This window comes from Streptomyces sp. NPDC031132 (genome assembly GCF_055570595.1).
Genome location: NZ_JBVIGX010000036.1, coordinates 1 through 56,763 on the forward strand (window position 1 = coordinate 1; position 56,763 = coordinate 56,763).

49 protein-coding genes, 1 tRNA gene and 4 pseudogenes (1 of these 54 only partly in view) are annotated in these 56,763 nt (G+C 71.0%); 26 read left to right on the forward strand and 28 right to left on the reverse strand.

The window, feature by feature from the left end:
* Positions 1–244: 244 nt before the first annotated feature.
* Positions 245–1,687, forward strand: coding sequence for an MFS transporter (locus tag ACZ49B_RS32860; RefSeq protein WP_468313126.1), 1,443 nt, complete (start codon positions 245–247; stop codon positions 1,685–1,687).
* Between the two features lie 431 nt (positions 1,688–2,118).
* Positions 2,119–2,601: a lamin tail domain-containing protein gene (locus ACZ49B_RS32865; RefSeq protein WP_468313129.1), complete on the forward strand. Its 483-nt coding sequence runs from the start codon at positions 2,119–2,121 to the stop codon at positions 2,599–2,601.
* A gap of 211 nt (positions 2,602–2,812) precedes the next feature.
* On the opposite strand, the gene ACZ49B_RS32870 is transcribed toward ACZ49B_RS32865, so the two are convergent.
* The 3 genes from ACZ49B_RS32870 to ACZ49B_RS32880 form a co-directional block, all read right to left on the reverse strand.
* A complete protein-coding gene (locus tag ACZ49B_RS32870) occupies positions 2,813–3,133 on the reverse strand; it encodes a DUF6191 domain-containing protein (protein WP_468313132.1) in 321 nt (106 codons plus the stop codon).
* Between the two features lie 407 nt (positions 3,134–3,540).
* Complete coding sequence (locus tag ACZ49B_RS32875; protein WP_468313135.1) at positions 3,541–5,358, reverse strand: DUF6777 domain-containing protein; 1,818 nt, start codon at positions 5,356–5,358, stop codon at positions 3,541–3,543.
* A 629-nt stretch (positions 5,359–5,987) separates the two neighbouring features.
* Positions 5,988–6,413, reverse strand: coding sequence for a hypothetical protein (locus ACZ49B_RS32880; protein ID WP_468313138.1), 426 nt, complete (start codon positions 6,411–6,413; stop codon positions 5,988–5,990).
* Positions 6,414–6,849: 436 nt separating this feature from the next.
* Here ACZ49B_RS32880 and ACZ49B_RS32885 point away from each other — a divergent pair, with 436 nt between their 5' ends.
* Positions 6,850–7,143: a hypothetical protein gene (locus ACZ49B_RS32885; protein WP_468313141.1), complete on the forward strand. Its 294-nt coding sequence runs from the start codon at positions 6,850–6,852 to the stop codon at positions 7,141–7,143.
* 51 nt (positions 7,144–7,194) lie between these two features.
* Here the strand turns inward: ACZ49B_RS32885 and ACZ49B_RS32890 are convergent, their stop codons facing one another.
* On the reverse strand, positions 7,195–8,304 hold the full coding sequence (locus tag ACZ49B_RS32890; RefSeq protein WP_468313144.1) for a sugar ABC transporter substrate-binding protein: 1,110 nt from the start codon (positions 8,302–8,304) through the stop codon (positions 7,195–7,197).
* 407 nt (positions 8,305–8,711) lie between these two features.
* Between ACZ49B_RS32890 and ACZ49B_RS32895 the strand changes: the two genes are divergently transcribed.
* Both ACZ49B_RS32895 and ACZ49B_RS32900 read left to right on the forward strand, forming a co-directional pair.
* Positions 8,712–9,074, forward strand: coding sequence for a hypothetical protein (locus ACZ49B_RS32895; protein ID WP_468313147.1), 363 nt, complete (start codon positions 8,712–8,714; stop codon positions 9,072–9,074).
* Between the two features lie 148 nt (positions 9,075–9,222).
* A pseudogene (locus ACZ49B_RS32900) lies at positions 9,223–9,777 on the forward strand (GNAT family N-acetyltransferase); the annotation flags it as partial.
* A gap of 77 nt (positions 9,778–9,854) precedes the next feature.
* Here the strand turns inward: ACZ49B_RS32900 and ACZ49B_RS32905 are convergent.
* The 4 genes from ACZ49B_RS32905 to cseB form a co-directional block, all read right to left on the reverse strand.
* Positions 9,855–12,419: an ABC transporter permease gene (locus ACZ49B_RS32905; RefSeq protein WP_468313150.1), complete on the reverse strand. Its 2,565-nt coding sequence runs from the start codon at positions 12,417–12,419 to the stop codon at positions 9,855–9,857.
* 63 nt (positions 12,420–12,482) lie between these two features.
* The gene (locus tag ACZ49B_RS32910) at positions 12,483–13,217 is read right to left on the reverse strand and encodes an ABC transporter ATP-binding protein (protein ID WP_468313261.1); all 735 of its coding nucleotides are present in this window, start codon (positions 13,215–13,217) and stop codon (positions 12,483–12,485) included.
* A gap of 203 nt (positions 13,218–13,420) precedes the next feature.
* Positions 13,421–14,713, reverse strand: a complete 1,293-nt coding sequence (locus tag ACZ49B_RS32915; RefSeq protein ID WP_468313153.1) for a sensor histidine kinase — start codon at positions 14,711–14,713, stop codon at positions 13,421–13,423.
* Positions 14,714–14,718: 5 nt separating this feature from the next.
* Positions 14,719–15,414, reverse strand: coding sequence for a two-component system response regulator CseB (cseB, locus tag ACZ49B_RS32920; RefSeq protein WP_468313264.1), 696 nt, complete (start codon positions 15,412–15,414; stop codon positions 14,719–14,721).
* Between the two features lie 451 nt (positions 15,415–15,865).
* On the opposite strand from cseB, the gene ACZ49B_RS32925 reads away from it, so the two are divergent.
* Positions 15,866–16,852: an aldo/keto reductase gene (locus ACZ49B_RS32925; RefSeq protein ID WP_468313156.1), complete on the forward strand. Its 987-nt coding sequence runs from the start codon at positions 15,866–15,868 to the stop codon at positions 16,850–16,852.
* Positions 16,853–16,962: 110 nt separating this feature from the next.
* Here the strand turns inward: ACZ49B_RS32925 and ACZ49B_RS32930 are convergent, their stop codons facing one another.
* Both ACZ49B_RS32930 and ACZ49B_RS32935 read right to left on the reverse strand, forming a co-directional pair.
* The gene (locus ACZ49B_RS32930) at positions 16,963–18,630 is read right to left on the reverse strand and encodes a serine/threonine-protein kinase (protein ID WP_468313159.1); all 1,668 of its coding nucleotides are present in this window, start codon (positions 18,628–18,630) and stop codon (positions 16,963–16,965) included.
* A gap of 64 nt (positions 18,631–18,694) precedes the next feature.
* Positions 18,695–21,253, reverse strand: coding sequence for a discoidin domain-containing protein (locus ACZ49B_RS32935; RefSeq protein WP_468313162.1), 2,559 nt, complete (start codon positions 21,251–21,253; stop codon positions 18,695–18,697).
* Positions 21,254–22,564: 1,311 nt separating this feature from the next.
* Here ACZ49B_RS32935 and ACZ49B_RS32940 point away from each other — a divergent pair.
* The 4 genes from ACZ49B_RS32940 (at position 22,565) to ACZ49B_RS32955 (ending at position 25,688) form a co-directional block, all read left to right on the forward strand.
* On the forward strand, positions 22,565–23,401 hold the full coding sequence (locus ACZ49B_RS32940; protein ID WP_468313165.1) for a hypothetical protein: 837 nt from the start codon (positions 22,565–22,567) through the stop codon (positions 23,399–23,401).
* Between the two features lie 26 nt (positions 23,402–23,427).
* Entirely contained in the window at positions 23,428–24,168 is a 741-nt protein-coding gene (locus ACZ49B_RS32945) for a class F sortase (RefSeq protein WP_468313168.1), read from the forward strand.
* 93 nt (positions 24,169–24,261) lie between these two features.
* The gene (gene thpR / locus ACZ49B_RS32950; protein ID WP_468313171.1) at positions 24,262–24,846 is read left to right on the forward strand and encodes an RNA 2',3'-cyclic phosphodiesterase; all 585 of its coding nucleotides are present in this window, start codon (positions 24,262–24,264) and stop codon (positions 24,844–24,846) included.
* 59 nt (positions 24,847–24,905) lie between these two features.
* Positions 24,906–25,688 (forward strand): crotonase/enoyl-CoA hydratase family protein, encoded by a 783-nt coding sequence (locus tag ACZ49B_RS32955; protein ID WP_468313173.1) that lies wholly within the window; start codon positions 24,906–24,908, stop codon positions 25,686–25,688.
* Between the two features lie 66 nt (positions 25,689–25,754).
* Here ACZ49B_RS32955 and ACZ49B_RS32960 read toward each other — a convergent pair whose 3' ends face one another.
* Positions 25,755–26,180: a VOC family protein gene (locus ACZ49B_RS32960; protein WP_468313176.1), complete on the reverse strand. Its 426-nt coding sequence runs from the start codon at positions 26,178–26,180 to the stop codon at positions 25,755–25,757.
* A 51-nt stretch (positions 26,181–26,231) separates the two neighbouring features.
* Complete coding sequence (locus ACZ49B_RS32965; protein WP_468313179.1) at positions 26,232–27,245, reverse strand: RNA ligase family protein; 1,014 nt, start codon at positions 27,243–27,245, stop codon at positions 26,232–26,234.
* 438 nt (positions 27,246–27,683) lie between these two features.
* On the opposite strand from ACZ49B_RS32965, the gene ACZ49B_RS32970 reads away from it, so the two are divergent.
* A complete protein-coding gene (locus tag ACZ49B_RS32970) occupies positions 27,684–28,601 on the forward strand; it encodes an aminoglycoside phosphotransferase family protein (RefSeq protein WP_468313182.1) in 918 nt (305 codons plus the stop codon).
* Positions 28,602–28,762: 161 nt separating this feature from the next.
* Here ACZ49B_RS32970 and ACZ49B_RS32975 read toward each other — a convergent pair whose 3' ends face one another.
* Positions 28,763–29,389 carry a TetR/AcrR family transcriptional regulator gene (locus ACZ49B_RS32975; protein WP_468313185.1) on the reverse strand — a complete coding sequence of 209 codons (627 nt, stop codon included), beginning with the start codon at positions 29,387–29,389 and terminating at the stop codon, positions 28,763–28,765.
* Positions 29,390–29,519: 130 nt separating this feature from the next.
* Here ACZ49B_RS32975 and ACZ49B_RS32980 point away from each other — a divergent pair, with 130 nt between their 5' ends.
* The gene (locus tag ACZ49B_RS32980; protein WP_468313188.1) at positions 29,520–30,365 is read left to right on the forward strand and encodes a class I SAM-dependent methyltransferase; all 846 of its coding nucleotides are present in this window, start codon (positions 29,520–29,522) and stop codon (positions 30,363–30,365) included.
* A gap of 133 nt (positions 30,366–30,498) precedes the next feature.
* Here ACZ49B_RS32980 and ACZ49B_RS32985 read toward each other — a convergent pair whose 3' ends face one another.
* Positions 30,499–31,056 carry a GNAT family N-acetyltransferase gene (locus ACZ49B_RS32985; RefSeq protein WP_468313191.1) on the reverse strand — a complete coding sequence of 186 codons (558 nt, stop codon included), beginning with the start codon at positions 31,054–31,056 and terminating at the stop codon, positions 30,499–30,501.
* Between the two features lie 322 nt (positions 31,057–31,378).
* Here ACZ49B_RS32985 and ACZ49B_RS32990 point away from each other — a divergent pair, with 322 nt between their 5' ends.
* The 7 genes from ACZ49B_RS32990 to ACZ49B_RS33020 all read left to right on the forward strand — a co-directional run bounded on the left by ACZ49B_RS32990 (position 31,379) and on the right by ACZ49B_RS33020 (position 39,511).
* Positions 31,379–32,263 (forward strand): fumarylacetoacetate hydrolase family protein, encoded by an 885-nt coding sequence (locus ACZ49B_RS32990; protein ID WP_468313195.1) that lies wholly within the window; start codon positions 31,379–31,381, stop codon positions 32,261–32,263.
* 120 nt (positions 32,264–32,383) lie between these two features.
* Complete coding sequence (locus ACZ49B_RS32995) at positions 32,384–33,304, forward strand: VOC family protein (RefSeq protein ID WP_468313197.1); 921 nt, start codon at positions 32,384–32,386, stop codon at positions 33,302–33,304.
* Between the two features lie 18 nt (positions 33,305–33,322).
* Positions 33,323–34,954, forward strand: a complete 1,632-nt coding sequence (gene mhpA / locus ACZ49B_RS33000; RefSeq protein WP_468313199.1) for a bifunctional 3-(3-hydroxy-phenyl)propionate/3-hydroxycinnamic acid hydroxylase MhpA — start codon at positions 33,323–33,325, stop codon at positions 34,952–34,954.
* A 215-nt stretch (positions 34,955–35,169) separates the two neighbouring features.
* Entirely contained in the window at positions 35,170–36,462 is a 1,293-nt protein-coding gene (locus ACZ49B_RS33005) for a PucR family transcriptional regulator (protein WP_468313201.1), read from the forward strand.
* A gap of 279 nt (positions 36,463–36,741) precedes the next feature.
* Positions 36,742–37,467: a dienelactone hydrolase family protein gene (locus ACZ49B_RS33010; protein ID WP_468313204.1), complete on the forward strand. Its 726-nt coding sequence runs from the start codon at positions 36,742–36,744 to the stop codon at positions 37,465–37,467.
* 493 nt (positions 37,468–37,960) lie between these two features.
* Positions 37,961–39,334: a hypothetical protein gene (locus ACZ49B_RS33015; protein WP_468313207.1), complete on the forward strand. Its 1,374-nt coding sequence runs from the start codon at positions 37,961–37,963 to the stop codon at positions 39,332–39,334.
* 104 nt (positions 39,335–39,438) lie between these two features.
* Positions 39,439–39,511 (forward strand) — tRNA-Gln (locus ACZ49B_RS33020).
* 110 nt (positions 39,512–39,621) lie between these two features.
* On the opposite strand, the gene ACZ49B_RS33025 is transcribed toward ACZ49B_RS33020, so the two are convergent.
* The 6 genes and pseudogenes from ACZ49B_RS33025 to ACZ49B_RS33050 all read right to left on the reverse strand — a co-directional run.
* Positions 39,622–40,821 carry a DUF4241 domain-containing protein gene (locus ACZ49B_RS33025; RefSeq protein WP_468313210.1) on the reverse strand — a complete coding sequence of 400 codons (1,200 nt, stop codon included), beginning with the start codon at positions 40,819–40,821 and terminating at the stop codon, positions 39,622–39,624.
* The gene (locus ACZ49B_RS33030; RefSeq protein WP_468313213.1) at positions 40,814–42,139 is read right to left on the reverse strand and encodes a DUF4241 domain-containing protein; all 1,326 of its coding nucleotides are present in this window, start codon (positions 42,137–42,139) and stop codon (positions 40,814–40,816) included. Before ACZ49B_RS33030 ends, ACZ49B_RS33025 begins: the two co-directional genes overlap by 8 nt.
* Before the next feature lie 302 nt (positions 42,140–42,441).
* Entirely contained in the window at positions 42,442–42,771 is a 330-nt protein-coding gene (locus ACZ49B_RS33035) for a hypothetical protein (protein WP_468313216.1), read from the reverse strand.
* Positions 42,772–43,262: 491 nt separating this feature from the next.
* The gene (locus ACZ49B_RS33040; RefSeq protein ID WP_468313218.1) at positions 43,263–43,589 is read right to left on the reverse strand and encodes a GYD domain-containing protein; all 327 of its coding nucleotides are present in this window, start codon (positions 43,587–43,589) and stop codon (positions 43,263–43,265) included.
* Positions 43,590–43,933: 344 nt separating this feature from the next.
* Positions 43,934–44,188: a 3-deoxy-7-phosphoheptulonate synthase gene (locus ACZ49B_RS33045; protein ID WP_468313221.1), complete on the reverse strand. Its 255-nt coding sequence runs from the start codon at positions 44,186–44,188 to the stop codon at positions 43,934–43,936.
* Between the two features lie 28 nt (positions 44,189–44,216).
* Positions 44,217–44,324 (reverse strand): annotated as a pseudogene (locus ACZ49B_RS33050) (3-deoxy-7-phosphoheptulonate synthase); the annotation flags it as partial.
* Positions 44,325–44,424: 100 nt separating this feature from the next.
* Here ACZ49B_RS33050 and ACZ49B_RS33055 point away from each other — a divergent pair.
* Positions 44,425–44,625, forward strand: a complete 201-nt coding sequence (locus ACZ49B_RS33055) for a DUF6545 domain-containing protein (RefSeq protein WP_468313267.1) — start codon at positions 44,425–44,427, stop codon at positions 44,623–44,625.
* 110 nt (positions 44,626–44,735) lie between these two features.
* On the opposite strand, the gene ACZ49B_RS33060 is transcribed toward ACZ49B_RS33055, so the two are convergent.
* Entirely contained in the window at positions 44,736–45,518 is a 783-nt protein-coding gene (locus ACZ49B_RS33060) for a hypothetical protein (protein WP_468313225.1), read from the reverse strand.
* Between the two features lie 261 nt (positions 45,519–45,779).
* Here ACZ49B_RS33060 and ACZ49B_RS33065 point away from each other — a divergent pair, with 261 nt between their 5' ends.
* Positions 45,780–46,115, forward strand: a complete 336-nt coding sequence (locus ACZ49B_RS33065) for a MazG-like family protein (RefSeq protein ID WP_468313227.1) — start codon at positions 45,780–45,782, stop codon at positions 46,113–46,115.
* Between the two features lie 2 nt (positions 46,116–46,117).
* Positions 46,118–46,603: an NUDIX hydrolase gene (locus tag ACZ49B_RS33070; protein WP_468313230.1), complete on the forward strand. Its 486-nt coding sequence runs from the start codon at positions 46,118–46,120 to the stop codon at positions 46,601–46,603.
* 399 nt (positions 46,604–47,002) lie between these two features.
* Here the strand turns inward: ACZ49B_RS33070 and ACZ49B_RS33075 are convergent, their stop codons facing one another.
* Positions 47,003–47,824 (reverse strand): lipase family protein, encoded by an 822-nt coding sequence (locus tag ACZ49B_RS33075; protein WP_468313232.1) that lies wholly within the window; start codon positions 47,822–47,824, stop codon positions 47,003–47,005.
* 835 nt (positions 47,825–48,659) lie between these two features.
* Between ACZ49B_RS33075 and ACZ49B_RS33080 the strand changes: the two genes are divergently transcribed.
* A complete protein-coding gene (locus tag ACZ49B_RS33080) occupies positions 48,660–49,487 on the forward strand; it encodes a DUF6551 family protein (protein WP_468313235.1) in 828 nt (275 codons plus the stop codon).
* Positions 49,488–49,639: 152 nt separating this feature from the next.
* Positions 49,640–49,822: pseudogene (locus tag ACZ49B_RS33085) on the forward strand (transposase); the annotation flags it as partial.
* 235 nt (positions 49,823–50,057) lie between these two features.
* Here the strand turns inward: ACZ49B_RS33085 and ACZ49B_RS33090 are convergent.
* Positions 50,058–50,456, reverse strand: a complete 399-nt coding sequence (locus tag ACZ49B_RS33090; RefSeq protein ID WP_468313238.1) for a hypothetical protein — start codon at positions 50,454–50,456, stop codon at positions 50,058–50,060.
* 170 nt (positions 50,457–50,626) lie between these two features.
* Positions 50,627–51,232: a hypothetical protein gene (locus tag ACZ49B_RS33095; RefSeq protein WP_468313241.1), complete on the reverse strand. Its 606-nt coding sequence runs from the start codon at positions 51,230–51,232 to the stop codon at positions 50,627–50,629.
* Between the two features lie 245 nt (positions 51,233–51,477).
* Between ACZ49B_RS33095 and ACZ49B_RS33100 the strand changes: the two genes are divergently transcribed.
* Positions 51,478–52,308, forward strand: coding sequence for a hypothetical protein (locus ACZ49B_RS33100; protein WP_468313269.1), 831 nt, complete (start codon positions 51,478–51,480; stop codon positions 52,306–52,308).
* A gap of 64 nt (positions 52,309–52,372) precedes the next feature.
* Here the strand turns inward: ACZ49B_RS33100 and ACZ49B_RS33105 are convergent.
* A pseudogene (locus tag ACZ49B_RS33105) lies at positions 52,373–52,616 on the reverse strand (TipAS antibiotic-recognition domain-containing protein); the annotation flags it as partial.
* 71 nt (positions 52,617–52,687) lie between these two features.
* The gene (locus tag ACZ49B_RS33110; RefSeq protein WP_468313244.1) at positions 52,688–55,159 is read right to left on the reverse strand and encodes an NACHT domain-containing protein; all 2,472 of its coding nucleotides are present in this window, start codon (positions 55,157–55,159) and stop codon (positions 52,688–52,690) included.
* Between the two features lie 183 nt (positions 55,160–55,342).
* Between ACZ49B_RS33110 and ACZ49B_RS33115 the strand changes: the two genes are divergently transcribed.
* Positions 55,343–55,513 carry a hypothetical protein gene (locus ACZ49B_RS33115; RefSeq protein ID WP_468313246.1) on the forward strand — a complete coding sequence of 57 codons (171 nt, stop codon included), beginning with the start codon at positions 55,343–55,345 and terminating at the stop codon, positions 55,511–55,513.
* 107 nt (positions 55,514–55,620) lie between these two features.
* Here the strand turns inward: ACZ49B_RS33115 and ACZ49B_RS33120 are convergent, their stop codons facing one another.
* A complete protein-coding gene (locus ACZ49B_RS33120; protein WP_468313248.1) occupies positions 55,621–56,049 on the reverse strand; it encodes a hypothetical protein in 429 nt (142 codons plus the stop codon).
* Between the two features lie 175 nt (positions 56,050–56,224).
* On the reverse strand, positions 56,225–56,763 hold the 3' portion of the coding sequence (locus tag ACZ49B_RS33125; RefSeq protein WP_468313251.1) for a hypothetical protein. The gene runs 1 nt beyond the window's last position; the window shows 539 of its 540 coding nt (coding positions 2–540); only part of the start codon is in view: it crosses the right edge, with 2 bases visible at positions 56,762–56,763; its stop codon occupies positions 56,225–56,227.

Below are 56,763 nucleotides of genomic sequence, written 5' to 3' on the forward strand. Positions count from 1 at the left end.
GGCCAAGCTCGGCAAGTGACAACCAACAACCCCACACCCCACCCCCACACCGCAGACGCCGGAGAGGCCCACAGCCCCTCCGGCATCCGCATGCCCTACGACAACTCTCACGCCGACGCCGACGAGGATCCTGGTCAGGCGGAACAAGGCCGTCGGACCGCACGCCGCCGCAGGGTGCCCGGCGCCACGGGCGGGCGCATGCTGGTGGGGGTGGGGTGGTGGGGGCTCTGGACGGGACGTGTCGATGAGCGTGGGCAAGGCGGACACCAGATCGTCCGGCCACCGCCTGTTCTCCGGCCGCGATCGCGCGGTCATCGCGGCCGCCTCGCTGTCCATGCTCCTGGTCCAGATGGACTGGTTCGCCCTCAACCTGATGCTGCCGGTGATCGCCCGGGACTTCTCCACACCGACCACGAATCTGCAGTGGCTGGTCAGCGGTTACATGCTGACTCTGGGCGCACTGATGATCACGGGCGGAAGGGCCGCCGACGTCCACGGGCGGCGCACCGTCCTCGTGTGGGGGCTGGTCGGCTTCGCCGTGATGTCCGTCGTGTGCAGCGCCGCGCAGAACGAGGTCTGGCTGGTCGTGGCGCGCGTGGTGCAGGGTGCCACGGCCGCGTTGATCTTCCCCGTGGCCGTGGCGGTCGTCAGCGCCTACTTCCGCGACGACCGGCAGGGCCGCGCGGTGGGCACCGTGCTGGCCTTCAGTGCGATCGGCGTGGCTCTCGGTCCGTTCGTGGGCGGCGTGTTCGCCGAGCACGTCAGCTGGCGGGCGGTGTTCCTGCTGAACGTGCCGGTCTGCGCCGTCGCGGCCTTCCTGATGCTGCGGTTCGTCACCGACACCCGCGACGAAGAGGCCGGCAACGGCCTGGATCTGCCCGGAGCCGTCACCGTGGCGGGCGGTCTCACCGCGGTCATGATCGCGGTCGACCAGGGTGGCCACTGGGGCTGGGCCTCCGCCGCGACGCTGGCCTGCCTCGCCGCCGGAGCGCTGCTGCTGATCCTGTTCGTCGTGATCGAACGCCGGACCGCCGAACCACTGCTGGACCTGACCCTGCTGCACAACGTCCCGTTCGTGACCGTCACCCTGGCCGGTTGCGTGTCCAACATCGGGTACTGCCTCGTGGCGGTCCTCTCCGCGCTCTACCTCCAGCAGGCCCGCGGCCTCTCCCCGCTGGACGCGGGGCTGGTGTTCCTCGCGCTGTCCGTCGGCGCCGGGGCCGCCAGTTACTGGTCCGGCCACCTCGCCCAGCGCCGGCGCCCGGAAGCGCTGATGGCCGCCGGGCTCCTGCTGAGCGGGGCCAGCATCCTGGCACTGACCTGGGTGAGCCAGCTCGCCCTCTACACGGCCGTGTTCGCGGTCGTGGGCGTCGGGCTCGGACTCGGCTGGGCGCTGACGAGCGTGGCCACCCAGTCGTACGTTCCCTCGAGCCGCCTCGCCGCCGCCTCCGGGCTCGTGCTGACCTCGCTCGTCCTGCTGGGCGCGGTGGCCGTGGCGGTGGCGGCGAGCGTCCTGGAGGTCCTGAGCGGATCGGAGCAGCAGGCCGCCTCCGACGGATCGGCCATCGAAAGCGTGCTGCGGGTCGCGGCGCTGCTGTCGCTCGTGGGCGCGGCTTCCCTGCTCCCGCTGATCCGCACGCCGCGGCAACCCGGCCCGGCGCCGACGGGCCACCCGCCCTCGCTCTGACCCGCCGCCACGGAGTGGTACCGCGAGGTGTCGCCACGGAACAGAGCCCGCCCTAGAACACCAGAACCGTTCACGTGAGCAGGTACGAAGAAACGGTGGAAGCGGCTGTTACAGGGCCCTGAACCCATTCGGCCCAGGAACGAAGGGCGCCCCGAGGAAGGGGCGTTGACCAGGGAGAGCCTCCGTCCCCAAGCCTCCCACGGCCCCCTGCGCATGCTCGCGCCGTCCGCGTCAGCACAGCCTTGACGCATGTCCGCTACAACCAAGAGTCACTGGTATATCCGCATTGGGCAACACGCCCCGAGTTAGTGGCTTTTGATGGTGGTTCCGGGCCAAAGTGTGGCTCCTCGGCAGGACGCCGGGAACTGTTCGGAGCCCACCCGCCTCGTACGAGGCGGAACGGGCCGCTGTCTGTTGAAGGGGTCATCCTCATGTCTGCTTCTCTCGCCACCCGCCGCGTCGTCGCCACGTTCCTGGCCGCAGGCGCCCTGGTCGCCGCCGCCGCCCTCCCGGCTGCCGCCGACGACCACAGGCGTGACCACCGGGCCCCGCACTCCTCGCTCGCCATCGGCGACGTCCAGTACGACAGCCCCGGCCGCAACGACCGCTCCGCCCGTGCCCTGAACGGGGAATGGGTCGAGGTGAAGAACACCGGCCGCCACAGCGTCAACCTCCGCGGCTACACCCTGACCGACCGGCAGGGCAACCGCTACCGCTTCAACGACTTCCGTCTGGACGGCCGTTCCAGCGTCAAGGTCCACACGGGCAAGGGTCGCGACACCCGCCACGACGTCTACCAGGACCGCCACAACCAGGTGTGGGACGAGCGCGACAGCGCCACGCTCCGCGACAACCGCGGCAACGTCGTCGACAGCGACTCGTGGGACGGCCGCCGGCACCACCGCAACGGCTGACGCGGACCTGCTGCCCCTGACGGGCTGAGCCGGCCGGCAGCCACGCCGAGGGGACAGTGAGCTGCCGGCCTACCGCGAACGGCGTGTCACGGCGATCCAGCCGTGGCACGCCGTCTGCGCGTGTGCACGTGTCCGGGGGCGGCCTCACTCCGTCCGGCATCGGGCGCGGGCCGCCCGTACCGTCAGCCGTCGCCCGCCGTCGCCGACACCACTACCGGTCGGCCTGCGGCATCCGCACGACGGCAATCCCCGTATCCAGATCAACCGTTGTCCGGTGCGGCGGTGCTCCGTCTTCCTCGTCGTCCCGCAGTACCAGTGCCGACTGGCGCTCCTTGAGCTCGTTCTGCTTCCCGGGCGAGAAGCTCGCATGGAGCTGCTCGAACCCGGTCGCTGATATCTGGCCCTGCCGGACGCTGTTCCGCCAGGGCAGCACTCCGGCCCGCCCGGCGCGGAGCAGCACCTGGTCCGCGAAGGCCAGGGCGGTCAGCAGGACGACCAGGCCGGGCAAGGTCACGAAGACGGCGAATTCCATGCCCCCAGTATCCGGACCGGGAGGCAGCGCCGACAGACCGGAGTGCGGGACCCCGCTCGGCGGTGGAACAGTTCCCGGACCGTCCATGCGTGCGGGCCGACGTTCTCGTCGACCACGAGCCGGCATCGTCCCCGGTCGCCATGTCCGGACTCCTTCCAGGGCCGATTTTTATGTCCGTGACCGGCGGTCGCACGGAGAGAGTTGCAGACGAGTGGAGCCGATCTCAGCTGAGGCGGCTTGAACGGTTGAGGGCCTTTGCGGGTTCGGTGTGGTGTGGATGACGACATCCCCGTCACCGAACCTGCAAAGGCCCTCACGCACGCCGCTAGGCACTTCCGACCCCCGAGAGTCGCCGTCCCGAGTTGGCGGTGGCGGCCGATGCATCCCCGGGCGCCTGGACCGCCGGGTCATCCGGACTGCTCCCCGTTGCCCTGCTCGCTGTTGCCCTGCTGGTTTCCCTGCTCGTTGTTGCCTTGCTCGTTGTTGCCCTGCTCATTGCCGGGGTTCTGACCCGACTCCTTCTCGGAGTTCTGGCCTGTCCCCTTCTCGGAGTTCTGGCCTGTCCCGTTCTCAGTGTTCTGGTTCGTGTCCTTCTCGGGGACCTTGTCCGTCCCCTTCTCAGGAACCTCGTTCGTCCCCTTCTCGGGAACCTTGTCCGTGCCCTTCTCCGGGACCTCGTTCGTGCCCTTCTCGGGAACCTTGTCCGTCCCCTTCTCCGGGACCTTGTCCGTTCCCTTCTCAGGAACCTTGTCCGTCCCCTTCTCAGGCACCTCGTTCGTGCCCTTCTCGGGGACCTTGTCCGTCCCCTTCTCGGGGACCTTGTCCGTGCCCTTCTCGGGGACCTTGTCCGTGCCCTTCTCCGGGACCTTGTCCGTCCCCTTCTCGGGAACCTTGTCCGTCCCCTTCTCGGGAACCTTGTCCGTCCCCTTCTCAGGAACCTTGTCCGTCCCCTTCTCAGGAACCTTGTCCGTCCCCTTCTCCGGAACCTTGTCCGTCCCCTTCTCAGGAACCTTGTCCGTGCCCTTCTCAGGGACCTTGTCCGTGCCCTTCTCAGGAACCTTGTCCGTCCCCTTCTCCGGCACCTCGTTCGTGCCCTTCTCCGGAACCTTGTCCGTGCCCTTCTCAGGAACCTTGTCCGTCCCCTTCTCCGGCACCTCGTTCGTGCCCTTCTCCGGAACCTTGTCCCTCCCCTTCTCGGGAACCTTGTCCGTCCCCTTCTCCGGCACCTCGTTCGTGCCCTTCTCCGGAACCTTGTCCCTCCCCTTCTCGGGAACCTTGTCCGTCCCCTTCTCCGGCACCTCGTTCGTGCCCTTCTCCGGAACCTTGTCCCTCCCCTTCTCGGGAACCTTGTCCGTCCCCTTCTCAGGGTGCTGACCTGTCCGGGGCCCCTTGTCCGTTTCCCTTTCTTGCTCCCTGCCCTTGTCCTTCTCGGGGAGCTTCTCCACTGGTCCCGTATTCGGCGGGGGCAGGACGGGGTACGCCGCGTCGGGGGTTTGGCCCTTCGGGGCCGCGACGTCGTGGTCGTGCTTGCCCTGCACATCGCCGCTCGACCGCTCGTACCAGCCCTTGCGGGCGTGATCGAACATCATGACCGTCTTCACCGGCTTCTCGGCGGGCTTGACCGCAACGAGGTCGGAGGCCTGGAACGACGACCACTCCTTGCCGCTGTACGTCTGCTTGCCCTTGACCGCGACAGGCGGGGCCAGGGGGTTACCGCAGGCACAGCGGACGCGCGGTACGCCGCGGTCGTCGACCAGGACCGGCGTGCCGGCCTGCAGCACCGCCTGATAGCTGGTGGGCGCGGCGTTCTTGTACCCGTGGTTGGTGACCCGGGTGTCCCAGCCGAGGCGCACGGGAGTCAGCGACCGCAGGTACGAGGGGATGTCGGGCTGCTTGATGCTCAGGGGGGCGGCGAAGGCCTTCCCCTTGTCCGTGTGCTGCGTGAGGAACTGGATCTGCTTCTCGACGTCGCAGCTGGCGAGGTTCCGCGTGCCCCCGTAGAGGCCCGGGTACGCGCCGTTGACCTCGAGGGTGCGCGTACCGGCCGTGTCGCCCTTCGACTGAGCAACAGCTACGGGTACGACGCCGGAGTCCGCGGAGTCCGCGGCCGTCGAGGGGGTGAACGGGTCGGGGCCTGACGCCGAGGCGGCCTGCAGGAAGACCTCTCCGCCGACCGCCTTGTTTCCGCCCATGACGGTGAAGGCGAGGACCACCGCCGTCGCCATGGCCACGGCGGTGGCGGCACTCAGTACGGTTCTGCGCGACCGCCACCCGTGAGCCGACCCGCCACGGCGCCCGCCGGGCTCACCCGGCCCGCCACTGCTGACGGTCGGCGGCCCAGGGGGCCCGGGAGGCGGCGGAGGCCCCGGCGGCGGGGCCTGCTCGTCGGTCGGCCGACCGGACAGCGGGCCGGACGGCGGGCCGGTGGGGCGCTCGGACGAAGGAGGTAGGGAACTCACGACACACTCCCCCCGACGTAGGACACGGGGAAAACAACGGTCATTCGCATGTGCTTGCTCCTAATCGCCAGTATGACCTCCGAGTCCCGGAGGCGTGAATATTGGAAATTTCGCTCCCGCGAAAAAAGGTGAAGAGGTGGCCGGACGGGCCCGTCTCTTCCCCGTGTTGACGCGGGTGGGGCCAGCCGGTGCGCGTGAGCCCATGTCTTGAGTAAGCCCTCCGCTTCGGATCGCGTCACGTTCCGAGATTTCGTGACTTGACGACCGGCGATCGTGTCCCCGGCGGCAGACGCAGCCGCTCGATCCCTCACGCCCCACACAGCAGTAGCCGGAGAGGCTGTGGGCCTCTCCGGCTACTGCTGTGCGGGGTGGTTCCCAGCGTGGACTGTCAGACCTCACTGGCCGAGCTTCTGCTTCAGGTTCTCCTTGATCTGCAGCTTGATGTTCTGCTTGTTCACCTGGCCGCCCTTGCCCGTGCCGTCGCCGCCCACGGCGGTCGCATCGCCCGTGTTGATGGCATCGGCACTGGCGTCACCGCCACGGGCATTGCCGGTGGTGATCACACACTTGCCCTTGCAGTTGCCGACGCCGGTGGAGGCATCCCCACCCTTGGCAGTACCGCCGACGGTGGTGTTCTCGGCGTTGGCGTCGCCGCCGGTACCGATTCCGTCGGCGCTGTCGTCCTGGAGGAGGTTGACGGCCTGCTGCGGGGCGGCGGTCGGGGCGGCCATGGCAGTTGCCGGCAGTGCGATGCCACCGCCGAGCAGTGCCACGGAAGCTCCGGCCAGGACGATGCGACGGGTCCAAAAACGCTCAGACATGATGTTTCTCCATTCGGTGTCAAAAGGGTCTGCATTCCGCCCCGCAGAAAGGCCGGGAATCATGTTCCGGCCTCGTGTTCTCCGGGAGGTCCCCGGTGAGGGCGTACTCCAAATAAACCCTGCAGGGGTGCGTGCGTCACGCCACTCGAACACGTGGCTTGACCCCTGGAACCGATCTTGGTAGAAGCTGCCGTCGGCCGGCGGGGCGCGCCCGTCGCGTACGGGCGGGCGGCCAGGGCCGCTCAGCGCCGCGATGACCTCGGGGCTGCCGGCCCGCCGTGTTGAACGCGTTCAAAGACTCTGACAGTATTGCCTTCGGGGACCCTCCGGAGCAGGGGATGTGGATCGGCCTGCCCGTGTGCACGGTTGCCCTGAGACCGGAGGTCAGCGCAACGTGATCATCGCCCTCTTCATCTTCTTGTTCTTGGGTCTGATCGTGACCGTCACACCTGGCGCGGCCCTCGGGTACGCGTTCGTCGCGGTGAGCGGCAGGCTATCCCGCGGGGCCAGGGTCGCGTGGCTGCTGGTCGTGGCGGCAGCTTCGTCAGTGGCGTGGCTCAACCTGGTGGCAGTTGCCAACATCTGGCGGCCCGCCGTCGTGGTGGTGTCCTTCACCGCGACCCTCACCTCGGGCCTCACCTTCCTCGCGCGCGAAGCAAGCAGGCGGCGCGCACCCCGGTACCCCGCGCCGGTGTGGCCCGCCTGGACTCCCCCGACCGACTCGAGGTGAGCACCGCGCCCAGGCGGGATCCCGGGGGCGCTCGCCGACCCCCGGGTCCTGCTACTTCAGGCCGATCTCTTCACACGCGGCCTTGACCTTGTCGATGCAGATCTCGTCGACCGTGTAGACACCGTCGTCCACCACGGTGGACTTCACGTTGCTCCTGGTCAGCGCGAGGCCCGGGACGAGGACTGAGGGCACGCCCTTGGTGGTCGGGCTGTTGACGATCTGGTTGATGATTCCGTCGATCTTCTCGCCCTTGGCGAGGGCGACGGCCATCTCCGCGGCGGCCGCAGCCTCCGGCGCGTAGCGCTTGTAGACGGTCATGTACTGCTCGCCCGCGACGATCCGCTGCACACCGGCCAGTTCGGCGTCCTGGCCCGTGACCGGGGGCAGGTTGGAGATCCCGGCCGCCTTGAGGGCGGTGATGATGCCGCCCGCCATTCCGTCGTTGGCGGAATAGACGCCGACGACCTTTCCCTTGCCGAGCGCCGACAGGGCGGCCGCCATGTTCGTGTTGGCGTTCTCCGGCTTCCAGTCGACGGTGTCGTACTCCTTGCCGACATTCACCTTGCCGTCGAGGACGGAGTGCGCACCGGACTTGAAGAGTTTGGCGTTCGGGTCGGTGACCGAACCGTTCACCATGACGATTTGGCCGTCCTTGGCCTTGTCGCCCAGCGCGTCCAGCAGCGCCTTGCCCTGGACCTTGCCGACGTCTTCGTTGTCGAAGGAGGTGTAGGCGTCGATCGGGCCTTCCGCCAGGCGGTCGTAGGCGATGACCGGAATGCCTGCGTCCTTGGCCTTCTTGACCGAGCCGGCGATGGACTTGGCGTTCACCGCGTCGATGATGAGGACGTGCACCTTGTCGGCAATCATCGCGTCGACCTGGGCATTCTGGGCGGCCGCGTCCTGCTTGGCGTTGGCATAGACCACTTTGCCCTTGCCTCGCGTGAACTTGGCGACTTCCTTCTCGATCAGCGGCTTGTCGAACTTCTCGTAGCGCGCGGTCTGATCTTCCGGAAGCAGGAGACCGACCTTGATCGCGTCATCCGCGGCCGACCCCGCGGGTCTCCCGTCGGTGTCCTCGTCCGTGCTCCCGCAGGCAGTGAGCGAGACGGCGATCGCGGAAGCAGCGACTGCAACGGCAACTCGACCCAGATATGTGTTCACGATGTAAACCTCCCTGACGAGGCCCTGTACTTGCGGCCGAGGTAGACGCAGTCAACTCGGCGCCGACACCACCGTCAAGAAGTGAACTATTAACGAGATGGCAACGTTGCCATCACGCTCCGCATCCTCACAATCCCGCCATTAGTGCGCTTTTTCCACACGATTGACTCTCCGATACCAGTTCAACTTTTGAAGAGACCGTGCGGACTTCAACCACCTGACGGCACTTGAACGCCGGGGGCGGGTCTGTAGAGGCCGTGTGAAAATCCGCCCCCCGGGGCCCACCGAACTGGTCCGCCGCATCCCGCGGCGGAACCGAACGTGACACCGTGGACACGTCTTGCAGTCGGCCATCACAGCTTGGAGGCGATCCGGTGATGTACGCACGCCAGAAGAGGGACCGGTCGGTGACATCCACACGCCGCCGCTCGGCGACGGTCGCAGCGGCTCTCGCCGCAGCCTGCACCTCGGCGTTGGTGACCGCCGCACCGGCGAGCGCCGAGGTCAAGTCCACGTGCGGGACCTACATCTGCGTGGCCACCGCCTATCAGGGGCGCGACTACGTCCAGGACATCACCGTCACCACCAGGGAGGGACTGCCGGGGACGCTGCGCGCCTTCGTGGGCGACTACCGGGGGAGCAAGGCCGGCGTGTCGCGGGCCCGGTTCGTCGTCAACCGAGAGTTCAGGGCGTATCCGCGGCTGGCCGTCTGCGGTGGCCTGGACCGCAGTGGCAGGGTGATCGAGAACCACTGCGTGATGATCCCCTGACCGATCCCGGTACGGCGGCTCCGCTCCCCGCCGTCCCGGTCGTTCCTCGCCCGGGCCCCGGCCGAAGCCGGGGCCCGGGCGGCCCGTCGAAGATCATCGGGCGCAGAATGGCCGGTATGTCGAGACAAACACCCCCAAGACGGCATCGATCGACGACGCTTCACCGATCGGCCGCACCCTGGCGCTCGCCTTCGACGACGACCCGATGATGCGCTGGTTCTTCCCCGACGACGCCACGCTCGAGACGGGGTTGGGCCGCTACTTCAGCACGCTCCTCACCCGGCAGTACGGCCGGTACGGCGTATGCGAACGCACCGGGGCGGCGGCAGCCTTCTGGGTACCGCCGGGCGCACAGGACAAGGCCGCTCTTGCCCGGCGGCCGCCGCCACGGCTTCGCGGAACGGCGGAGCCCGGTCGCCCAGGATCTCCTCGAGCTCCTGAACGGTCTCCGCGTCGGGCGGGCCCCAGGAGCCGCACTGGTACCTGGCCGTGGTCGGCGCGGACCCGGCGGCGCAGGGCCGGGGACACGGAGCCGCCCTCCTCCGCTCCGGCCTCGCCCAGGCCGACGCAGCCGGCCTGCCGACCTACCTGGAGTCCTCCAAGCCGTCCAACCTCCCCGTCTACGAGCACTTCGGCCTCACGGCGCTCGGTGAGTTCCGACTCCCGGGCGGCGGACACCCTGTGGTCGATGCGCCGCGAGCCGCGCCACCCCGGCCGATGCCTGAGGCCATGCCAACGGCCCGCGAGGGCCGGTCGGGCCCGGCCCTCGGAGCGTGCACGTCACATCTCCGCGACGGCCTCCAGCGGGCTCAGGGCGGCTGCGCGGCGGGCCGGGACGGCTGCCGCGATCGCGCCGACCGTGAGGGACAGCAGGCACACGAGGAGCAGCGTCCCCCAGGGCAGCGCCAGGGAATACTGCGTCATCGCGCCGTTGGCGAGCGCGCCGACCGTCCAGGCTCCGAACAGCCCGCCCGCCAGGCCGAGGAGGGTGCCGAACGCGGCGACGGTCACCGACTCCAGGCGGACCATCCGCCGGATGCCGCTGCGGTCCATGCCGATGGCGCGCAGTACGCCGATCTCGCGGGTGCGCTCCGAGACCGACATGGCCAGGGTGTTGACGATGCCGAGTGCGGAGATCACGGCGCCGATGGCGAGCAGCCCGTACATCAGGGTCAGCAGGCTGCCCAGGGAGCCGGCGGCCTCCTGGACGAGTTCCTTCCGGTCCTTCACCTGTACCAGCGGGCTGTTGCCCACGGCGGTGCGCAGCCGGTCCTCGGTGGCCGCGGAGACCGCGCCGCTGTCGGTGCGGACGAGGATCCGCTGGATGGTGCCGGTCTTGAAGCTGTGCTGCTGGACCTCGGTGCGGTCGCCCAGCACCTCCCCGGCGGTGGGGTTGTCCTCGTAGACGCCGATGACGGTGTACTGCTCGAGCTCCTGGCTGCGGCCGATGCGGGCGAGAAGCCGGCTGCCGGTGCTCAGGTGCTGTTCGCGGGCGGTGGTGCCGGAGACGGCGATCCGGCCCGGTCCGAGGTCTTTCAGCGAGCCGCTGAGGAAGTCCAGCTCCATGACGGCGTTCACGGAGCGCGGGTCGACGCCGGTGATCCCCTGGACACCGCCGCCCACGGTGAACACGACGGAATCCGCGACGGCGGCCGCCGTCTTCACCCCTGGGGTGCCCGCCACCCGCTTCTCGGCGGCCGGCTCGATGGACGTCATCGTCGTACGGCTGCTGATGACGTAGTCGGCGCCGAGGCCTGCCGCGGCCTGCCGGTCGAGGGCCTGCCCGCTGGAGTTGCCGATGACGGCGAGCCCGGCGACCAGCGCCGTACTGATCATCAGGGCGGAGGCGGTGGCCGCGGTACGCCGCGGGTCACGCAGGGCGTTCTCGCGGGCGAGGTGCCCGGTGATCCCGCAGCGGCCGGTCAGTCGTCCGCTCAGCCGGATCACGGGGGCGGCGAGGAGCGGCGCCAGCACGATCATGGCAACGACGACGAGGGCGCAGCCGAACATCGCGTTCTGCAGGTTCTCCACCGAGGCGTCCTTCGCCCCCATGAGGGACACCAGCAGCCCGGCGCCGACGGCGAGCAGGACCAGCCCCAGCGCACCGCGGACCCGCGATGCGGTGGCGGTGGGCGGCTGCTCCGCCGAGCGCAGCGCCTCGATGGGCGCGACCTTCGCCGCCTTGCGGGACGGCAGCCACGCGGCGAGCACCGTGACGCCCATGCCCACGCCGAGCGCGGCCACGACGGGCAGCGGGCCGATCACGAGGGGGCCGCGGGGCAGGGTGTCCTGCGCGGTGCTCAGGATGCCGGGCAGTACGGAGGCGATGCCGAGGCCGAGCAGGAAGCCTGCCGCCGACGCGGCGAGGCCGACCAGAACGGCCTCCCAGAGGATCGAGCGGACCACCTGGCGGCGTGAGGAGCCGATCGCCCGCAGCAGGGCGATCTCCCGGGTACGCCGGGAGACGAGCATGGTGAAGGTGTTGACGATGAGGAACGAGCCGATGAACAGCGCAACCCCGGCGAAGATCATCGGCATCTTCTGGTAGCCCCGGGTCAGCGTGTCGAGGTACGTGGCCTGCTGGGTCGCCTGGGCGGCGCCGCTGACGGCCTCGGCCCGGCCGGCCGGGAGCACGGCGGTGACCCGCTCGGAGAGCGTGAACTGGTCGGTGCCGGGCGTGGCGGACAGGTCGATCGAGGTGTACCGGCCCGGGGACGCGAACAGCTGCTGGGCGGTCGCCTTGTCGAACAGGGCGAGGGTGCCGCCCGCGGTCACCCGGGTGTCCTGGGTGGTGACGACTCCCACGAGCCGCTTCTTCATGACCGGGCCGTCGGTGGCCAGCGTGACCGTGTCGCCGATGCCGAAGCCGCCTGCGGCGGCGGTGCCACTGTCCACGGCGAGCTCGTCGCCGTTCCGGGGGGCGTGACCCTTGACCAGCGGATGGCGACTGTCCTTGCCGTCCTTGCCCGGTACGTAGGCGCCGGCCAGGTTCGCCCACGCCTTGCCGGCGCGCAGCGGAGCGCCGTCCGCGCCGTTCAGGGTTGCCGAGCCGTCCGCTGCGGGCCGCGCGGCGGCGACACCGGGCATTTCGGCCAGCTTCCGTAGGAGCGCGTCGTCGAGCGCTCCCGGCTCGTCGTCCGCGACTCCGGGCGGGGAGTCCTTCGGGGTCACGGTGACCGCGATGTCCGCGAAGTTCTTCGATGCGGCGGCGCGGTAGGCCGCGGCGGAGGACTCCGCGAAGACGAGGGTGCCGCAGACGAACGCGACACCCAGGCAGACCGCGAGGACGGTCATGGCCAGACGGGCCTTGTACGCCAGGACGTTGCGCAGGGCTGTTCTCAGCATGGGCAGCTTTCGGGGACGTGGAGGTACGGGGAGTGTGGACGCACGTGCCGGCGTGAGGCCGGTTCAGCTGGTGCGGGAGCGGGCGTCGAACGCCTTCATCCGGTCCAGGACCCGGTCCGGGGTGGGGCGGGCCATCTCGTCTTCCAGCCGGCCGTCGGAGAGGAAGACCACGCGGTCGGCGTATCCGGCGGCGACGGGGTCGTGGGTGACCATGACCACCGTCTGGCCGAGCTCGCGCACCGAGTCGCGCAGGAAGCCGAGGACCTCGGCCCCGGCGCGGGAGTCGAGGTTGCCGGTGGGCTCGTCGCCGAAGACGATCGCGGGGCGGGAGACCAGGGCCCGGGCCACGGCGACACGCTGCTGCTGCCCGCCGGAGAGCTGTCCGGGCCGGTGGGCCAGGCGCCGGGAGAGCCCGACCATGGAGACGACGCGGTCCAGCCACTGCCGGTCGGGGCGGCGTCCGGCGATGGTCAGCGGCAGCGTGATGTTCTCCAGCGCGGTCAGCGTCGGCAGCAGGTTGAACGCCTGGAAGATGAAGCCGACCCGGTCGCGGCGCAGCTCGGTGAGCTGCCGGTCGTTCAGCGTGCTCAGTTCGGTGGTGCCGATACGGACGGAGCCGGAGCTGACCGAGTCGAGCCCGGCGGCGCAGTGCATCAGGGTGGACTTGCCGCAGCCGGAGGGGCCCATGATCGCGGTGAACTCGCCCTCCCGGAAGGCGATGCTGACCTGGTCCAGGGCGACGACACGGGTGTCGCCGCTGCCGTAGACCTTCGACAGGTCGCTGGTGGCGGCCGCGATCCCGGCGGTCGTCGGATACGGCGCGAGGGCGTCGAACGGTGCGGCGGTCACGGGGGACTCCTCTTCGGGTGCCAACGGGGTGCACGTCGAAGGGTGTCCGGGGCGTGCATCGGAGCCGGGGCGGCCGTGTATCGGCGTCCGCGTCGCTTCGTATCAGTTCTGTAGGGGCGAGGTGGCGCAGGGGCCGGCGCCGGGCCGGGCGGTCAGGCCGGCAGGAGCAGGGTCGCGACGGCGCCGCCGTCCGGGGCGTTGGCCAGGCGCAGCTCGGCGCCGAGGACCCGGGCCTGGCCCAGGGCGATGGTCAGGCCCAGGCCGTGGCCCGAACCGCGCTCCGCCGCGCCCGTGTGGAAGCGGCGCGGACCGTCGCGCAGCAGGTCCGGCGGGAAGCCCGGGCCGTGGTCGCGTACGACGACCGTGCGGCCCTTGACGGTGACCTCGACGGTGACCTCATCCGGGCCTTCGGCCGGGGTCGCGCCGTGCCGGTGGGCGTTGACGACGAGGTTGCCGACGATCCGTTCGAGGCGGCGCGGGTCGGTCTCCACGGGCTCGGGCTCGGCGGACCCTCCGCCCGGCGCATCGGCGACGACGACCTCCGCGTCGAGTCCGGTCCGGGCCACGGCCTCGCGGACGACTGCGCCGAGCGGCACACGGACGCGAACCGGCTGCTCCGCGCCCGCATCCAGCCGGGAGATCTCCAGCAGGTCCTCGACCAGGCCGCGCAGGTCCCGTACGCGACCCCGGAGCAGGTCCTCGGTCTCACCGGGCGGCAGCAGGTCGGTGGCGACCAGCAGGCCGCCGACCGGCGTGCGCAGCTCGTGGGCCACGTCCGCGGTGAACTGGCGCTCGGCACGCAGCCGTCGGCCGAGACTGTCGGCCATGTGGTCGACGGTGGCGGCGATGTCGGCCACCTCGTCGCCGCCCTTGATCGGCCCGGTACGGGCATCGAGGTCCCCGGCGGAGATCCGGACCGCCGTCTCGGAGACCCGCCGCAGCCGGCGGCTGAGCAACCCGGCCCCGTAGACCGCCAGGGGCACGGCCGCGGCCAGCGAGACCAGGGAGGCCACCGCCATGCTCACGTCGAGCCGGCGCAACCCGTAGAGGTCCGAGTTCATGTTGAAACGGACGGCCAGCACCGGGCTGCCCGGGCCGCCGACCCGCTGGGCGCCCCAGACGCTCGGCCCCAGGTTGCCGTTGACGTATCCGTCGTAGGCCGTACGCCGGTTGCCGTCGGCCGGGTGGCGCAGTACGTCGGGCAGGCCGGCGGGATCGAGTTCGGCACCCTCCGCCAGCGTTCCGGTACGCCGGTAGGTGTCCATGGCCGAGTAGACGGTGTTGAACGCATCCCGTTCGGCCCGGCTGCGGATGTCGCTCGCGGTCCACAGATGGACCAGCACGCCCACCGCCGCCACGACCAGGCATGCGGTGGCCGCGGCCAGTGCGGCGATCTTCCGGCGCAGGGACGCGCGGGCCGGCCGCAGCCGGTGGAACAGGCCCATCCGGCTCAGCGCCTGAACTTGTAGCCGAAGCCGCGGACCGTCTCGATCCGGTCCCGGCCCAGTTTCCTGCGCAGCCGCTGCACGCACAGGTCCACGACCCGGCTGTCGCCGTCCCAGCCGTACTCCCATACGTTGCGCAGCAGGGTGTGGCGCTCGAGCACGACGCCCGGGTGGGCGGCGAACTCCAGCAGGAGCTTCAGCTCGGTCGGGGTCAGCGCCACCGGGCTTTCCGAGACGAACACCTCGAGGCCGCCGGTGTCGATGGTCAGGTCCCCGAAAACCAGGCGGTGTCCGCCGGCCGACGGTTCCTCCTCGCCCGGAGCGCGCCCGGTTCCGGCAGCAGGCGCGTAGGTGGCCCGGCGCAGCAGCGAGCGGATGCGTGCCACGAGTACGTAGGTGTCCACGGGCTTGACGACGTAGTCGTCCGCTCCGGCCTCCAGGCCGGCGACGACGTCGAGCCCGTCGCCGCGCGCGGACATCATCAAGATCGGCACCAGGCTGGTTTCCCGGACTCTGCGGCACAGGCCGATGCCGTCCAGACCGGGCAGCATCACGTCCAGGATCAGCAGGTCGAAGCTGTCGTCGCGGAAGAGCTCCAGACCGGCGAGCCCGTCGGCCGCCGCCTTCACCTCGTAGCCGTAGCGCTCGAGGGCGACGGCGAAGGAGCGGCGCATCAGCTCGTCGTCCTCCACCAGCAGCACGCGAACGGGGCGCGGAGGGGCCGGAGCCGGGGTGGGCGAGGACACGGAGAAGACTCCTGTTCGGGGGGCTGGGTCAGGCATCGGTCCCGTGTGCACTCACGCACGGCCGGCGACCTGAAAGGAACGATACGGCAGGCATCGGGCGCGGCGACCGTGTCGCACGCGGGACGCGCATCGCCCTCCCGGGAGCCTCCACCATCAGAGAACACACAGGTCAGACGGTGTGGCGGGGCTCGGGGAGCAGCCGGTTCCAGGGACGTCCGGCGCTCCGTGCACCCCGCATCGCCGAGGGCCTGCGCGCCGTTTCGATGGACAACCAAGCGCTGCTTGATACACCCCGGATACACATCCCGGCCGCGGGCAGCTCGGCGCCCGGGCCGTTGGTTGACATGGAGCGCACTCCAACACCTAGCGTCCTTTGCAGATGATCCCTAGATCAGGAGGCAGCACCATGACCGATGTCCCCACCCGGTACCTGGGCAACCTGGCGGTCTCCGCGCAGGGCCTGGGGTGCATGGGCATGAGCCACGGCTACGGCGCCTCGGACGACACGCAGTCGATCGCGACCCTGCACCATGCCCTGGACCTCGGGGTGACCTTCCTGGACACCGCCGACTTCTACGGCGCCGGGCACAACGAGGAGCTGATCGGGCGGGCCGTCGCCGGGCGCCGCGACGAGGTGGTGCTGGCCACGAAGTTCGGCTTCGCCAGCCGCCTGGGCGAGCCGGTCCGGGTCCGCGGCGACGCAGCCTACGTACGGCAGGCGTGCGAGGCGTCGCTGCGCCGGCTCGGGGTCGACCACATCGACCTCTACTACCAGCACCGGGTCGATCCGCAGGTGCCGATCGAGGAGACCGTCGGCGCCATGGCCGAGCTGGTGCAGGCCGGCAAGGTCCGTCACCTCGGGCTGTCCGAGGCCGGCGCGGGCACCGTCCGGCGGGCGCACGCGGTGCACCCGATCGCCGCGCTGCAGAGCGAGTGGTCGCTGTGGACCCGCGACCTGGAGGCGGAGATCGCCCCCGTCTGCCGCGAGCTCGGCATCGGCCTGGTTCCGTTCTCCCCGCTCGGGCGCGGTTTTCTGACCGGGCAGTACAGCTCGGTGGAGGGGCTGGCCGAGAACGACGTACGCCGCACTCAGCCGCGGTTCGCCGATGGCAACCTCGAACAGAACCTGGCGATCGTCGCGAAGCTGAACGAGCTGGCCGCGGCGAAGGGAGTCACCGCCGGCCAGCTCGCCCTGGCCTGGGTGCAGCACCGGGGCGACGACGTGGTGCCGATCCCCGGCACGCGGCGGCAGCGGTACCTGGAGGAGAACCTCGCGGCCCTGGCCGTCGAGCTGTCCCCCGAGGACCTCGCCGCCATCGAGGCCGCGGCTCCGCCCTCGGAGATCGCGGGCACCCGCTACGACGCCACCAGCCTCACCTTCGTCAACAACTGAGCCCGCCGGGGCAGCGCGTCGTCACGCCGGGCTCCGGCCGCGGCGCCGGGCCGCCGGCTCGGGCAGCCACGTGCCCGTTCAGGGCACGGGGTGGGTGTCGAGCGGGCGGGTCAGTGGTTGCGGGTCAGGGCGGCGGGGGCTCCGGCCGACTGTGCGCCTTCCGACTGGAGCGTCAGCCGGTCCGGTTCCTCCAGGGTCAGTACGTAGAGGTTGCCGCGGGGGCAGTCGAAGGAGGCGGCGCGGTCGGTCGGGTGGCTGGTCGCTGCCGCCAGGACCGCGGTGTTCCCCTTGATCTGCCGCAGCTCGAGGGCCTCCGTGCAGCCCAGGTTGCGCCCGCTGGAGACCTCCTTGACGTCGCTGATCTGCCGGCCCACGATCTCGCCCGCAGCGCCGGCCTGCAGGGTGACCGTGACGTCGAACTCACCCGTCCGCGCCAGCGTGATGCCGTCCGCGTCCGGTGTGCCGGGCCCGACGCCGGACCACGTGCCGACCCACGAAGCCGGCAACGCCGCCGCGGAGGTTGCCGGTACGGACGGGGTGCGCGAGGCGGTGGGGGGCGCGGCCGTGCCGGCGTCGCCGTCGCCCCCGCCGAGCCGGATCGCGAGCGTGACGACCGCCGCGAGCGCGGCGGCGCCGGCGACCGCGCCGATCACCAGGGGCCGCCGGGACGAGAGCGGAGTACCGGGAGCCGTGGCCGGCGGCACCGGTGCGACGGGAGGGGGCAGGACCGGCGGCCGCGGCGGCGGAACCGGCGAAGTCCCGGGCCCCGCAGGGGCGTACGCAGGCGGCTGCGGTGTGGTCAGGAGTCGCGTGAGCTCGGCCTCCCGGCGGCCGACGTCGGCGACGAGGGCCGGTGGCACCGCCGTGCTCCAGTCCCCCTCCTGCGCGGCGCCGAGCCGCGCCCGTACCTCCTCGGCGGTGGGACGCCGGTCGGGGTCCTTGGCCAGGCACTCCCTCACCAGCGGGAGGAGCGCTTCGGGCACGCCGTCGAGCAGGGGCTCGTCGTGGACGATCCGGTACAGGAGGCCCGGCAGTTGCAGCTCCTCGCCGCCCGCCAGGAAGGGACTGCGGCCCGTCGCCGCATACACGAGGACCGCGGCGAGGGAGAACACGTCGGCCGGCGCCCCGGCCACGGCGCCGGTCGCCTGCTCCGGCGCGAGGAAACCGGGCGTGCCGATGACCGCGCCCGTCCGGGTGTGGCGCGGGTCGCGCACGGCGCGGGCGATGCCGAAATCGATGAGGAAGGGCCGCTCCGGACCGAGCAGCACGTTCGCCGGCTTGATGTCGCGGTGGACGACCCCCGCCGCCCGAACGGCGACGAGCGCGGAGGACAGCTCCCGGGCCAGGCACCACACGGCGGGCGCCGCCAGCGGCCCCTGCCGGTGCACCCAGTCGCCCAGCGACGGTGCGGCGACGTACTCCGTCGCCAGCCACTGCGGCAGCACGCCCGGCGGGCTGAAGTCCACCACCGAGACCGTCCACGCACTGCGCACACGGTCGTTGGTGCGGATCTCCCGTGCGAACCGTTCGGCGAAGTCCGGCTCCAGACTCAGTTCCCGGTGCACGGTCTTCAGGGCCAGAGGCCGGCCGGACGGCGTCCGGGCCAGGTACACCTCGCCCATTCCTCCCTCACCGAGCCGTGCCAGCAGGCGGTACCCGCCGATCTCCGGCTGGTCACCGGGCCGCAAAGACTCCACCGACTCCCCCGTCCCCATGGCCGTCGGCCGGCCCCGCGGTGAACGGGCCGTCCGGTGGGCCAATTTATCGGACGATCTCATGGGTCGGAGGGTCGACGGAGGCGGCGTCCGGCTGCTCATCCACAGCCGGACACCGCCCCTGGGGTCAGGAGATGGTGACGAACTTCGCGATGCTCGGAACCCCCTGGGCGTCGAGGGCGAACAGCATGTAGTTCCCCGGCAGGACCACACCGGTGTCAGCGGGGAGGGACACCGTGTACGCGCCGGATCCCGTGGCCGTGGAAGCGAGGGGTACCCGCCGCTGGTCGTTGTCGGTGGAGTGGGTTGCGGCCGCGGCCCGCATCAGGACGAAGGACGCAACCGGGGCCTGTGTGCTCACCGTGAGCGATGTGCCGGGGGCCGCCCTGGGGGGCACGCCTGCGGTGATGACGGGACGCGGCTTCGCTGATCCGTCCGCGTTGAGCAGGTACGGCGGCGTGAAGACGGCCCCGTCGGCGTGGTTGGTCGCGCAGTCACCGCACAGGCCCCCGCCGCCGGAGAAGATCCGCCCGTCCGGCAGCAGGTTGGCCACGCTGTGGTAGTTGCGCGGAACGGCCATGGTGGCGAGCGGGGTGAAGCTGCCGGTCGACGGGTCCCAGAGCTCGGGGGCCAGCACCGACGTCGCATCGCTGAAGGGCACCGGATAGGCCTGCCCGCCGAAGACGGCCACCTTCCCGTCCGGCAGGACGACGCTGTTGCTGAAGGCGCGGGCGTACTCCATGTCACCCGTACGGGCCGCCTTCACCTCCTGGCTGCCCGAGATGCTCACCGTGTAGGCGCGCCGCGTGGCCGGGGTCTTCTCGTAGGCGGGCGAGCCGCCCAGGGTGAGGAGTTTGCCGATGTCGTAGGAGACGGCGTTGCCGGTCATGGCGTCCTGGCTGTCGGCCCGTGTGCCGGCGGGCGTGATGCTGCCCTGGCCGCTGGTCGAGATCCAGTTCATCCGCCTGCCCGGCCCCAATTGCAGTACCTTGCCGCCCGAAGTGGCGTGCAGCCACATGTGGTTGTCGGCCCGGTACGGTCCGGCCGGGTCGGCGGTCAGCGCCGGGACGGCCGAGACCCCGGGGAGCCTGCGCCACGTACGGGTGTCCGGCGACCAGGCCTCGCCGGCCTTGTCACCTGTGGCTCCGCTCCAGGATCCGCCGAGGACGAAGGCTTCGCCGGTGGAGAGCAGCGTCATGGCCTGGTAGCCGCGGGCGATGTTCATGCTGGTGGTGGCGGACCAGGTGTCGGTGGCCGGATCGTAGATGCTCGCCTTCTCCGCGTTGCTCCCACCGGTGACCAGTACGCGGCCGTCGGCCAGCATGGCGATGCCGGGGCAGAACATGTCGTGGCCGGTGTTGTCGATGCGGCGCTGTGTGACCTTGCCGGTCTTCAGGTCCAGGATCGCGGTCTGGGTGTAGCCGTTGCTGCCGCCGAAGCGGTCGACGGCGTACGCGGACCAGGCGAGCAGCTTGTCGCCGGGCAGCGCGGCGGTGGCCACGGGCACCAGCGGGAAGCCGGTGATCCGGTCCCAGGCGCCGTGGACGGCCGGGCTTGCCGGTCCGCTCAGGCGTATCTCACCGGCCGAGGTCCAGGGTCCGCGGCCGCCGGCTTCGGTGGTCACGGTCAGACGTATGAAGCGGGCGGTCTCGGTGCGGGTGAAGGTGGCGGTCTTGACGGTGTCGTCGTCGCGCCAGGTGCCCGCGGCGACCGGCGCGGCGAAGGCCGTGCCGTCGGTGCTGGTGCTGACGGTGTACGTGCCCGCCCGGCCGTTGGGTCCGTCGACGCGGGGCTGGTAGACGAGGGCGGAGACGGCTGTGGTGCGGTGCATGTCGATGGTGATGCTGTGCGGCAAGGGGGCGGGGGTACCGGTCCACTTGCTGTGCCAGATCGTGCTGTCGTTGCCGTCGAGCACGTTGGCCGCGCGGCCGCTCCCGCCGCCGGTCTCCTCGTCGCTGGCCGTGGCCGTCCAGCCGGTCCGGGACAGGTCGACGGTGGCTGCGGGGGTGCCGGGGTCGCCCAGCAGGTTGATCTCGGCGGCGGAGGTCCAGGGCCCGCGGCCGCCGGCCTCGGTGAGCGCCGTCAACCGTACGAACCGGGCCCCTTGCGGGGCGAACCCGAGCGTCTTGGTGCTCCCGTCGTCGGCGAGCGTGCCCGAGGCGACCGGGCTCGCCCACGCCTGTCCGTCCGTACTGACGCTGATGCCGTACTCCCCGACGCGGCCGTTGGCGCCGTCCGCGCGAGGGCGGTAGAGGAGGGCGGAGACGACCGCCGTGCGGTGCAGGTCGATGGTGATGCTGTGCGGCAAGGGGGTGGGGGTACCGGCCCACTTGCTGTGCCAGATCGTGCTGTCGTTGCCGTCGAGCACGTTGGCCGCGCGGCCGTTCTCGCCGCCGGTCTCCTCGTCGCTCGCCGTGGCCGTCCAGCCGCTGCGGTCGAGAAGGGGAGCCATGGGTTCCATGGCGTTCGCCGGCGCGACGCCGTGGTGCGGTGACTGCTTCGCCGTCTGTTGGTCGAACGGAACGGGTGCGGGTCGGGGCACCGGGGCGCGGCCCGCTGCTGCCGGCCCTTCGACCCCGAGCCACGGCATCAGACCGACCAGCAGCGAGCCGAGGCCGAGGGCGATGAGCAGGTGGGAGCGGCGTAACACGCGGAAAGAGGCGAGGAAGCGTCGCCTGTACTGCAATCTGACCTCCTGGGGCGAACCGGCGGACCCCTGGAACATAGGTCCACACAGCCACAACCCACCTGAAATCACGAAGAGTTGGCGCGAAACCGCACCGTCGGACGACAAGTACCCGGCGCTTCCCTGACGTTCATCACTTTCCGTCCCCCCGGTGCGGCACTCCGCGGAGCTGCGCCAGATGGTGCCGGCCCTGGTGGCAACGGAGGCCGTCACCACGGTGTTGCCTTCTTCGATGCTGCCGCCCGGCTCGTGGTACGCACCGTCCTGGGCCGGGGCCCGCGGCCCGTGCCGGGTGAGGCGGGGGCGGTTGCCTGTTCGGTGGGCGGGGCGCTGAACGTGGCCCTGCACCTGAACCCGCCGGTCCGCCTCGACCTGGGAGCGGCCTGGGTGGTGGACGCGACGACGGTGTACGCCTCGGTGGACTCCCCGGCCGCCTTCGCGGCAGCCCTCGGCCCATCGGATCGTCGGATCGCGGGCCGAGTTCTTAGCATCAGCGGGCAAATATGCGTTCGACCGCCGCGTGATCGGCTAGGAAGGACCGGACAGAACCAAGCCCGGCGACGGCGAAAGACGCCGGACGAATACCGGCTCCTCGCGTCGACCATCGGTCCTGGGCAATGGAGGCGCAGGCCCTGCGCGAGAACGCGGGGTACGGGGCGGAAAGGGTTCACCATCTCCCCGTCCGCATGCAGCTGAGAGGTTTGTTCGTCGAGCTCTACCTCGAGCCGCGCGCGGAATTCTGATCTGCGGATCTCCGGTTTCCGCAACACGTTCGAGAACTGGCAGGCCCCGCCGGAAGCGCATTACCGTCACGTGCGGGACTCGATTGCGCCACCCGGAATCCGCCGTGCCGAAGCCCTTCGTTCGACGGAGGCCTTCCGCCCTCGAGACGGCGGCCGGGGTGCAACGCACCGGCCTGCACCTGGGCCGTCGTCCCATGGTCAATACGGTGATCCGGCTGCATCGGAACAGCGGTCCGAAGTGCACCGCGCACGCGAGTCTCGTACGCACGGAGATGTTGCGTGAGGCCGGCCGCGCCCCGTCCTGGCAGAAGAGATGTCGCGCATCTGGATGACGCGTGGACCGCTGCCTGGCGCGACGAGGTCCGGCGCGTGACAGCGCCCTGTGATGACTTCTCGTGGTTTTCGCTGGTCAGGGCGCCGGACGTCGACCACGCAGAAATTTCTCGAAGAAACACCAATCCAAGGACGTCGGGGCTCCGAAGTAGCGGCGAGACCCTCTCCGGGAGCTCACTTCAAACCGTACGATCTGCGGTTCCCCACCCCGGGAAACCGCGGAACAGGAGCGAATGTGATAGCCAAGCGCACTGGTCGCCTCGTGGTGCTCGCCGCCGTGCCCGCCGCCGTGTTCCTGACCGTAGGGCTTTCCGGCCCGGCTCTCGCGGAGGGCGGAAAGGCGTACCAGATCGATCTGGCGCAGCTCAACAACTCCGGTTCCCGCGGTACGGCCATGCTCAGCCTCAAGGGCAACCAGCTGACCGTCCAGATCGAGTCCGAGGGCATGGTGCCCGGGTCTCCGTCGGCCCAGCATCTGCACGGCTCGACCAACGGGCACGACTTCCAGTGCCCGGATGCCAGTGACGACACCGACGGCGACGGGATCCTCAGCAACACCGAGGCCACCGTCGACTACGGCGACATCAACATCTCGCTCACCACGACCGGGGACACCCAGGCGACCAGCGGCCTCGCCGTGGAGCGGATGCCCATCGCGAACAAGCAGGGCAAGGTCTCGTACAAGCGGACGATCACCGTCTCGCAGGCCGTGGTCGACCACATCAAGGACCTGCACATCGTGCAGCACGGCATCGACCGCAACAAGAACGGCAAGTACGACTTCGAGGGGGCCGGCAAGAGCGAGCTCGACCCGAAGCTGCCCCAGGAGGCCACGGCTCCGACCAACTGCGGGATGGTCATGGGCGCCTCCGTGGGATCCATCCCCGTCGGCGGCATCGAGACCGGCGGCGGTGCTCCGCAGAACGCGGCGACGCCGGAGACGGCGATCACCGGGGCGGCACTCGCCCTGTCCGCGGCGATGGCGGGTGCTGCAGCCGGCGCGTTGTTCGTCGCGCGGAGGCGGGCCGCGTCGGTCCGCGTCCGCACGGAGAGCATGGGCGCCGCCGCGTGAGGGCCGGGCAGAGCTCCGCACCGGCCGTGCTTCGCGCACCTGCCGCATCCACCGCGCGTCCCGGCCGCCGCCGGTCCGCAGCCTCCTTGGCCGCCGCCGCCCTCGCCACGCTGCTTCTCGCGGGGTGCGGGGGCCAGGATGCGGCGGCGCCCGCCGCCCCTCAGGGCCAGGCCCCGCAGGGCGGGGCGCCGGTGAGCGGCAGCGCCGGAGGCGCTCCCACCGGGCAGGCATCCCCCGGCGGCCACCAGGCGTCGCCGAAGGGCGGGGCGCAGACCGGTTCGGGCTCGGGTGCCGGCCAGGCCAAGCCCGCACTCGCCCGGTCGGAGCCGCAGAGCATCTCGATCCCGTCCCTCGGGCTCTCCAGTTCCTTGGAGACCCTGCGGCAGAACGCGGACGGAACGATGCAGACCCCGAAGGACCCCGGTCTCGCGGGCTGGTACGAGCCGGGGCCGACGCCCGGCTCCCAGGGGCCCGCCGTGATCGCCGGTCATGTCACGTGGAACGGCGCGGCGGCCGTGTTCCAGAAACTCAAGACGATGAAGGCCGGTGACACGATCAAGGTGACCCGTCGGGACAACAAGACGGCCACGTTCACGGTGGACCGGGTCGCCGAGTACCCGAAGGCCGAGTTCCCGACGCTCGAGGTCTACAAGAACCTCGACCACGCAGGTCTTCGCCTGGTCACGTGCGGCGGCGAGTTCGACCCGAAGAAGCACTACTACGACAGCAACGTGGTCGTGTTCGCCAGCATGACGGGCACCACGTAGCCGGGTGCGGACTCCCCCGGACCGAATGGCGCCGGAGGTATCGGATCGGACGAGAGATGACGGGATCATCCGGGGTGCGGTACGAAGTCCCTCGTGAACGAAGAGATCCAGCCCGCGACCGTCCGTCTGTTCATCGCCCTCGCCCCGCCCGACGACGCCAAGGAGGAACTGGCCCGGGAACTGCGGCCCGCCCACCGCGCCTACCCGGGCATGCGGTGGAACCGCATCGAGGACTGGCACATCACGCTGGCCTTCCTCGGTGAACTCCCGGTCTCCGCGGTCCCGCTCCTGCAACCACCGCTCGCCGCCCTCGCCGCAGCGCACCGCCCCCTGGAGCTGGCGCTGCGCGGCAGCGGACACTTCGACCACCGGGTGCTGTGGAGCGGGATCGGCGGGGAGCTCGACGGACTGCACCTGCTCACCGCGCAGGTGCGTACCGTCGTCAAGGAATGCGGTATCGCCTTCGAAGACCGGCCGCTGCGTCCGCACCTGACGCTGGCCCGCTCCCGCCGCAGCGACGCCTCCAGCACGGTGGAAGTCGCCGCCACCCTCACCGGGTTCACCGGCCGCCCGTGGCCGGCCGAACGTCTCCACCTGGTCGGCAGCAACATAGGCCGCGGCCCCGGCCCGATCCACTACCGCGACATCCAGGCCTGGGAATTCACCGGCCTGCGCTGAAACCCCCTGCGGTGGCCGCCCTCCCACACAATGGAGGCCGGCGAGCAGGAGGGTGCGGCATGGTGGACGAGCAGGCCTCGGTACGGGTGGAACGGGACGGCCCGGTGTTCACGGTGATCCTGAGCAGGCCGGGGGTCCGCAACGCCGTGGACGGTCCGGCGGCGGCGCAGCTCGCCGATGCCTTCCGCCGGTTCGAGGCCGACGAGGACGCGGCCGTCGCCGTGCTGTGGGGCGAGGGCGGGACCTTCTGCGCGGGCGCCGACCTCAAAGCCATCGGCACCGAGCGCGGCAATCAGGTCCTCGCGTCGGGGGACGGACCCATGGGGCCTACCCGGATGCGGCTCGGCAAGCCCGTGATCGCGGCCGTCGCGGGGCACGCGGTGGCCGGGGGCCTGGAGCTGGCGCTCTGGTGCGATCTGCGGGTGGTGGAAGAGGACGCGGTCTTCGGGGTGTTCTGCCGCCGCTGGGGCGTGCCGCTGATCGACGGCGGTACGGTACGGCTGCCCCGCCTGATCGGCGAGAGCCGCGCCATGGACCTGATCCTGACGGGTCGTCCGGTCACCGCCGCCGAGGCGCACGGGATCGGGCTCGCCAACCGGGTGGTGCCCACGGGGCAGGCGCGAGAGGCCGCGGAGGGGCTGGCCCGCGAGATCGCGGCCTTCCCCCAACTGAGCCTGCGCCACGACCGGCTGTCCGTCCTGGAACAGCACGGGCTGGACGAAGCGGAGGCGCTGGCGGGCGAGTACCGGCACGGTCTGGTGCCGCTGACCGCGGGCGAGACCCAGGCGGGAGCGGGCCGGTTCGCCTCGGGTGCGGGGCGGCACGACGCGTTCGGGCAGTGAGCGGGTCGTGCCGCGCCCGGCGGTAGGCCCGCCGGCGGTGGGCCGCGCCCGGCGGGGCGAGCGGGCTCAGACGACCGGCTCGCCCATGCCCAGCAGGTTCCCCTCGCTGTCACGGAACCACGCGCCACGCTCTCCCCGCGCGCCCTTGCTAGGGTAGTTCCCCTCGATCTCGGCGATCCCGTCCTTCGTCCGGAACCCTGGCAGGTCCACCTCTTCGAAGATCACTCCGCGCTGCTTGAGTTCCGACACCGCGGTCTCGATGTCGTCGACCTCCAATGCCATCTGGGTGAAGGAGCCGGACGAGGCGCCCGTCGACTTGAAAACGACGAACTCCGTGCCTGCGCACCGGTACAGCAGCCCGCCGGGCCGTTCGTCCACGGGCTCCAGACCGAGTTTCTCGGCGTAGAAGCGCCTCGCCCGGTCCAGGTCCTGGGCCGGAAGCCTGGTCGACGCGCGGGCCCGGGCGAGAAGGTTCCTGTCGTCAGCGCTCATGGCTCCACTGTGCCGTGGGTCGTGGCCGAAGGGACGTGCCGCAGGCGCGTGTCACCGTGCGAATCCGGTGCGGCGGTCGGCCGCGTCGAAGCGGGTCAGGGAAAGGGCTCCTGTGTGCAGGGCGCTCTCCAGCGCGTGTCGCGTGGACCGGTCCAGCCCGCCCAAGGCCTCCTCCGTCTCCTCCACGGCGTCGCGGGCGATCTCGGCGGCCACCTCCCGTTCCGGGGCACGAGGCCCCAGCTTGCTCACCGCCGAGGCGGCCCGGGCCGGTGTGAGGAGTCCCGTGGCGTGGGCCAGCAGCCAGCCGGGTACACCGGCCGCGCCCTCGGCGGGCGCCTGGTAGGGGCGGGACCCGGCGAAGCGCTCGTCCTCCGCGAAGGCGGGCTGCTTGAGCTTGGCCATCGGCGGGGCGGCCGTCCATGACTCCCCGGCGGGTTTGACGACGATGCCCTCGGCGAGGTTGTCCGGCAGTACGGGCAGGCCCAGGAGCGCGGGCAGCCGGGTCGGGAAGACCACCGGCAGCTGCCCGATCCGGGCAAGGGTGCCGCGCGCCAGCAGGGGCGCGCAGCGCAGACCGGCCGCGTCGGCCGCGTCCCGCAGCGCCTGGTCGGAGACCCAGCACAGGCCGTCGCCGGTGGCGACGGTCGCGTCGAACGGCAGCCACAGCAGCTCCGGTGCGTACCAGACGCCGGTCTGCACGGGCTCGGCTCCCGGCACCGCGCCGACGTCGGGGTGGGGGTAGCGGCCGCCCGCGAGTTCGCCGTAGACGGTCACGACGGCCGAGCCCTCAGCCCCGTACTGCTCCCGCAGCAGCGCGGCACACCGACGCGCGGCAACCGCCAGGGCCGGCCAGATCCGGCCGACGCCGAAGAAGTCGTCCAAGCCGCCGTCTGCGAGCAGTTCGCGGCGTTTGGCCGGGCGCGGGCCGGTGTCATCGCAGACGACGGCGAAGTTGGCGCCGTGGATCTTCTCCTGCGCGACCCACTCCCGCCCGCCGGTCTCACCCAGCCGGCGTCCGGCGGGGATCTTCGGATACGGGGACCAGGAACGGGATTCGGCATGCACCGGCCGATGCTAGCTGCCGCGCCGACCGCGAGCCGGGCGATTTTCCTCCGGGAGCACCCGGGCAAGGTGCCCGGTGCCAGGTCGCACGGCGTTCGCCAACCTGCAGCCCGGCGGGCCGATCTCCACTTCCGCATGGAACTGCAGCGAAGTGCCGACCCCGCCGGGTTGAGGCTGCACAGGGACGGTCGCCCCGGACTCACACGCTCCCACGTGCTCACCTGCGGCGCCGACCGCACCCGTGGCCGCGCATACGGGCTTCTCACAAGCCCGCTCTTGCGCACCGCTTTCCGCCCCACACCGAAAGGCGCCAAGACATCTCTGTACGCCTCGACCGTGCCCGACCTCCCCGGAGGAGGCCGTGCGGGTCGAACTCCTCGTCGTCGTACCGTCCGGCGGGGGAAGTACGCTCGGGCCGGTGCCCGGCTACCGTTGCTCCGCATGACCCACACCGAGATCGAGATCACCGCGGAGATGGTCCGGGACCTGCTGCGCGACCAGTTCCCCGACCTGGCCGATCACCCCGTGAAGCTCGGCGCGCGTGGTTGGGACAATCAGCTGTGGCGGCTCGGCGACGACCTCGCCGTGCGGTTGCCCTGGGCGACGCAGTCCGCGGACACATTGCTGCGCAAGGAGCACGCCTGGCTGCCCGCCCTCGCTCCGTACCTTCCGCTGCCGGTCCCCGTCCCGCAGCGCCTCGGCGAGCCGTCCGAACGATTTCCGCGCCCCTGGATCATCACCACCTGGGTGCCCGGCGAACCCGCCGACCGCGCCCCCGCCACGCGCGCCGCGGAGGCGGCCGACACTTTGGCCGCGTTCCTGACGGCTCTTCACCGACCCGCTCCCGCAGGGGCGCCCGCCGGCCGTGCCCGCGGGGGACCGCTGGCCGACCACGCCGACGGCTTCGCCAACGGGCTCGCCTCGGCCACCGAACTGGGGCTGATCCCCGATCCGGGCGCCGTCCGCGCGGTCTGGGAAGACGCCGCCGCCGCGCCCGACTGGGCGGGCCCGGCAGTGTGGCTCCACGGCGACCTGCATCCGGCCAACGTTCTCACCAGGGACGGCACCTTCTGCGGTGTGATCGACTTCGGCGACCTCTGCGCGGGCGATCCGGCCTGCGACCTCGCCGCCGCTTGGGTCCTGCTGCCGGACGGCGCCGCTGACCGCTTCCACGGCGCCTACCAGCCGACCCCGGACGCCTCGACGTTGCGTCGCGCCCGCGGTTGGGCGGTGCTGCGCGCGCTCGCCTGCATCCTCATCGGAGATGCCGGCGTCCACGGCCGCCCCGGCGGCAAGCCCACCTGGGGTCCACCCGCCCACGCCACGCTGCGACGCCTCATCGCAACGGCCAGCCGCTGATCAACCTCCCCCATGGGCTCGCACCCCTCTGGGGCGCGGCGTGATCCTCGTCCGCGCCGACCCGGCCGCGGCATCAGCATCCGCGGCGAGGCGCCTTGTCCGCCGAGGTGCGACCACGCCCCGGGCGTCGCCGGCCCGGAGTGGTCATCGCAGCGCCTGATTCACTTCTCCGGCACGTCCCGAGTGGCCGCGGCGTCGTCGGGGTCGGCATCGACGAGTAGGGCGATCAGCCGCTCCGTCTGTTCGCGGGGGTCCGGTGCACCGGCCCAGCCGGTCATCAGGAGGTGGTGGACGGTTCCGACGAGGGCGAGCGCGACCGTGGTGGTGTCAGTGCCGTCCGTGAGGCGACCCAGACGCTGTTCGGCGTCCAGGTAGACGGTGATCGCGTCCTGGATCGCCGTGAAGCCCGGTGCGCCGGCCTCAAGTGCCTGACGAATCCGGAGCGAGGCGCCAGGGCGGGTCATCGCCAGGCCGATGACCGTGGGGTCCAGGGAGTTCAGGAGCGCGAGCGCGGCCGTGGCGAGGTTGTCGGCCACGGTGGCGCGGCCGGCTTGCCCAGGCAGTTCCCCGACCTGTCGTGCGGTGCGTGCGAACCGGTCCAGGACCAGCTCGGCGACGAATTCGTCCAGCCCGTCGAAATGGGCGTGCAACAGCCCCTTGGCGCATCCCGCCTCACCCGTGATCGCTCTGCTCGTCAAGGCGACCGGGCCCTCGCGGGCCAGGACCCGCTCCGCGGCGTCGAAGAGCCGCTCGCGAACGTCGGGGATCGCCACTCCACGCGGTGACATAGGACCTCTCCTGATACGAGGAATGCGGCGCTCCCGGCCGCAGGGGATTGCCAGTATGGGCGCCTGCCCATACTGTTTGGGCGCACGCCCATTCTAGCCCCGGCAAGCGCCGCATCCAGCAGGAGGCCCAGTGCAACACATCGTCAACACCGTTCAGGCGCAGGCATGGAACGGATACGAGGGCACCCACTGGGCCCAGAACCAGGATCGCTGGGACGCCGTGAACGCGGGTTTCAACGAACCGCTGCTCACCGCCGCCCTGATCAATGAGCGCGACCGCGTCCTGGACATCGGCTGTGGAGCCGGGTCCACGACCAGGCTGGCCGCCCGCCGATCCGGCAGCGGCCGGGCCCTGGGCCTGGACCTGTCGGCTCCGATGCTGGCGCGCGCCCGCGAGTCCGCACAGCGCGAGGACGTCGCCAACGTGGCCTTCGAGCAAGGAGACGCGCAGGTCCACGCCTTCGAAGCAGACACGTTCGACGTCATGATCAGCCGCTTCGGAGTGATGTTCTTCGCTGACCCCGTCGCCGCCTTCTCCAACATCGGACGCGCCTTGCGCCCCGGTGCCCGCGTGGCGTTCATCTGTGGCGCAGAGGCCGAACGCAACGAGTGGCTCCAGGCCATTGCGGCACTGCGCGACATCCTGCCCATGGGGGACTTCGGCGCGCCGGGAAGCCCGGGAATGTTCTCCCTGGCGGACCCGGACCGCACCTGCGCAGTGCTGTCCGCCGCCGGATTCGAGCACATCGACGTAGCACCCGTGGAGGCGTTCGGCACGTGGGGGCAGAACGCCGACGACGCTGCCGCCTTCCTGCTGAACTCCGGCCCCGGACGCCACCTGACCGGCCAGGTCGAGCAAGAGGTCCAAGACCGCGCCCGCCGCACACTCACAGACATCCTGCGCACCCACGAGGAGCACGGCGCGCTTCGACTGCGCAGCACCGCCTGGCTGGTCACCGCCAACCGCCCGAAGTAGCCCGGCCCGGCCCCGCTCGAACAGCGCGGAGCAAAACCCCCGGGTGCACGACGATGCGCACCTCGAGCTTCGGACGTGGACGCCATCCGCTCGTTGAGGCGGCCGACCGGGCCGGAGAGAGTCGCCGAGTCGGCTACCACGCCGCCCGGTCGGCCAGGCCCGACACGTCTGCAGCAGTCCAGGTGTACTCGATCTCATCGAGCTCGAACCCTGCAGGGAACCGTTCCCTGCGTTCTGCGGTCGGACGACCGCCCTGGCGGCAGTAGAAGGCCGATGCACGGACATTGCCCTTGAGGACTTCCAGGTACACAGGGAGTCCAGCATGCTCGTCGGCCACCCACGCAAAGCATCGAAGCAGGAGGTGCCGACCAATTCCGCTGCCGGTGAGACCTGGTCTGACATGGAGATTGTCCAGGAGGATGCGGCCGTCACCGTGTGGGATGAGGTAGGCAAATCCGCAGAGCTGCATGGCATCGTCGACAGCGACAAACAGGTGCGGTTCCCCGGCCGGATCACATGCTGTCGCGTCCATCTCGGACAGTCGGCCTTGCCACAGGCCCAGATGTTCCTCGGACAGCGGCCCCTCCAGATAGGCGGCGGGCATGATGCCCGCGTAGGCCGACCTCCAGCTGTCGGTGTGGAGTCCGGCAACGCATGTCGCGTCGGCCGCCGTTCCCGATCTGATCTTCATGCCGCAAAGGTTTCCATATACGGTCACCGTCGCTTGACGGGGGCACCTCTCCGCCACGGCGGCCTGCGGTCGAATGCCGGGCCCTTGTCGGCTCCCTCTGGGGAGGCTCGAATGACCCGCCTCCCGTATGCGCCGTCACCCCAAACATGACCCCGGTCTTTGGCTTCGTGGACCGAGAGCCGCAGCGGGGGGTGGGGGTTGGCTTGGGTGCGTGGTCGGCGGTCGTCCGTGCGAGGTACGCGTGGACGGGCCGAGCGGTGCCGGCGCCGCGAGGCCGCTTGCCGAACGTCTTGAGTCTCTTCGATGTGGAGGTGGTGCGCCCGTGCGTACAGCCAATGTCAGTGGTCGTCTGGTGCTCGTGTTCGACGACGGTGTGGTGGATGTGGAGCAGGTGAGCAACGGCCTGTTCCCGTCCGACCCGCAGGCCGTCCTCGACCGCTGGGCGGAGTTCCGCGACTGGGCCGGTTCCGCAGCGGTGGCCGTGGCCGCACACGAGCATGTCCCCTTCGAGAAGCAGGAGTTGGGCCCGCCCGTACCGCGTCCCCGGCAGATCTTCGCCGTCGCGCTGAACTATTCCGATCACGTGGAGGAGTCGGCGTTCGACCTTCCCGCTCAGCCGTCCGTCTTCACGAAGTACCCCACGTCCCTCGCCGGACCCCACGACACGATCGAGCTGCCCAGCACGCTCGTGGACTGGGAAGTGGAGCTGGTCGCCGTGATCGGCGCCAGGGCCCACCAGGTGGCGGCCGCGGACGCGTGGCAATACGTCGCGGGGCTCACCGCCGGCCAGGACCTGTCCGAGCGGCGCATCCAACTGGAAGGGCCGGCACCGCAGTTCTCCCTCGGCAAGTCGTTCCCCGGTTTCAGCCCGACCGGTCCGGTCATGGTCACGCCCGACGAGTTCGCGAACCCCGACGACCTCGCGCTCGGCTGCTCGCTGGGCGGCGAGACGATGCAGGAGTCCCGCACCAGCCGGATGGTCTTCTCGGTGTCCGAACAGATCGCCTGGATCTCGCGGATCTGCCCGCTGCTGCCCGGCGACCTGATCTTCACGGGCACTCCTGCCGGCGTGGGCGGTGCGCGTGATCCGCGCCGCTTCCTTACCCCCGGCGAGGAACTGCGCAGCTGGATCGAAGGCATCGGCGAACTCCGCACCCCTCTCGTCGCCGGCCCCGGCTACCCCCACGGACCCCATGGGCCCCAGTAGCCGCGCCCGGATGGCCCACGGCCCGGCGTCGTCGGCCGTGTGCCGTCGGGGCACCCGAACTCAACGACACGCGGACCCGCCCCCACCCGCCCACACCCGTCACAGCTCGAGGAGCCTGCCATGGCCCTGCACCGTCTCGCCCGCATCACGATGGGCGTTCCCGACGTCGATGCGACGGCTGCCTACTACGCCGATTTCGGCCTCACCGACCTCGGCCACGGGCGCTTCGCCTCCACCGACGGTGGCGAACAGCTGAAGATCGTCCCCGCGAGCCGCCGTCGCCTCGAGGAACTGGTCGTGGGCGCCGACGACACGGACGACCTCGGCCGTATCGGCGCTGCACTGGACCGGCTTGCGGTGCCCTTCGTCAGCAACGCGCACACGCTCCGGGCCGTCGATCCGGGCACCGAGGTCACCGTCACCGTCGAGGTCCAGCCCCGCATCGTCCAGAACGCCACCGCCACCGTCCCGTACAACGGACCCGGCCGCGCCGAGCGCCCCGACGTACGCGCACCGGGCGTGCTGCGGGAGGGTCACGTCCGCCCGCGTCGCCTGGGACACGTCGTCCTCGGGTCGACGAACCAGGAGGCGTCGCAGCGGTTCTTCACCGAGGGGCTCGGGTTCAAGGTCAGTGACCTGGTGCCCGGAGCGGCGTTCCTGCGCTGCTCGACCGACCACCACAACGTCCTCGTCCAGAAGGCCCCCATCGCCTTCCTGCACCACTCCTCGTGGCAGGTCGACGACGTCGACGAGGTCGGCCGCGGCGCGACCCGGATGCTGGAAGGCCACCCCGAGCGGCACGTGTGGGGACTGGGCCGCCATCACCTGGGCTCGAACTTCTTCTGGTACCTCAAGGACCCGGCCGGCAACTTCTCCGAGTACTTCGCCGACATGGACTGCATCGTCGACGACCAGCTGTGGACCCCACGCGTATGGGAGGACGTCCGGGCCCTCTACAACTGGGGCCCGCCCGTCCCGCCGTCCTTCCTCCACCCCGAAGACCTCGCCGCGCTGATGACCGGCGCCCACGACGCGAGCTGACCGGAGATCGACACGATCATGAACACCTTCAACGACACGGGTAGGGGCATGAAGAGCGAGTACGACGTCCTCGTCGTCGGCGCGGGGCCCGTCGGGCTGACCACCGCCATCCAGCTGGCCGTACGGGGTCGGCAGGTCGGCGTCGTGGAGCGCTGGCCGCAGCCCTACCCGCTGCCGCGCGCCGTGGTCTTCGACCACGAGACGGCGCGCATTCTCGCCTCACTCGGACTGGCCGACGTCCTGCCCACCCTCAGCGAGCCTGCCGAGGACTACGAGTGGCGCAACGGCAACGGCGAGACGCTGCTGCGCCTCGCCTTCGACGACACCAGCCACTCCGGCTGGCCCTCCATGAGCATCTTCACCCAGCCGCGGCTCGAAGCCGCACTGGAGGAACGTGCCCGTGCTCTGCCCGGCATCGACATTCTGCGCGGCTGGGAGGCGGTAGACCTCGCCGAGGACGTGACGTCTGTTCAGCTGATCCTGGCCGAGAGCGGCGGTGACCGGCCGATGGTTCGTGACGGCGGACGGCAGCACCACACGGTCCGCGGGGCGTACGTCATCGGCTGTGACGGCGCCAACAGCTTCGTACGCTCCCGGATGCGCACCTCGGTGACGGACCTCGGCTTCCAGTACGACTGGCTCGTCCTCGACGTCATCCCGCACGACCAGGACCGCGTCTGGTCCCCACGGAACCTCCAGCTGTGCGACCCGGCCAGGCCGAGCACCGTCGTCTCCGGTGGCCCCGGCCGCCGGCGGTGGGAGTTCATGCGGCTGCCCGGCGAAACGGTCGCCGAACTGAGCCATGCCGAAACGGCGTGGGAGCTGCTCGCACCCTGGGGCCTGAACCCGGGCAACGCCACCCTGGAGCGGCACTCCGTCTACACCTTCCAGGCCCGCTGGGCGGACACATGGCGCGAAGGCCGGCTGCTGCTCGCGGGAGACGCCGCCCACCAGATGCCCCCGTTCGCCGGCCAGGGCATGTGCTCCGGCATCCGGGACGCCGCCAACCTCACCTGGAAGCTCGACCTCGTCCTGTCCGGCCACGCCGACGAGACACTGCTGGACACCTACACCGCCGAACGCTCCCAACACCTGCAGCACGCCATCGAACTCTCCGTGCATCTGGGCCGGATCATCTGCGAGCCCGACCCCGCAGAGGCCGCCGAGCGTGACACCCGAATGCTCGCCGACCAGCAGGCCCGCCGCGACCCGCTCGCGGACATGCCGCCCCAGACACTGACCGGCGGTCTCCTCGCACGCCGGACCGACGGCGCCCCCGCGCAACCGGCGGGCACGCTCGGCCGGCAGGGGCGGGTTCGCTTCCGCGGCCTCACGGGCCTGTTCGATCAGGTGGTGGGGCAAGGGCCCGCCCTCGTCGCGGCCGAGGACCCGCGCCAGGTGCTCGACGGTGACACCGTCGCATGGTGCGAGCGGCTGGGGATACGTCTCCTGAGGCTCACCGACGACCCCACGGCCGACGGTCCGTTCGTCGTCACGGACCTGGACGGCACCTACCTCCCGCACCTGGCCCACACGGGACACCAGGCCCTGCTGTTGCGTCCGGACCACTACGTGTTCGGGGCGGCGGCGCACATGGACGACGTCCCCGCCCTGCTGGCCGCCTTCCGTGAGGGTCTCACCGCAGCCTGAGCCGGCACTCGAGCCGTTCCGCTCCGTCGTCTGTCCCCGGCGGGCAAGGCCGGCACCCCGCCCGGGAACGACGGTGCCCGGGCCCGGCGCGTCGTTCCCCCGGCTGCCGCGTCCCGACGCCGCCGACGTGATCAGCTGACCGTAGCGACAAGACCCGGGCCGGGCGCGAGCCCGGCGCGTCCATCCTGCCCACCCGCCCCAGGAGGCCACGGCCCATGACTCGACAGTGGCTCCTGCGGCTTCGGCCGGACCCTCACCGTGCGGTGGACCCGGCGATGCCGCCGGCTGCCGTCGCCCCTACGGCGGAACTCCTGGGCACGGGCCCGGTCCGGTGGGCCGTGCAGACCGCCGAGGCCATCACGCGGGACATCCTCGAGCAGGTCCCCGGACACGGCGGCGGCCAGGGCCCGGTCGCCACCTTGAGGCGGTCCACCGAGTCGGCCGTCCTGGCCGCCCTGCGTCTCCTGGTCTCGGAGTCACCCGGCCGACTCTCCGCGCTGACGGACGAAACGCTCGCAGGGTGCCGTGAGTTCGCACGCCGCGGCATTCCCCTCGACCAGGTGCTGCGGGGCGTACGGCTCGGGCACGCCCAGCTGGCGCACGACCTCGCCGCAGCGATCGAGGAACACGTCACGGCCGACCGGCGTCTGACGGAACTCCGCGAGGTCAACGACCTGCTCTTCACCTACGCCGACAGCCACGCGAGCATGATGGCCGAGGAGTACATCGCCGAACGCGACCGCTGGCGCGGCAGCGACGAAGCGGCCCGCCGCGCCATCGTCGACGAACTGCTCGCCGGACGCCCCGTGGACGCGCAGACCGCGTCCCGGCGACTGCACTACGACATCTCCCGCACCCACCTCGCCGCCGTCCTGTGGTGTGACGACACCGACGCCGGTCCGCCCGCGGCGGAACGACTCCACAAGACGGCCATGGCGATGGCACGCACGATGGAGGCGAAGGGGATGCTGCTCGTCCCGGCCGACAACACGAGCGCCTGGGTCTGGTTCGCCCTCGCGGACGAGGACACGTCCCGCCGCACAGCGCACCTGCGGGACCGCCTCGACCGTCTGGATCGCCCGCGCCCCGTACGAGCAGCCCTCGGCCCGCCCGCTTCCGGCCCGCAGGGCATACGCCGAAGCCACCACGGCGCCCTCCAGGCCCAGCGCATCGCACACGAATCCGAGCAGTGGCTGTGCGACTACCAAGAAGTCCGCCTGGTCGCACTGGCGACGGCAGAGCCCGAACACGCCCACTGGTTCGTCCACGACGTCCTCGGCCCACTGGCCTCCGGGGGAGAAAGGGTCCGAGAACTGCGCGAGACCTTGCGCGTCTACCTCGCCGAGGAACGCAGCCTGCGCACGGCCGCCGAACTCCTGCACGTGGCTCGCAACACCATCACGTATCGCGTCAAACGCGCCGAGGAACTCCTGCCCGCCACCACCACGGCGGGCGACTCCCTCGAACTGCGCCTGGCACTGGAGATCGCGAGGCACCTCCGCACCTGACGTACGTCAGGGCGGTCGCAGACACCCTGTGATGCTCGGCCGCCGCCCGCGCGAGCAGATCGTCCACGCCCTGACAGGGCTCCGCTTCCTACGTCGGCCTCCGCAAAAACCTGTTGGCGGAGCACGACGACCCCTGCTAGTTTTCCGGAGGCCGTGCGAGAGAACGAGGAGGTGGTACCCGTGAACGCAGTATCGACATGGGTGCTCCCCTCCGGGGTCACGGTCGGGCGATAGGTCGTCCGGGAGCGCCGTTCAACAGCCCTCCCGAAAGGCACGACCGTGCAATTCACTTCTGAACAGCCCCTCGACGACGGCGTCCTCGAGCGCGAATTCACCCTCGGCGAGATCCCCGGCACCCTGTGGACGCCCGGATCCGCCGCACCGGCCCCGCTGGTCCTGATGGCCCACAACAACGGCCTGCCCAAGGCGGACCCCCGACTGGTGGCCCGGGCCCGGTACACCGCGTCGCGCGGCTACGCCGTGGCCACCATCGATGCCGCCGGGTGCGGTGCCCGTCCCCGTTCCGCCGCCGACGAGCAGGCCCGTGCCGACCTCCGGCGAGCGATGCAGGCCGGCGAGCCGGTCGACGAGATCTTCGAGTCCTTCATCGGCCCGCTGGTCGAAAACGCGGTCCCGGAGTGGCAGACCACTCTGGACGCCCTCCTTGGGCTGCCCGAGATCGGCGGCCCCGTCGGGTACTCCGGGGGGTGGACCGCCCTCGGCATTCGGCTGGCGGTGGTCGAGCCGCGGATCGCGGCCGCAGGCTTCTTCGCCGGGGGGTACGTGCCCCGTGCCCAGCGCGAGGAGGCCCGGCAGGTCACCGTTCCGCTGCTGTTCCTGCTCCAGTGGGACGACGAAGGGAACCCCCGGCAACGGGCCCTGGACCTGTTCGACGCCTTCGGCAGCAAGGAGAAGACGCTGCACGCCAACCTGGGAGGGCACACCGGCACCCCCTGGTTCGAGCTGGAGGACGGATGCCGGTTCCTGGACCGACACCTGAAGTGAGGCCGCGCCGCCTCGCGGGCAGCAGACGGTAGGCGGTAGGCGGTACCGGCCAGGATGCCGTCATCGAGGACAGGCCCCGGCCCTCCTCGATGGCGGTGGCCGGCGGACCGGGCCCGCTCGCGGCCTCGCTGTCCTCAGCCGGGTGGCAGATGGCAGCCGCGGCCCCCTGGACGACCAAGCGGGCCGGAGCCTCCCTGGTGTCCAACGTCGTCACTTCGTCTGTGTCTTCTGCGATGACGCACTGCCGCGGGAATGGAACGTGGACGGGGCTGGACGTTGGCGGGCCGGGCGTTTGGAGGACTGGTGGTGATCAGAGCAAGGGGATGGGGTCTCGGGCAGCTCTCCCCGGCTCGGGCAGCCCCGTCGGCCACGCGTGGCACCGGGCGCAGGCGGGACGTGGCCGGTGCGACGGCGATGGCGTCGGCCGGGGGAACGGCCGTGCCGGACGGATAACCAGTGGAGCCCTGGTCACGCTGATGACAAGGTGACGCTCATGCCGTCGCCCGTGGTCGAACAACTGCTCCGTGAACTCCACACATCACTCACACTGCGCAAGCGTCCCGAGGATGTGGCCCGGCTCATCCAAGATCTTCACTCCGCACAGGGCACCGACCTCGACACAGCGACCGAGGCGGCGCTCGCCAAAGCCGCCGAGCACGCGCTGCGCAACCTCTGGCACGGCTACACCTCCATGGTGGAAGAGTTCGCCCGTCCCGTCGGCGCGCAACGCCAACTCGCCCGAGCGGCGAGCCTGTTCACGAGCGTGCCGGCACTGCCGGGCAGCGCCGGGGACGATCCCGCCCAGCTCGAGGCGGTGATCCGGCGTGCAGGCGAGGAGATCGGCCGATCGTACGGGCAGAACGATTTCGGCATGGACCGCCTCAACCGGGATGAGCGCACAGCGGCGGGCCTCGGGGCGATCTCAAAACGCCAATACAACAAGCGCTTCCGACTGCTGCGCCGGATGGAAGCCAAACTGGCCCGCCTCCTCCACGAGCAGCACCGCCGCGAAGTGACGATCACCGGCAAAGGCGCGCTCGCTCACGCCCTGCCGTACGAGCTGTTCGCCACCGACTCGGACACGGCAGCCTTCATCGCCTACATCACGGCGCGCAGCCACATGCGCAGCATCTTCACCAACGGCCGGCAGCGCCAGGTCTACGACGAGGTCGCAGAAGCCTTGTTCCGGCGCCTGCGGGAGGCTCCCGAGCGGACGTGCTGGCACGCGCTCGCGCATGTGTATCCCACGGCCGAAGTGCTGGCCCATGTGTCCGAGCAGGACCTCACCCGGTTGCTGGTGCGGTGGAACCGTTTCCTGCGCCAGGTCGCCGACCTGCTGGAAGACGCCTGGAACCGCCACCCGCTGGAACGCGACACGATGATCGTGCGCCGCGGCGACGATTCGTCGACGTGGAACCAGGCCGCGCAAGCGTGGAACACGGCCCGGGCCCATTGGTTCGCGCTGCTCGGCGAGTTGGGCCAGGACGAGATCCTGGATCGTGTCTGCCCCGGCAAGGTGCCCCGCCTCATGGCTGCCGACGTCGCGTACTGGCACCGCATGAGCGGCGGCGGACTGCACCCGGACACGTACGTCTGGGCCGAGCTTCCTCTGCCCTGGGAAGTCCTTCGGGCCGAGAAGGAATGCCCACGCTCACTCGTCGAAGCAGTCTGCGCCCGGCATCGCGTGGACCCGGTGGCCGGCGCCTGGACCGCCCCCAGGCCGACGGCAGAAGCGGTGGCTTTCCGGCGGACGCCCGAGCTGGTGCACGGAGTCGCCGTCGCGGATCCGCTGATGGCCAGCGCGCTTCGGTCAGCCGGAGTCTTCTCCGGCAAGGGCAAGCGTGCAGCCGCTCAAGAGTGGTGGTGACGCACGGCAATGAACGCACAGGGCGGGAGCTGTGCCCGTAAGTGCCCGTAAGTGCCCGTAAATCAGTTGCCCCACGCAGCAGCCCCGGCAATGATCACAGCGGCGACGAGGAAGCTCTGCGGAGGAGCGCCCGGCTCTGATCCCGGGTGGACGCAGGTTCGAATCCTGCCCTCGTCGCCCCTGTGCGCCCGGATGTCGGTTCCCCCGACGGCCACGTTTCGTCAACCGTGACCCGCCGCAGGCCGGCCCCGTTCGCGGGGACACGGAACCAGACTCAGGGGACGGGCTCAGGCGTCGAGGTCCAGCTCGAAGGCCGTCTGGACGTCGACGCACACGACCTCTCCGGAGGCCGACCGGCCCACCCAGACCGGGTGGACGCCGTCGCCGCCCGTGCAGAAGACCGCCAGGTCCGCGCCCAGGCCGCCGCCGTCGAGGTGCATGCCGGCGACGGAATCGGCGAGCTTGTCGGCCTCCGGGGATCCCCGCCTGTTCGCCCGCTCCAGCAGGTCCCGCAGGTCCTGCCAGACCCCGGCGTCGCCGAAGGCGCCCGTTGCCCCGTCCGTGCCGAAGCCGAAGGCCTCTCCGACACGGAGCCGGAGCGTGTCGTCCCCCGGCCCGAGCGCCATCTCCCAGGCCGCCACGGGGGCGTCGCCGATCCGCAGCCGGACGGCCACGACCTCCTCGTACGACCCGAAGCCCTGATCTGCGACCTCGACGCAGGCCGCCTCCAGCGGGTACGTGCCCGGCGGCACGGCCACCGTGATCCTCGGCTCCTCGTCCCAGCTCTGCGGGCAGGCCACCGCCAGCACACCGCTCGGCACGCGCACGCTGCCGCACGGGACCGGGTCGAGGACCGTCAGCCCGGGGACGTGGGTCCCGGGCCGGAAAGCCCGGTCGAAGTCGGTGGACCCGAGCAGCCGGGAGGGCTCCCGGCGCCAGCCGGACGCCGCGGGAACCAGCTTCGCGGCGACCCAGTCCGGCAGCGCGTCCGCGACCGGGAGCGCCGGCCAGTCGTCGAAGCCCGGTCGGGCCGTCCAGAGGTCCTCCTCGGCCACCGCCACCTCGGCCTCCAGGGAGGCGCCCCGCATGCCCTCGGGCTGGTGCGAGATACGCGCGGTACCGCCGGCGGAGAGCTCCACCGCCGTCCGGGGGCAGTGCACGTCGAACTCCGCCGTCTGCCCGTCGGGGTACCCCCTCACGAGCAGGCGCCGGATCAGCAGCCGCCCCGCGTCGTCCCGCATCCGCAGCTCGGCCTCGGCGGTCCGGCGGCCGTGCTCGTCGTACGCCCAGGTGTCGAGGACGCCGGCCTGCCACCCCACCATCCGCACCCCGAGCGGGACTTCGCGCCCCGGCGCGCGGTAGATCACCGCGTACGGAAGGCCGGCGGCATCCCGGGCGCGCGCCTCCTCGGGGGACAGCCCGCGACCGCCGGTACGGGACGCCGCGTCCCAGGACTCCTCAAAGGTCACGTACGTCGTCTCAGGCATCGGCGGTGGTTCCGTCCCGCTCCGGGAGCAGCTCGGGCATCCCGTCCACCAGCACCACGACGCCGACCACCTCGCCGGCCTCGGAACGGCCGACCCACACCGGGTAGGTACCGTCCCCCGTCGTCGCGAAGGCCATGAGCTCGCCGCCGGAAGCCTCGTCCCAGGTGCGCTGCAGGAACATGGAGCCGTCGTCCAGGTCCTCGTACCCGTCCAGGTCCGGCTCTCCCTGGACCAGCCCCCGCTCGAAGAGCGCGATGAGCGGCTCCCAGGCCCCGGCGTCGGCGAAGCAGCCGGTGGCGCCGTCGGTGGCGAAGCCGGCCATCTGGTCCTCGATGAACAGCCGGGGATCGTCGTCCGGCCCGAGAGCCATCTCCCAGGTCGCGGCGGGGGTCTCGCCGACGAGCAGGCGGACGGCCGTGGGTTGCGTGGTCTCGACCTCGGCGTCCCGCCACGCGCAGTGGTAGCTGAAGCGGACCCGCGCCTCGTCGAGCACGTACTCCCGGGGCGGGACGGGGACCGTGATGCGCGGCCCGTCGCCGTGGTCGATGTCCGGGCCGGAGACGGCCAGCAGCCCGCTGGGCACGCGCAGGGTGCCGACCCGGCGCGGCTCCACGACGGTCTGCTCGGGGTGGTACCCGTCGGTCACGCGCACCCCGGGCCGGAACAGTTCGTTGATCGGCCCGGGCTGCGCGGGGCGCGGCGGGCGCCAGCAGGTGGCGGGGGCGCCTGCGTCACCGGGCTCGGCCGCCTCGGCCACCTGGGCCGCCTGGGCCGCCTGGGCCGCCTCGGCGGCCTCGAAGGCCGGCGGCTCGACGAGCCCGTGCACCTGGGCCGAGAGCAGCGGCCACTCCCCGAAGGCGGGGCGGTCCATCCAGCGCTCGTCGTCCCCGAGTCTGGGCGAAGTGACGTAGGCGCCCCCGCCCTGCCCCTGCCGCTCCTCCGTCCGTCGGCCCCTCCCGTCCGGGAAGAGGTCCACCGTGATGCGCGGGCACGCCTTGTCGAACTCGGCCATCTCCGGGCCGGTGTAGTACCAGCCGACGGAGTACCGGCGCAGCAGCCGCGCAGGGTCGTCCAGCAGCCGCATGTCCAGGTCGTAGGTGCGGCGGCCCTGGGCGTCGTAGACCCACAGCCCGACGTGGTGGTCCCGCCAGGAGACGAGCCGGACCTCCAGCGGAGCCTCCCGGCCCGGCTCCCGGTACACGACGACGTACGGAAGCCCGGCGGCATCCCGCTCGCGGGCCTCCCCGGCGGATATCGGCCGCCAGGGCGCACGGGCCTCCAGGTCCCACGCCTGCGCGTACCCCACCTCGACGACCATTGCCGCTCCTGTTCCTGTGACCTGCCGTGGCTGTGTGCCGAGCTGCAAGGTAGCCGCCGGCTGTGACAACGGCCCTACGGGGCCGGGCCGACGGGTCGACGGTGGGCACCGTGGGCTCCTGCACGGGCGGGGGCCCGCCGACCAGGAGTGGCCGACGGTCCTCGCCTTGGCGGCGTCGGTCGAACCAGATCCGGAACGCTTCCGCCCGGACGCCGTCCGGTCGACGCCCCGGTGTGGCGGATGTTCGCGTACAGGCGCGGACAGCGTAGGAATCCGGGCGCGGACGGCCAAGGGTGGCCGGCTCAGCCTCCGGCGGGACGGAAGCGGATGAAATCCACTTCGTCCGCGTTGGTGGCAAAATCGACCCGCCAGTGCCCGGCCCCGAGCGAGATCACGCCTACCCCGTCATCCGCGGGAATCTGCGCTGGATCCGCGGCCCCTTCGGCAGCCGCATCGAACATGTACAGGCGGCCGTCCGTCAGCGAGATGACACTCACTCCGACAGGGCGCCAGCCATCTGCGGGAAGCCCCTCAGGGTCGTCATCGGCCTCGCTGGTCGACGAGCGCACGAGTACCCCGCCCTCGCTGTCCGCCTCGAAACACGTGAGGATCTCGCTGTCGAGGATCAACACCGGCTGCCCCTGGACATCGACCCAGCCGAAGCCACCGTACGGAGTTCCTTCGAACAAAGGTGGATCGCACGCCCGGTCGTAGTCACACTCCGGACCGTTCGCCCCGCCCCAGGTCCACCCCTCAGGAACCTCAGCGCCCACGGGAGGCAACGTCCCTCGCCAGTGCTCTGCAATCTCAGCCGGGACCACGATGACCGGACCGCCACCTGAAATCGTCCACGGCCGGCCGCGTTCATCGACATTGGCTCCCACGAGCACCCCCAGCTGATCTGCGTACGTCGCACACCTCGCGCGACGCCGAAGATCTTTCCATGCGCCGATCGAGGCGAGCGGCTCGTACGGAGACACATAGGACTGGACCCACGAGGCGACACCAGCCGGCCCACTCGCGTCCGCGCGTCCAGGCTGCTCAGCGCCACGGCACCCGCCGCCGCGCCGTGGCGACCGGCGTGGAAGCCGCGAGCCCGCGACGTGGGCGCAGGCCCGGGCCGCTATGCGCCCGGCGGCCGGTACCGGACTCGTTCGGCTTTGCGCAGGGCATCCATGGTTTCGTCCACGGTCAGGAGGACTGTCGTCTCGAACGAACTGAGCGCGCCGCCTCCACTGATCGCCAGCGCAACCGCGGCCATGGACACGTTGTCGGGGGCCTCCCACAGGTTGTAGCCGTCGTGCGTGCCGAAGGCGTACCAGAAGCCGTGGAGCTTCCCGCCGACGGACTCGATGTACGCCTGAGCGGCCTTCGCGCGGTCCTCGGGGTGGACGATCAGCCTCGCCCAAGTCTCCGGTGTGTAGCTGAACCTCGATAGATAGAGCGGCATCGTGTCTCCCTTTCGTTTCCCAAGGGATGCCCCGGCAGGGCGGGGGACGCGCCGTACGCAGCCCGCGTGTCCCCCGAACGGGCTGGGGTCGAAGACCCGCACGGCCAGCGGGTGAGCGACCTGCCAGGGCGCTCCGGCCCTGCTTCGTGTACGCCGCTCAGCGGACGGGAGCGGGGGTCCGATCCGGGATGGGCGTCGTAGAAGGCCGGCGGCCGTGTGAACGCCCCCACGCCTCCATGAGCGCGTCAGCGGTCGTGGAGGCATGGTCGGACGGCTCTCTGCCGAACTGCCCTCCCGTCGGCGATGGCAGGAAGCCGGGAACCGGGAAGGCGTGCGGCGATCGTTCAGCCCGTCAGGCGGGCCGGCGCGGTCGTGGCGATCAGGTCGGCCAGGCGGAGGGATGGGGACGGGTTGAGGCGCGGATCGCAGGAGGTGTGGTAGCGACGGCCGAGCCAGGTGTCGTCGATGTCCACGTCCACGCATTCGGTCACATCGTCCCCGGAGAGCTCCAGGTGGACGCCTCCGGGAGCGGTGCCGGTCTCCCGGCAGGCGGCAACGGTCGGCCAGGCCTGCCGTGGAGGCTGCGGTGAGCAGTTCACGGGCACGTTCGTGGACGAGCGCCCGCCTCATCCGCAGGACGAAGGTCAGCCGGCCGGGGACGTTGTCCGGGTTGAGGACCGCGTGCAGGGCGAGGAGTTCGTCAGGGGTGCAGCCGGGGCCGATCTTGACTGCGATCGGGTGGCGATGCCGGAGGCGAACTCCATGTGTGGGCCGGTGAGAGCCCGGGTGCGTTCACCGATCCACAACAGGTGACCGGAGTGGGCCCGGCGAGGACCTGCGGGCCTTCCTCCTCCTCGGGCCGGCCTGGCGGCGGCTGACCGCGCTCCATCCGGACGTGGTGCTGCCCCGGGAGCCCGGCCCTCGCGGCCTGCGGGACCGGCTCGACCTCTCGTACCGCAGATACCGGCGGGAGATCGAGTGCCAGGACGCCCTGTTTCTACTGACCGGCTTGTCGGCGTCCCGCCCCGGAACCTGACGACCGTCCGGCCGCCGCCGACCGTGGGTGCTGCGTGTCGGGCCCGGCCGCCGACGCCCTGGTGTCCCCGGTGGCCGGTCCGGCCCGACGGTGCCGAGGTCCGCCGTGTGTCAGTCCGTGGCCGGCCCCAGCGGGTAGGGACGGATGGGCCAGTGAGGGTCGTACCAGCGGTCGGGGCCGGTGAGGCCGAGCAGCCGTACCGCGTGGAGCAGGTGCTCGGGGGCGAGCGGGGCCCGCAGCCGCGCCGGGGCATGGCGGATCAACCAGGCGGTGAGCTCCGCCCGTGTCTCCTCCGCATCGTCCTCGTCCAGGTCGGTACGCCAGGGGAGTTCGTCCATCAGCAGGTCGTACTCCCAGTCCTCCAGCGAATGGGCCAGGTGCTGGTTTGCCGTGGGATGGGCCTGCTGTTCCCAGACGGAGAGCCAGGGGGTGAGCGTGCCGGCCGCCTCGGTGCACACCTCGAGAACTTCGTGGGCGGGCACGGAGGGATGCGCGTCGTTGAGGGTGTGAGCCCACCAGGCGTGGAGGAACTCCCGCACCGCGCGGGCCTGGCAGGCGGGCCACTGCTGCCACTCACCGGCGGCGAACACGAACCCGGCGTGCCCTACAGAGCCGACGGGATCGGTGGAGCCGCTGACAAGAGCCCGCGCGAACTGGGGCAGGATGCGGCGCAAGACGGAGGCGCGGTCCCGCCAGTCGGTCGATTGCCAGGTGCGGTTCAGGAGGTCGGCGTCAAGCGCCACATCCGCCGTCTTCAACAGCGTGAGCTCTTCCGCGCTGCCCCAGTGGCAGTCGCACTGGGACTCGTCCGGGTGGGCGGTCATCCCCTGGAACGTCACGGCCAGAACGTCCAGCGCGTCCTCAAGACGCAAACGGGTCTCATCAATGGTCATCGCAGGATCTGCTCTCGAGGACTCCGGGCAGCTCCCACCGCCCGAAGATCCCCACTTTACCGGCCGCTCCACGCCGTCTGAGCCGGGGGCCCGCGCCGCCGGTTGCGTTCTCACCAGTGACCGGGTGCCGCAAGCCGCCTCGGCTGACGGAACCGTTGCGGTCAGCCATCGCGGTCGGCAACAGGCGTTCGAGCATCCGGGACGCCGCAGATTCGTTCACAGGACTGAGAACGGACAACAGCCCGACGAAGGGGAACCACCGTGCAGAAGAACGCCTGGGACATCACCGGGAAGCTGGCCGTCTTCTTCGACGAGGCCACCGCCCATGTCCCCGCCGAGCAGCGCCGGGTACTGCAAGTACTCAAGATCGGGGAGGAGTTCGGCGAAGCCGCCCAGGCCGTCATCGGCGCCACCGGCACCAACCCCCGCAAGGGCCGTTCCCACTCGTGGCAGGACGTGGAATCGGAGGTGTGCGACGTACTGGTGACAGCGATGGTCGCGCTGCACCGGCTCGGCGTTGCGGACCCGGCCGCGCTGTTCACGGCGCACCTGGAGAAGACGGCCGCCCGCACCCTGGCCGCCGCCCGGGAGGCCTGAGCATGTGGATTCCCCGAGAGGAGTGGATCAAGACGCTGCCACGGACGATCGTGGCCTCCTGCGTCATGATGCTGGACCCTGACGGCCGCGTCCTCCTTCTCAGGTACGGCCCCGGCCAGGGCGCCGCCGGGCAGTGGTGGCTTCCGGGCGGGATGCTCGACCACGGCGAGGACCCGTGGGCGGCTGCCCGGCGGGAGATGAGCGAGGAGACCGGGGCCGACCTGGACGACGTACCCCGGCTGATCGGCACGGACCACCGCGCCGATGTCGAGAACACCGGTCCCGTGATCGACTACTTCTTCCACGGCGGCGTCTACACCGGCGACCGGCCCATCCGCCTGAGCCCCGAACACGACCTCCACGCCTTCAAGCACCTGGACGAACTGCAGGACGTCCCGCTCGCTGCTCGTCTCCAGACGCTGACCGCCCTCCATGCCGCCGCCCGGTCGGGAACTGCGGTCTACCTGCGTGAAGGGAGCCCGTTGTGAGCGTGATCCGGATCAGGACCGGGGCCGCCTGCGCTCCCGTCGTCCGGCAGCAGCAGGTTCCTCGTACACGGCGGCCATCCCGCGCCGCGCTCGTGGTGGCCGCCCTGCGGAGGCCGGCGGCCCGGTGGACCGCTGAACAGGACGGTTGAGCGAGAGGTGTGGGAGGAGACGGGGGTGGGCATCGAAGCGCGTCCGCTCCTGCATCTCCGCGAACGCGTCCCCCACCGGCGCGCTCTCCAGGCCACCCTCCTGCCCGCTCCGCATACCGCGGCTGCCGCGTGGCCGCGAGCAGGAACTGCTGCGCAACGGCCCGGGGTCCCCTGCCCGTCCGCGCCGCCGTGCCCACCACCGAGACTGGACGGGCCAGCTGCCCGGGGACCCCGGCGCTCGGCTGTCGGGTCAGGCGAGGTTCTTCTCCATGGCGGTGACGTACTGCTTGATCGGGTGGTCGCGCAGGGCGTCGCTCGTCGGGGCCAGGAGGTCGGCGGTGGCGCCCTTGACCCGGTCGCCCAAAGCGCCCGGCAGCGGCATGGAGGAGCGGACGCGCCCGGTGGAGTCGATGTAGTGCAGGGTGTCGACGTGGGTGTAGACGGGTTCCGGCGGTAGCTGCGGGACGATGTCGTTGTTGTTGACGTAGCGGTGCAGGCGGTCCTTGAAGCTCTTGTTGCATGCGGCCGCCAGCGTCCGTTCACAGGTGCGGGGCTGCCCGTAGGTGTAGATGCCGTCGGCCTGCAGGCGCGGCGCTTCCAGGTACATGCGGCAGCCGGCCAGCATCGCGAGGGCGCCGCCGAGGCTGTGGCCGGTGAACCACACGCTCTGGTCGTTGTCGCGGAAGTCGGCCAGCGCCTCCTTCACGGTGGGAAAGACGGAGTCGAGGGCCTTTCCGAAGCCGTAGTGGACGAAGCCGGTCTTGGCCGGGCCCGGCCACGGAGGGGTGGTGGCATCGGAGAGCCAGTCGCGGATCTGGGCCGGTTCGGTCCCCCGGAACCCCGTGATGATCATCCTGTCGCTGGCGATCGTGTATGCCTGAGTGTCCTCGAGCGGGAACGGCGGCGTGAAGCGGGTGTGGTGGTGGCGTACGCGGTCGAAGCCCCACTCCCGTGTCTGGTTCTCGACGGCCGCCTCGTCCTTGTAGGCGAGGGCGGCCGCTTGGACCATCCAGTAGGCAAGCGCCGGGCTGTGCTTCTTCGTGGTGTGGTCGATCGTCGTCGGTACGGACACGAGATGCCTTCCTGCAGTGGCGGGCTGCTCCCGACCCGCCGCGCGGCACCGACAGACATCCGGGGCGGTCCCGGCCGGATCCGGTTGACCGGCGCCGGGCGATCCTGCCCGGTGGTGAGGGAGGGGCCGGCCGGTGTCCGCCGCCTGGCCGGGAGAGCGGGGGTCATTCCGCATGACGCTAAAGACGCGGTGGGGCCGGCACGGCGGGGACGCCACGGGCCGCACGCGCAGGAACGATCCCCCGTCACCCGCTCGGCCTTGCCACCGGAGCAACAGCAGGCACCTCGCAGGCCCCCCTTGGCCGGGCAGCCGGCGTGTCGCGAGATGCCGAGCCGGGGTCATCGCGCAGACCAGGCGTCTCCAACCGGAGTGCATGACCGACCTCTCGGCGCCGTCGGACGCCTACAGGCCGAGCAGTGAACTTTCCCGGCATCGTCGACGGCGTGGTCTCCGCGGCGGCGAGGTCGTCGACGCCTGGCGCCGAGCAGCGTCGGTGGCGTCGATCCCGCCGTCGAAGCGGAGGAGGACCTCGGTCGCTGGATGGGCCATCTCCCCAGGAGTGGCCAGAGATTCGAGGGCGAGGCGCTGTCCGGCGTCGCCGGGTGTCGAGCCAGCCCTTGGCGGTGTACCCGCCGGGCAGGTCGTGGCGCAGGGCGAGCGCCCCGCCGGCGTTCACAGCTCCTGGAACCGATTCGGATCCGGCGGACACTCGCTGTTTCGCATGATGAGAACGTGACGCCAAATCATCGTAAACCGGCGGGAGTTAGCGATCACCAGCATTAGAGTTGCGCTTCAAATCGTCCCCGCTGGTTCGGGGCAGCACGGAAGGGCCGTCATGGCTTCTCAGGCGTACACGTTCGACATACCCGACCACCCGATCGAGCATCGGCGAGTCGATCCGAACGAGCTCAAGATCGAGGAAAACGCGCAGCGCACGCTCAACAAGCTCCGCGCCCAGAAGATCGCCGACAACATCGTCCCCACCGCGATCGGGACCATCCTGGTCTCGCTCCGCCCCGACGGCTCGATGTACGTGATCGACGGCATGCATCGCGCCCACGCATGCAAGATCGCGGCGGAGGCCGGGAACAAGGCCGTCAGGACCATCGCCGCCGAGGTCCACATCGGGCTGACGATCCAGGAGGAGGCCTCGCTCTTCATCATCAAGAACCGCGAGTCCGCGAAGGTCGGGCCGCTGGACGAGTACAAGGTCGGGCTCACCGCTGGGCACGCGTTGTACGAGGACACCGAGAAGGTCATCTCCGCCCACGGCTTGAAGATGGGCAACAAGTCCGCCAACCAGATCCGCGGAGTCAAGGGCGTCGTCAAGATCGTCGAGTTGTACGGGCCCGATGTCCTCGACCAGGCGTTGACCATCGCCGAGGGAGCTTGGCAGCGCACCCCGGAGACCTGGGACAGCGTGCTCCTCACCGGCCTGTCCATGGTGCTGCACAAGCACGGTGCCGTGATCAAGCCTGAGGAATACGCCAAGAAGTTGGCCAAGGGCGGCATGGCCCATCAGTGGATGGGCACCATCCGCACCGCCGCCACTGGAGGCGGAACCCACGGCGACGGCACCGGCGGCCGGAACAAGGCCGCGTACCGTGTACTCGCCCACGAGTGGAACAAGGGCCGCAAGCTCAACCGCATCGTGGTCGACTGAGGCATCGTTCGGATCTTGCCAGGGGGAACTCCCAACGAAATGCTCTTCGGGGTGGTGGGATCACCCCGGGAGCGTTTGATCTGGGGTGCGGAGTGGCTCGGCCGGAGCTGTGGGAAGTCGATGACGAGCCATGGCCGGTGATCGAGCCGCGGCTGCGCAAGGTTGAAACGTCGGGCACGGCATCCGGGCCGGCTGGTGTTCCAGGGAATCCTGTTCGTGCTGCATACCGGCATTGCCTGGAACACCTGCCGCAGGAGCTCGGCTTCGGTTCGGTCTGGTCGTGCTGGCGGCGCCTGGCCGAGTGGACCGAGGCCGGCGTGTGGCCGCGGCTCCACGGAGCATCCTGACCGGCGGCAACCGCAGCGACGTCAGCCCGCTCATCCCACGGCTCCAGGCAGAGCCGCCGCGCGGGGCGGGCGCGGCCCGGCTGGACTCCCAACACTGGGCTCTCGGGCTCGCCTTCGCCCACCTGCGCTGCGTCCGCCGCCTGCGGATCCGCTGGGAGACTCGCGACGACATCCACCGAATCTTCCTTACCCTGGGATGCGCACTCGTCTGCTGGGACGCCTGTCACAGCCGGTCCGAACGCTCCCGCAGTAGCCATTCGCTGACCGAAGGTGCACTGCCGAAGAGCTGGCTGACCTGCATGCCTTCCTCACGTGTGGTCACCCTCGGCAGCGGGGTGAAGTCGTCGGGAAGCACGTCCAGCAGGCTCGTCACGCGGAATCCCGCGCGCAGGGTGACCAACAGCTCGCACCGCAGCTGACGTGGAACGTCCGGGCGGTGGGACAGACTGTGCCACAAGGCCGGCCACAGGTAGTGGGTGCCATCGGGCTCCGCATTCGCCCGCACCCACGCCGGGTCCAACCGCCGGCTCAGGCCGAGGTCACACGCCCGCTCCTCCAGCCTGAACAGCGAGGCCGAATCGATGGCCTTCACCTCGCGAGGCAGTGGATGATCGAAGTGCATCTCCCCATGCTGCCCCACAACACCCCACTCCGAGGAGCCGAACCCAAGAGTCATTCCGTGGGGAGTTCTGCCGTCGCCGTGGTCCACCGCCCGCAAGATCACGGTGGTCGCAGGCGGTCGGCCATCACCCCGGTCCGGCCGGCCAAGCTGGAGCCGCAAAAAAAATGGCCTCACGCAGGAGCGTCGCCCCTGATGGCAACGACGCGGTGGGGCCGGTCCAGTCCAGTGGTTTGGATCCAACCCCGGCCGACCACATGACCGGCAGCGGCCAGACTCTCCGGCTGGCCCTTTGGTGCCAGATTCTCGTTGTAGCTCTGGCACAAGCCTTCCCCGGTGTCGGCGAACAGGTACCGGCGTGCATAGATCTGCCCGTTGTGCTCCCACTCATGACGCACGATCGGCTTGCGCAGGATGGCCTCGAACCAGGCGGCCGCGCGCTCGCCGAGTTCCTGGGGGGAGCCAGTTGCCTCCATCGCCAAGCCGGTCGGCTGGTCGGGGAGGAAGAAGAGCTGGTTGTGGAGGCGATCACCGCGGACGGTGGAACCGACCAGGTGCACGCCGACATCCACCAGCGACAGCCGGGCATTCTCATCGCTCAGGTCTACGACTGCCAGAAGCGACGAGTCGTCCTCAGAGCGACTGACCCAGCTGTAGGCATACGGGACGGTCCACGAGGCGGCGGCCTTGCGGAGCGTTGCCGCGAAAGCGCGCTCGGTCTCGTCGAAACCGAGCTCGTCGTCAGGGTCGTCCATCTCGAACCATGGGTTTTCAGACATGGTGGTCACTGTAGAACGCGCCACTCAGTCGACGTCTCGGCGTTGCCGCCGCTGTGCCGGCAAGCGATCACTGCGAGCCCAGCGTCGATTTCGATCGGCCCCCGCGTGCGGTCCCGGCCATGGCGACGTACTCGCCGGTGCGAACGGCTCGGGAGAAACCGATCTGCGGTTCGAGGCGGGACCCGGAGCCCGCCATTCGGTAGCCGGTGGTGCCGATCCGCACGTTCCCGTACGGTCGGTTCGTGATGATCAAATCGGGCGAGCCGCGCAGGCTCGGCGTCCCAGCCCCGGAGGCGCGGCTGCGCTTCGAGGCGGAGCAGCAGGAGACCGGGGGCGGGCCGGGACGCAGGTTGCTCGTCGTCGACGGGGAACCCGCCTTCGAACTCAGCTTCTGGTGCGGAACATGTCCGTTCCTGTTCCGCCGGTTGGAGACCGCCCGGCAGACGCTGTCCCTGCAGAGCGTGCAGGAGCAGCTCACCGGCGCGCTGGCCGATCCGGACGACGGCGGTGTGATCGACGCGTTCGGTGCGTTGCTACCGGAGGGTGAGTACCTTCCGGTGCTCCTCCGCGTGGAGCCCCGTCTGGTCGTCCCCGGCCAGGACGGCGACTATTTCAGCGGCGAGCAAGTGGCCACCTGGGGGGTCGACCAGTTCTGGGGCCTCCCGGAGTATCCGCACACGCCGTACTACCGGACCTTCGAGACCACCGTCGACGCATCCGCTCACCTCTATGAGTTCGTCGTGCCCATGGTTCCCCCGACGTGGAACGGGAGGGAACGCGTCGAGGAGTACGTCGAAATCATGGGCCGCGGAACGGTCCCGACGGCTGTGGCGGTCTCGACGCTGGACGTGTGCGAACCCGCCTCCGGCCAGCCGGTCGACCACTACCGGCACTGGGGCCTGACACACTTCCTCCTCGACGGCCACCACAAGGTGGAGGCTGCGGCCAGAGCCGGCCGCCCGGTGCAGCTGCTTTCGCTCTTGGCCCTGGGCGACGGCCTGGCAGAAGCCGAAGACTGTGCCCTGCTGCCGACCCTGCGCAGTCGACTCCGCTCGGCTCGCACGACCGGCGTCTGAACCAGCGCCGAAGACCACACCTGCGGACCAACCAGCAGCCTCGGCAGGCTTCCGGACCCGAGCTCTACTGCCAGGTCGCGGTGTCGGGGTCGATGCCATCGCCGCGAGTCTGCCCGGCCCGCAGTCCCACCGTGGGTGCGCGCGCTGGCGTCGACGATTCGACGGAACCACGCGGCCAAGCCGGCGCGGATGCCGTCGTAGTGGGCGGCGAATCCCGGATCGGTCCCGTACCTGCGGCCGAGGCACACCTGCATCTGCCTGGTGAGGGGAAAGTACGAAGCGAAGGCTTCACGGTGCCGCTCGACGAGGCGGCACCAGACGCCGCGGGCCAGACAGGACCTTGCGGACACCCCCTAGGCACCCCCGGCCGCCGGGCCGGTCAGCGCCGGATCCGGTAGAGGCCCAGGGTGGTCAGCGAGGTCGAGGCGTTCGACCGGAGACCGCTGTCTCGGCTCGTGTCGTCGGCGAACGCGGCGAGGAACGCGATGCCTTCCGCGCGGTGTCCGTCCAGCTCCGCCAGGGCACGGGCCGCTCGGACCCGCGCGTCCGGCTGGAGTGTGGCGCTCGCCGCGAACGCGGCGAGGAGGGGTGCGGAGCGTTCCTCTCCGCACCCGGCCAGGGCCGCGGCCGCCGTCATCCGGTCCCAGTCGTCCACGCCGGCGTCCTCGGCGATGCCGGTGAGGAGGGCGATGCCCTCCTCACGGTGCCCGTCCCACGAGGCCAGCTCCCGGGCGGCGTCCACGCGATGGTAGGCGTCCTCGGTGGCGTCCGAGGCGAACGCGGCGAGCCGCTCGGCGGCCAGGCCCCGGAGCTCGGTGGAGCGTGCCAGTACCGTCAACGCGCGCACGCGGTTCGAGGCGTGCAAGCCGCCGAAGACGAGGGCGTGCGCCACCAGCTCGACGGCCTTGTCCTCGTCGAAGGCGGCCAGGGCCTCTGCCGCGATCAGGCGGGCTTCGGACAAGGGTGGGCTCTCCTGGCCGAGGGCCGTCAAGAGGCTGACGGCCTGCTGACGGCAGCCGTCCACCTCGGCCAGGTACTGCGCGGCCCACACGCGGTCGTTCGGGCTCGTGTCAGGGTCGGCCGCGAACGCGGCGAGCAGGCCCGCGCCGTCCTCCGCATGGCGGCCTCCCAACCGGGCGAGGGACCGGGCCGCCCACGCGTCGCCGTACCGGGCGAGGTCGAGCAGCAACCGTGCGCCGAGCTCCCGGTGGCCGTCCAGCTCGGCCAGGGACTCCGCAGCGTCCACGCGGAGGAATTCGTCCCCGTCGGGGCTCAGGCAGAATGCCTCGAGCAGCCGGGCGGCCTCGTCCTCGTACCCCTGCAGCCGCGCCAGATCCCGGGCGGACGTGACGCGGGTCAAGTCGTCCAGATGGGGGTTCATGGCGAACGACAGCAGCAGCGCGGCCCCCTCGTCCCGGTGCCCGTCCAGGCCCGCCAGCGCGGCGGCGGCCCAACTGCGCTGGAACGGCTCCAGGTCACGACCACGGGCGAGACGGGCCAACAGCAAGGCGCCCTCCTCCCGGTGCCCGTCCAGCTCGGCCAGGTCCCAGGCGGCTTCCACACGGTTGCGATCGTCCAGAACGGGGCTGCCGGCGAAGGTGGTCAGCCAGCGGGCGGTGGTCCGCTGCGGGAGAGCGCTGCCGAGCTGCACCTGTGCCTTGAGCAGGTAGTAGCCGGCGATTCCTGCGGAGGCGACCAGGCCTTCGAGGGCACGTACGGTGGCGGCCGCGATCCGGTCTCCGGGGACCAGCAGTCCGTCGAGGAGGAACCCCAGATGGGACGGGTCCAGGTCCAGTGGATCCAACCGGTCGTCGTCGAGGGCGCGTCGGGCCGGCCAGGGGAGCCTGTCGCGGAGCCGTCGGGCGGGGGCCAGCCTGCGCAGGAGTCGCTCGCGGGCCTGCTCGTCGCGGGTGGCGTGGCGCGCGGCGTGGTACTCGAGCAGCGTCCGGTGGACGAAGTCGACGTCGTCCGCCCGGTCGGCCAGCAGTCCGGTGGCCCTCAGCAGGTCGGTCAGAAGCTGGTGCCAGGACGGTGGCTTGACCTTGTCGGGGCGCCGGGCAAGGCGGTGTGCGGCAAGGATCTCGGCGGCGGAGGTGGTGCTTCCACCGAGTCGTTCGTGGGCGAGGTGATCGATGAGCTGAGGCAGGTGTCCGCGGGCGCTCTCCGCCGCCTCTTCGACTGCCCGGCGCTCCATGGGGATCTGGTACCGGTCGGTCAGGGCCTGGATGGCCTGGTCCTGAAGGGCGGCGACGCCTTTGTGCGCGTTCTGTTCGTAGAGCAGCTCGGTGAACGACCGGAAGACTCCGGTACGGCCGTCGGGCAGCGGCTGGTCGGGGTCGGCCAGGTAGAGCTGGCACAGCATGGCGGCCATCAAGGGGGTGCGGGCCAGGCCGTCCAGACGGTTTCGGATGATGCCGTTCGTGAACGTCCTGATGTGGCGGTCGGCGTCGGGCAGAGCACTGAAGCAGCCCTGCACGTACGCACGCAGGTCGTCGTCGGTGAACGGCAGCAAGGTGAAGGTGAAGCGGTCGGGCGCTCGGCCCAGTCGGTCGAGTTCGCCACCGGGCAAGGGGCGGGTCGCGATGAGGAACCGGTACGGCGAGTCCTTCTGCCCGGCCTCCCGGGACAGCCTGTCCAGCAGCGACAGCCGGGCGGTGCGCTGCGGAACCTCGTCGAGTCCGTCGACCATCACCAGCCAGGGCGCGTCCGGATACGGGCGGCGGCGGAAGAACTCCTCGGGCAGCGCCTCGCGCAGCCCGAAGGGGCCGAGCGCGCGGGTCACCGCCGTGGCCAGTGCCTGGGCGAGGAGGGGCGAGGCGACCAGCTCGCCGGCGCGGACCAGGACCGGCACCGATGCGGGGGTCCCGTCGCCCCCGCCCCCGTGACGCTGCAGGTGTTCGGACGCGTCGACCAGGTGACGCCGTAGAAGGGTCGACTTGCCGTCCCCCGGCCCGGCCACGAGGACGCGGACGGTGCCGTCGAGGGCGAAGACACGCTCGGCGGGTTCCGCGGAGTGCCCCGAGAGGGACTTGGCATGCCGGGGGATGTGGACGTCGGCGATCGGCGGCGCGGCGAGTTCGCCCGCGAGCCCGGGACAGGGGTGCTGGTCCGCGGAACTCCGGACCGCCCGCAGGTACGCGTCGAGCAGGGCACCGGCGTCGGCGCCCCGTTCACCGCGGGCCGCGTCCTGCGGCCCCGGCCCTGAGGCGTAGTACGTGAAGCTGCCGGCCTGCCCGATCGCGATGCCGCCCCCGGAGGCGGTGATCGCGGTGTCTGCCGTGATGTGGGGGGCTTGAGTGCCGCCGGAACCGCTCAGCCCTGCTGCGGATCCGGCTTCGGAGGGGTTCCTACGGTGACGTCCCGCATCCGCAACGCCGCCGCGGAGCCGTGGTCCGCCCGGATGTCCACGCTCCCCCCGACCGCCTGTCCGTCGCCCGCCGCCGACACCCCGCCCGCCGGCGCGTGTGCGTCGAGCAGGGAGCGCAGCGTACGTGCCGCCTCCTCGCGCTCGGGATCGCCGAGGGCCTCCAGCGCCTGCTCGAAGCGGGCCTGCCAGGCTCCTTGCTGACCGATGCTCAGCCGCTCGGCCTCGTCACCGCCCCGGGCGCCCTCGAGTGCTGCCGCGCAGCGGTCCAGCCGCTCCAGCTCGACGCGCACACGCTCCTCGTCGCCACGTCCGAACCACCGGGCGACGGCCTCCTGGAACCCCTGCCACGCGCTGGTGCCGGCCGCCTGCACCACCGCGGCACCTCCGGCCGCGGCGAGTGCCGCCAACCCCTCCGCCAACACCCGACCGCCCCCGTCCCTTTCGTGTCCGATGCACGAAACCGTAGTACCCGGCGCTACGCTCCGCAGCGCTTTCGCCAAGAGTCCGCGCCCGGCGGGTGGGCCGGGCGCTCCACCGCGCCGCTCTCGGTCACCCTTCTTCGCCCTTCACCTCCAACGCCTGTCTCCCCAGGCCGATGAACGTGACGTACGCGTGCCGGAAGTCCATGAACGCGGCGTCGTAGGCGCGCCTTCGCTCGGGGCTGTCGTCGCCGATGAGTTCTTTGATCAGCGGCTGTACGCGGCGCGCCATCTGCCGTACGTGCTCCGACGCGTCGGAGACCTCGGCAGGACCGTCGAGGCTGACCTCGTGGTTGGCCCGGTTCATGTTGCCGATGGCCGGCCCGATGCGCTCGTACATCCGGGTCAGGAGCCGGTCCTTGGCCGCCCGGTCACGCGTGGCATCGACGTCGTCGATCTGCCAGGTGACCTCGAAGAAGGCGTGCGTGCAATTCATCATCTCCCGATAGGCAGATCGACGCCGGTCGCGCTGCTCGCGAAGTGCCTCTGCCATCGAGGCCGTTCGGGCTTGGGCCAGCGCGGCGCGCGAGGTCGCCCGCGCGGTGATGTAGCTGGCTCCGAGCGCGGTCAGCGCAGTGAGGATGCCGACCCACAGTCCGCTGTTCGCCA

Excerpts from the sequence above, each read along its gene's own strand:
- ACZ49B_RS32970 (WP_468313182.1), top strand. The coding sequence starts at position 27,684 with ATGACCCACACCGAGATCGAGATCACCGCGGAGATGGTCCGGGACCTG.
- ACZ49B_RS32985 (WP_468313191.1), bottom strand. The coding sequence starts at position 31,056 with ATGAAGATCAGATCGGGAACGGCGGCCGACGCGACATGCGTTGCCGGA.
- ACZ49B_RS32930 (WP_468313159.1), bottom strand. The coding sequence starts at position 18,630 with ATGAGATCGTCCGATAAATTGGCCCACCGGACGGCCCGTTCACCGCGG.
- ACZ49B_RS33115 (WP_468313246.1), top strand. The coding sequence starts at position 55,343 with ATGCCGGGGGATGTGGACGTCGGCGATCGGCGGCGCGGCGAGTTCGCC.
- ACZ49B_RS32880 (WP_468313138.1), bottom strand. The coding sequence starts at position 6,413 with ATGTCTGAGCGTTTTTGGACCCGTCGCATCGTCCTGGCCGGAGCTTCC.
- ACZ49B_RS33095 (WP_468313241.1), bottom strand. The coding sequence starts at position 51,232 with ATGTCTGAAAACCCATGGTTCGAGATGGACGACCCTGACGACGAGCTC.
- ACZ49B_RS32860 (WP_468313126.1), top strand. The coding sequence starts at position 245 with ATGAGCGTGGGCAAGGCGGACACCAGATCGTCCGGCCACCGCCTGTTC.
- ACZ49B_RS33030 (WP_468313213.1), bottom strand. The coding sequence starts at position 42,139 with ATGGTCGTCGAGGTGGGGTACGCGCAGGCGTGGGACCTGGAGGCCCGT.
- ACZ49B_RS32905 (WP_468313150.1), bottom strand. The coding sequence starts at position 12,419 with ATGCTGAGAACAGCCCTGCGCAACGTCCTGGCGTACAAGGCCCGTCTG.
- ACZ49B_RS32915 (WP_468313153.1), bottom strand. The coding sequence starts at position 14,713 with ATGGGCCTGTTCCACCGGCTGCGGCCGGCCCGCGCGTCCCTGCGCCGG.
- ACZ49B_RS32995 (WP_468313197.1), top strand. The coding sequence starts at position 32,384 with ATGGCCCTGCACCGTCTCGCCCGCATCACGATGGGCGTTCCCGACGTC.
- ACZ49B_RS33070 (WP_468313230.1), top strand. The coding sequence starts at position 46,118 with ATGTGGATTCCCCGAGAGGAGTGGATCAAGACGCTGCCACGGACGATC.
- ACZ49B_RS32975 (WP_468313185.1), bottom strand. The coding sequence starts at position 29,389 with ATGTCACCGCGTGGAGTGGCGATCCCCGACGTTCGCGAGCGGCTCTTC.
- ACZ49B_RS32870 (WP_468313132.1), bottom strand. The coding sequence starts at position 3,133 with ATGGAATTCGCCGTCTTCGTGACCTTGCCCGGCCTGGTCGTCCTGCTG.
- ACZ49B_RS33100 (WP_468313269.1), top strand. The coding sequence starts at position 51,478 with ATGATCAAATCGGGCGAGCCGCGCAGGCTCGGCGTCCCAGCCCCGGAG.
- ACZ49B_RS33025 (WP_468313210.1), bottom strand. The coding sequence starts at position 40,821 with ATGCCTGAGACGACGTACGTGACCTTTGAGGAGTCCTGGGACGCGGCG.
- mhpA (WP_468313199.1), top strand. The coding sequence starts at position 33,323 with ATGAACACCTTCAACGACACGGGTAGGGGCATGAAGAGCGAGTACGAC.
- ACZ49B_RS32865 (WP_468313129.1), top strand. The coding sequence starts at position 2,119 with ATGTCTGCTTCTCTCGCCACCCGCCGCGTCGTCGCCACGTTCCTGGCC.
- ACZ49B_RS33080 (WP_468313235.1), top strand. The coding sequence starts at position 48,660 with ATGGCTTCTCAGGCGTACACGTTCGACATACCCGACCACCCGATCGAG.
- ACZ49B_RS32925 (WP_468313156.1), top strand. The coding sequence starts at position 15,866 with ATGACCGATGTCCCCACCCGGTACCTGGGCAACCTGGCGGTCTCCGCG.
- ACZ49B_RS33060 (WP_468313225.1), bottom strand. The coding sequence starts at position 45,518 with ATGACCATTGATGAGACCCGTTTGCGTCTTGAGGACGCGCTGGACGTT.
- ACZ49B_RS32955 (WP_468313173.1), top strand. The coding sequence starts at position 24,906 with ATGGTGGACGAGCAGGCCTCGGTACGGGTGGAACGGGACGGCCCGGTG.
- ACZ49B_RS32960 (WP_468313176.1), bottom strand. The coding sequence starts at position 26,180 with ATGAGCGCTGACGACAGGAACCTTCTCGCCCGGGCCCGCGCGTCGACC.
- ACZ49B_RS33090 (WP_468313238.1), bottom strand. The coding sequence starts at position 50,456 with ATGCACTTCGATCATCCACTGCCTCGCGAGGTGAAGGCCATCGATTCG.
- ACZ49B_RS33040 (WP_468313218.1), bottom strand. The coding sequence starts at position 43,589 with ATGCCGCTCTATCTATCGAGGTTCAGCTACACACCGGAGACTTGGGCG.
- ACZ49B_RS33015 (WP_468313207.1), top strand. The coding sequence starts at position 37,961 with ATGCCGTCGCCCGTGGTCGAACAACTGCTCCGTGAACTCCACACATCA.
- ACZ49B_RS32875 (WP_468313135.1), bottom strand. The coding sequence starts at position 5,358 with ATGGCGACGGCGGTGGTCCTCGCCTTCACCGTCATGGGCGGAAACAAG.
- ACZ49B_RS33005 (WP_468313201.1), top strand. The coding sequence starts at position 35,170 with ATGACTCGACAGTGGCTCCTGCGGCTTCGGCCGGACCCTCACCGTGCG.